Annotated in this window: 43 protein-coding genes, 1 tRNA gene and 1 pseudogene (2 of these 45 running past the window's edge); 35 read left to right on the plus strand and 10 right to left on the minus strand. The window is 63.2% G+C overall.

Going from position 1 to position 57,671, the window contains the following annotated elements; genetic code table 11:
* From LCW13_RS05140 to phaC, 3 genes and pseudogenes are all read left to right on the plus strand, one after another.
* Positions 1–200, plus strand: partial view of a DUF6489 family protein gene (locus tag LCW13_RS05140; protein ID WP_225347754.1) — the final stretch only. Its footprint begins 337 nt before the window's first position; only the last 200 of its 537 coding nucleotides appear in the window; the start codon falls outside the window, past its left edge; its stop codon occupies positions 198–200.
* A gap of 220 nt (positions 201–420) precedes the next feature.
* Positions 421–873, plus strand: a complete 453-nt coding sequence (locus LCW13_RS05145; protein ID WP_225347755.1) for a phasin family protein — start codon at positions 421–423, stop codon at positions 871–873.
* A 551-nt stretch (positions 874–1,424) separates the two neighbouring features.
* Positions 1,425–3,188: pseudogene (gene phaC / locus LCW13_RS05150) on the plus strand (class I poly(R)-hydroxyalkanoic acid synthase); the annotation flags it as partial.
* 1,121 nt (positions 3,189–4,309) lie between these two features.
* Here the strand turns inward: phaC and LCW13_RS05155 are convergent.
* Positions 4,310–5,200, minus strand: a complete 891-nt coding sequence (locus LCW13_RS05155; RefSeq protein WP_054554935.1) for a LysR family transcriptional regulator — start codon at positions 5,198–5,200, stop codon at positions 4,310–4,312.
* A gap of 359 nt (positions 5,201–5,559) precedes the next feature.
* Here LCW13_RS05155 and leuC point away from each other — a divergent pair, with 359 nt between their 5' ends.
* From leuC to LCW13_RS05230, 15 genes are all read left to right on the plus strand, one after another.
* Positions 5,560–7,011: a 3-isopropylmalate dehydratase large subunit gene (gene leuC, locus LCW13_RS05160; protein WP_043335560.1), complete on the plus strand. Its 1,452-nt coding sequence runs from the start codon at positions 5,560–5,562 to the stop codon at positions 7,009–7,011.
* An 11-nt stretch (positions 7,012–7,022) separates the two neighbouring features.
* A complete protein-coding gene (gene leuD, locus LCW13_RS05165; protein WP_107335256.1) occupies positions 7,023–7,676 on the plus strand; it encodes a 3-isopropylmalate dehydratase small subunit in 654 nt (217 codons plus the stop codon).
* Between the two features lie 145 nt (positions 7,677–7,821).
* Positions 7,822–8,904: a 3-isopropylmalate dehydrogenase gene (gene leuB / locus LCW13_RS05170; RefSeq protein ID WP_043335563.1), complete on the plus strand. Its 1,083-nt coding sequence runs from the start codon at positions 7,822–7,824 to the stop codon at positions 8,902–8,904.
* Between the two features lie 218 nt (positions 8,905–9,122).
* A complete protein-coding gene (gene asd / locus LCW13_RS05175) occupies positions 9,123–10,244 on the plus strand; it encodes an aspartate-semialdehyde dehydrogenase (protein WP_225347756.1) in 1,122 nt (373 codons plus the stop codon).
* A gap of 456 nt (positions 10,245–10,700) precedes the next feature.
* Positions 10,701–13,574 carry a type IV pilus assembly protein FimV gene (locus LCW13_RS05180; RefSeq protein ID WP_225347757.1) on the plus strand — a complete coding sequence of 958 codons (2,874 nt, stop codon included), beginning with the start codon at positions 10,701–10,703 and terminating at the stop codon, positions 13,572–13,574.
* Positions 13,574–14,680 (plus strand): tRNA pseudouridine(38-40) synthase TruA, encoded by a 1,107-nt coding sequence (gene truA, locus LCW13_RS05185; protein WP_318527678.1) that lies wholly within the window; start codon positions 13,574–13,576, stop codon positions 14,678–14,680. The genes LCW13_RS05180 and truA overlap by 1 nt, the downstream gene beginning before the upstream one ends.
* 22 nt (positions 14,681–14,702) lie before the next feature.
* Complete coding sequence (locus LCW13_RS05190) at positions 14,703–15,335, plus strand: phosphoribosylanthranilate isomerase (RefSeq protein ID WP_153636798.1); 633 nt, start codon at positions 14,703–14,705, stop codon at positions 15,333–15,335.
* A 302-nt stretch (positions 15,336–15,637) separates the two neighbouring features.
* Positions 15,638–16,657, plus strand: coding sequence for an acetyl-CoA carboxylase, carboxyltransferase subunit beta (gene accD / locus LCW13_RS05195; protein ID WP_043336910.1), 1,020 nt, complete (start codon positions 15,638–15,640; stop codon positions 16,655–16,657).
* Positions 16,650–18,176 (plus strand): bifunctional folylpolyglutamate synthase/dihydrofolate synthase, encoded by a 1,527-nt coding sequence (locus LCW13_RS05200; protein ID WP_225347758.1) that lies wholly within the window; start codon positions 16,650–16,652, stop codon positions 18,174–18,176. Before accD ends, LCW13_RS05200 begins: the two co-directional genes overlap by 8 nt.
* Positions 18,177–18,225: 49 nt before the next feature.
* On the plus strand, positions 18,226–18,954 hold the full coding sequence (locus LCW13_RS05205) for an SPOR domain-containing protein (RefSeq protein ID WP_225347759.1): 729 nt from the start codon (positions 18,226–18,228) through the stop codon (positions 18,952–18,954).
* Entirely contained in the window at positions 18,951–19,679 is a 729-nt protein-coding gene (locus tag LCW13_RS05210; protein ID WP_225347760.1) for a CvpA family protein, read from the plus strand. Before LCW13_RS05205 ends, LCW13_RS05210 begins: the two co-directional genes overlap by 4 nt.
* Before the next feature lie 243 nt (positions 19,680–19,922).
* Entirely contained in the window at positions 19,923–21,437 is a 1,515-nt protein-coding gene (gene purF / locus LCW13_RS05215; RefSeq protein WP_043336916.1) for an amidophosphoribosyltransferase, read from the plus strand.
* A gap of 235 nt (positions 21,438–21,672) precedes the next feature.
* On the plus strand, positions 21,673–22,887 hold the full coding sequence (locus tag LCW13_RS05220) for an O-succinylhomoserine sulfhydrylase (RefSeq protein ID WP_225347761.1): 1,215 nt from the start codon (positions 21,673–21,675) through the stop codon (positions 22,885–22,887).
* 177 nt (positions 22,888–23,064) lie between these two features.
* Positions 23,065–23,607, plus strand: coding sequence for a cytochrome b (locus LCW13_RS05225; RefSeq protein WP_215824062.1), 543 nt, complete (start codon positions 23,065–23,067; stop codon positions 23,605–23,607).
* Positions 23,608–23,672: 65 nt separating this feature from the next.
* Positions 23,673–24,272: a YceI family protein gene (locus LCW13_RS05230; RefSeq protein WP_043336921.1), complete on the plus strand. Its 600-nt coding sequence runs from the start codon at positions 23,673–23,675 to the stop codon at positions 24,270–24,272.
* Between the two features lie 182 nt (positions 24,273–24,454).
* On the opposite strand, the gene LCW13_RS05235 is transcribed toward LCW13_RS05230, so the two are convergent.
* Together LCW13_RS05235 and LCW13_RS05240 are read right to left on the minus strand one after the other, a co-directional pair.
* Positions 24,455–25,072 carry a LysE family translocator gene (locus LCW13_RS05235; protein WP_225347762.1) on the minus strand — a complete coding sequence of 206 codons (618 nt, stop codon included), beginning with the start codon at positions 25,070–25,072 and terminating at the stop codon, positions 24,455–24,457.
* Between the two features lie 622 nt (positions 25,073–25,694).
* Positions 25,695–26,561, minus strand: a complete 867-nt coding sequence (locus LCW13_RS05240) for a 2OG-Fe dioxygenase family protein (RefSeq protein WP_084589647.1) — start codon at positions 26,559–26,561, stop codon at positions 25,695–25,697.
* 695 nt (positions 26,562–27,256) lie between these two features.
* Here LCW13_RS05240 and LCW13_RS05245 point away from each other — a divergent pair.
* Positions 27,257–29,047 carry a putative bifunctional diguanylate cyclase/phosphodiesterase gene (locus tag LCW13_RS05245; RefSeq protein WP_225347763.1) on the plus strand — a complete coding sequence of 597 codons (1,791 nt, stop codon included), beginning with the start codon at positions 27,257–27,259 and terminating at the stop codon, positions 29,045–29,047.
* A gap of 398 nt (positions 29,048–29,445) precedes the next feature.
* On the opposite strand, the gene LCW13_RS05250 is transcribed toward LCW13_RS05245, so the two are convergent.
* Positions 29,446–30,369, minus strand: coding sequence for a LysR family transcriptional regulator (locus tag LCW13_RS05250; protein ID WP_054554924.1), 924 nt, complete (start codon positions 30,367–30,369; stop codon positions 29,446–29,448).
* Between the two features lie 223 nt (positions 30,370–30,592).
* Here LCW13_RS05250 and trpB point away from each other — a divergent pair, with 223 nt between their 5' ends.
* Positions 30,593–31,834 carry a tryptophan synthase subunit beta gene (gene trpB / locus LCW13_RS05255; RefSeq protein WP_054554923.1) on the plus strand — a complete coding sequence of 414 codons (1,242 nt, stop codon included), beginning with the start codon at positions 30,593–30,595 and terminating at the stop codon, positions 31,832–31,834.
* Positions 31,835–31,960: 126 nt separating this feature from the next.
* Positions 31,961–32,800 (plus strand): tryptophan synthase subunit alpha, encoded by an 840-nt coding sequence (gene trpA / locus LCW13_RS05260; RefSeq protein ID WP_153635334.1) that lies wholly within the window; start codon positions 31,961–31,963, stop codon positions 32,798–32,800.
* A gap of 169 nt (positions 32,801–32,969) precedes the next feature.
* Here trpA and LCW13_RS05265 read toward each other — a convergent pair whose 3' ends face one another.
* A complete protein-coding gene (locus tag LCW13_RS05265) occupies positions 32,970–33,917 on the minus strand; it encodes an alpha/beta fold hydrolase (protein WP_153635335.1) in 948 nt (315 codons plus the stop codon).
* 388 nt (positions 33,918–34,305) lie between these two features.
* On the opposite strand from LCW13_RS05265, the gene LCW13_RS05270 reads away from it, so the two are divergent.
* Positions 34,306–36,657, plus strand: a complete 2,352-nt coding sequence (locus LCW13_RS05270; RefSeq protein ID WP_153635336.1) for a sensor domain-containing protein — start codon at positions 34,306–34,308, stop codon at positions 36,655–36,657.
* Between the two features lie 190 nt (positions 36,658–36,847).
* Positions 36,848–36,924: transfer RNA gene (locus LCW13_RS05275), tRNA-Arg, on the plus strand.
* Between the two features lie 306 nt (positions 36,925–37,230).
* On the opposite strand, the gene LCW13_RS05280 is transcribed toward LCW13_RS05275, so the two are convergent.
* Positions 37,231–38,400, minus strand: a complete 1,170-nt coding sequence (locus LCW13_RS05280) for a glycosyltransferase (protein ID WP_225347764.1) — start codon at positions 38,398–38,400, stop codon at positions 37,231–37,233.
* A 312-nt stretch (positions 38,401–38,712) separates the two neighbouring features.
* On the opposite strand from LCW13_RS05280, the gene LCW13_RS05285 reads away from it, so the two are divergent.
* Both LCW13_RS05285 and LCW13_RS05290 read left to right on the plus strand, forming a co-directional pair.
* Positions 38,713–39,654: a methyltransferase domain-containing protein gene (locus LCW13_RS05285; RefSeq protein ID WP_225347765.1), complete on the plus strand. Its 942-nt coding sequence runs from the start codon at positions 38,713–38,715 to the stop codon at positions 39,652–39,654.
* A gap of 81 nt (positions 39,655–39,735) precedes the next feature.
* Positions 39,736–40,791, plus strand: coding sequence for a methyltransferase (locus LCW13_RS05290; protein ID WP_153635339.1), 1,056 nt, complete (start codon positions 39,736–39,738; stop codon positions 40,789–40,791).
* A 45-nt stretch (positions 40,792–40,836) separates the two neighbouring features.
* Here the strand turns inward: LCW13_RS05290 and LCW13_RS05295 are convergent, their stop codons facing one another.
* Positions 40,837–41,376, minus strand: coding sequence for a GreA/GreB family elongation factor (locus LCW13_RS05295; protein WP_153635340.1), 540 nt, complete (start codon positions 41,374–41,376; stop codon positions 40,837–40,839).
* 196 nt (positions 41,377–41,572) lie between these two features.
* Between LCW13_RS05295 and LCW13_RS05300 the strand changes: the two genes are divergently transcribed.
* The 6 genes from LCW13_RS05300 to cysN all read left to right on the plus strand — a co-directional run bounded on the left by LCW13_RS05300 (position 41,573) and on the right by cysN (position 47,722).
* Positions 41,573–42,256: a tetratricopeptide repeat protein gene (locus tag LCW13_RS05300; RefSeq protein ID WP_153635341.1), complete on the plus strand. Its 684-nt coding sequence runs from the start codon at positions 41,573–41,575 to the stop codon at positions 42,254–42,256.
* Between the two features lie 357 nt (positions 42,257–42,613).
* Entirely contained in the window at positions 42,614–43,252 is a 639-nt protein-coding gene (locus tag LCW13_RS05305) for an NUDIX domain-containing protein (protein WP_043337028.1), read from the plus strand.
* 325 nt (positions 43,253–43,577) lie between these two features.
* Positions 43,578–44,024 carry a DUF1249 domain-containing protein gene (locus LCW13_RS05310; RefSeq protein WP_043337025.1) on the plus strand — a complete coding sequence of 149 codons (447 nt, stop codon included), beginning with the start codon at positions 43,578–43,580 and terminating at the stop codon, positions 44,022–44,024.
* Between the two features lie 120 nt (positions 44,025–44,144).
* On the plus strand, positions 44,145–44,891 hold the full coding sequence (locus LCW13_RS05315; protein ID WP_225347766.1) for a metallophosphoesterase: 747 nt from the start codon (positions 44,145–44,147) through the stop codon (positions 44,889–44,891).
* 309 nt (positions 44,892–45,200) lie between these two features.
* Entirely contained in the window at positions 45,201–46,112 is a 912-nt protein-coding gene (gene cysD / locus LCW13_RS05320; RefSeq protein WP_054557074.1) for a sulfate adenylyltransferase subunit CysD, read from the plus strand.
* 158 nt (positions 46,113–46,270) lie between these two features.
* Positions 46,271–47,722 carry a sulfate adenylyltransferase subunit CysN gene (gene cysN / locus LCW13_RS05325; protein ID WP_153635343.1) on the plus strand — a complete coding sequence of 484 codons (1,452 nt, stop codon included), beginning with the start codon at positions 46,271–46,273 and terminating at the stop codon, positions 47,720–47,722.
* A 165-nt stretch (positions 47,723–47,887) separates the two neighbouring features.
* On the opposite strand, the gene LCW13_RS05330 is transcribed toward cysN, so the two are convergent.
* Positions 47,888–49,105 carry a globin domain-containing protein gene (locus tag LCW13_RS05330; RefSeq protein ID WP_225347767.1) on the minus strand — a complete coding sequence of 406 codons (1,218 nt, stop codon included), beginning with the start codon at positions 49,103–49,105 and terminating at the stop codon, positions 47,888–47,890.
* A 193-nt stretch (positions 49,106–49,298) separates the two neighbouring features.
* On the opposite strand from LCW13_RS05330, the gene norR reads away from it, so the two are divergent.
* Positions 49,299–51,071, plus strand: coding sequence for a nitric oxide reductase transcriptional regulator NorR (gene norR, locus LCW13_RS05335; protein ID WP_225347768.1), 1,773 nt, complete (start codon positions 49,299–49,301; stop codon positions 51,069–51,071).
* 164 nt (positions 51,072–51,235) lie between these two features.
* On the opposite strand, the gene cmoB is transcribed toward norR, so the two are convergent.
* Both cmoB and cmoA read right to left on the minus strand, forming a co-directional pair.
* On the minus strand, positions 51,236–52,264 hold the full coding sequence (gene cmoB / locus LCW13_RS05340; protein ID WP_225347769.1) for a tRNA 5-methoxyuridine(34)/uridine 5-oxyacetic acid(34) synthase CmoB: 1,029 nt from the start codon (positions 52,262–52,264) through the stop codon (positions 51,236–51,238).
* A gap of 31 nt (positions 52,265–52,295) precedes the next feature.
* A complete protein-coding gene (gene cmoA / locus LCW13_RS05345; RefSeq protein WP_215824115.1) occupies positions 52,296–53,042 on the minus strand; it encodes a carboxy-S-adenosyl-L-methionine synthase CmoA in 747 nt (248 codons plus the stop codon).
* A 204-nt stretch (positions 53,043–53,246) separates the two neighbouring features.
* Here cmoA and pgi point away from each other — a divergent pair, with 204 nt between their 5' ends.
* The 3 genes from pgi to parE all read left to right on the plus strand — a co-directional run.
* Positions 53,247–54,950 carry a glucose-6-phosphate isomerase gene (gene pgi / locus LCW13_RS05350; protein WP_225347770.1) on the plus strand — a complete coding sequence of 568 codons (1,704 nt, stop codon included), beginning with the start codon at positions 53,247–53,249 and terminating at the stop codon, positions 54,948–54,950.
* Positions 54,951–55,225: 275 nt separating this feature from the next.
* Positions 55,226–55,978 carry a YqiA/YcfP family alpha/beta fold hydrolase gene (locus LCW13_RS05355; protein WP_225347771.1) on the plus strand — a complete coding sequence of 251 codons (753 nt, stop codon included), beginning with the start codon at positions 55,226–55,228 and terminating at the stop codon, positions 55,976–55,978.
* A gap of 214 nt (positions 55,979–56,192) precedes the next feature.
* Positions 56,193–57,671, plus strand: partial view of a DNA topoisomerase IV subunit B gene (gene parE, locus LCW13_RS05360; RefSeq protein WP_225347772.1) — the 5' portion only. It continues 402 nt past the right edge of the window; the window shows 1,479 of its 1,881 coding nt (coding positions 1–1,479); its start codon is at positions 56,193–56,195; its stop codon lies beyond the right edge, outside the window.

Genomic DNA, 57,671 nt, shown 5'->3' on the forward strand with positions numbered 1-57,671 from the left:
TGCTGGATACCCTGCAGCAGTTCGGTCAGGGCGGCGCGGAAGGCAAGGAGGCTGACAAGCCGGAGTCTGCCACGCGCAGGAGTTCGGGGCCCAGTAGTGATCACGGCGCGGATCAGAAGGCAGAGCAAAGCGCCAGCCGGGCGGATGATGCGAAACCGGCCTCCGCGGCCAGTGCGCGCTCACGCGCCAAGCGCAGTTGATGACCGGCAGGCGCGAAGAACGCTCCTGGCTGACGGGGGCGTGAGGCATGCCCGGCCAATCCCATGACAGAAAATGTCGTTTGACAGTTTTCTGTCATGGGATTGCAACCACCTGAGGAGCAGACTAGTCTTTGTGCAGTGCAGCATATTGCTGTGCTCCACAGGTGGCGCAGAGACTTCTGCGCGCTGTCCCGGTACGGAATCCATGGGAGGAACCGTCATGCAGCAGGATCAGATGTTCAACGCCTTTGCCGAGCAAGCCCGCAGCTTCTACCAGCCGATGCGCAAGCTCAACACTCTGATGCTCGACCATATGGGCAAGATTGCCGATTATCAGATGGACGCTGCCAAGCGCTATACCGAGGCTGGTCTCGAGCGTGCGCGTGCTGCCACTGAAATCAAGGGTATGGAAGAGTTCAGCGAGTTCAGCAACCGCCAGCTGGAAGTGGCGACCGAGCTGTCTCAGCAGATGATGGATGATTCCCTGAAGCTGGCCGAGATGGGCAACGAAATGCGCGCCCAGCTCGAACAGGCCTACTCTGACGCTGGCAAGGAAGCCACCGACAAGGCGTCCGCTGCCACAGAGAAATCCGCTTCAGCAGCAGAGGACAAGGCATCCTCCGCTGCCAGCAACAAGCCGGCTGCCGCGACAAGCCGCGCCAAGCAGAACTAAGGTATACCCCGAAAAGGCTGGCGCTTGCGCCAGCCTTTTTTTTGCCGTTTTCAGGCATTGCCCCTGCCGTGCTGGAAGGCGCATGCTGGAGATGAGCACGCTGGCGCACAGGCTGTTTTGCTCTCGTATTCGCCGCGCGCGAATCCGACGGAAAGCAGACCTGCAGGTGGCAGACCATTCCAACTGACAGCGCATTTTAGCTGACAGCGCACTTTGCTTGCCTTGGCATGCTCGCCTGCAGCACCCTGAAATCAGCCGTGAAACGGTCTTCAAAACAGTCTGAAAAGCAGTGCCCGTCGCCAGTGAAGGCGCCCGTCTCACGAGAGACGGCATGGCACTGCTCAGTGGTCAGGAAGGATTCGATTCGATGAAATCGTGCCGCCGGCAGATGTTCGGCAGCCAAGCTTCGATAGCCAATGACGTGATGGTCAATGACAAGGAGGAAGGGCGATATGGACTCAGCCCAGCAGCAGGCGTTCTCGCAGACATTCTCTCAGGCCTTTACCAGTCTGTTCCCCGACGGTGCTGAAGGCACGGAGTGGGCCAGCGTGATGCAGCAGGCCAGCGCCCAGTATCAAGCCTTGATGAGTGACATGCTGGAGCGCCTATGGCCCAGCGCCGCCGCTTCCACCATCTATGACGAGATGGGTCGTTGCTTCCAGGCGGGTGCCGAGGCCCTGGCACGCGACCCGCAACTGTTGATGTCGACCCAGACGCGCCTCTTCCAGGACCAGATGGCCCTGTTGCAGGGCACGTTGCGCGAGCTGAATGGCGAGAGCGTCGAGCCGGTGATCACGCCCGCGCGCTCTGATCGCCGCTTCCGCGATGAGGCCTGGCAGCGCGAGCCCTATTACCACTTCCTCGTGCAGCAATACCTGCTGTTCTCGCGCGCCGTGGACGACATGCTGGCCGGCATTCAAGGCCTGCCGGAGAGCCAGAAGCGCAATCTCGAGTTCTACGCGCGCCAGTACGTCAGCGCCTTCTCGCCCTCCAACTTCGCCTCCACCAACCCGGAAGTGCAGCGCGTGACCCGCGAGACCGGCGGCCAGAACCTGCTCGACGGCCTGAAGCGTCTGCGCGATGACCTGGCCAACTCCGCCGAAGGCATCAATGTCGCGATGACCGACACTGAAGCCTTCCGTCTCGGCGACAACATCGCCGTCACGCCGGGTGACGTGGTCTTCGAGAACGAGCTGATCCAGCTGATCCAGTATCGTCCGGCCACCGAGAAGGCCTTCAGCACGCCGTTGCTGGTCGTGCCGCCGTGGATCAACAAGTACTACATTCTCGATCTGCGTCAGGACAATTCGATGATGCGCTGGCTGGTGGAGCAGGGGCACACCGTGTTCCTGATCTCCTGGCGCAATCCGGGGCCCGAGCAGAGTGATCTCACCTGGGCCGATTACATGCAGATGGGGCCGCTGGCCGCGATGGATGCCATCGAGCAGGCCACCGGCGAGAAGCAGGTCAACATCCTGTCCTACTGCATCGGCGGTACGCTGACGGCCAGCACCATGGCCTATCTGGCGGCCGAGAAGCAGTCCGACCGCGTGCGCTCGGTCAGCTACATGGCAACGCTGCAGGATTTCTCCGATCCCGGTGAGATCGGGGTCTTCCTCAACGAGCCGGTGCTGCAGGGCCTCGAGAAGCAGATGGCGCAGGACGGCTATCTGGATGGCCGCGTGATGGCGTTCTCCTTCAATCTGCTGCGCGAGAATGACCTGTTCTGGTCGTTCTACGTCTCCAACTATCTCAAGGGCGAAGCGCCGACCGCGTTCGACCTGCTGTACTGGAACACCGACGGCACCAACCTGCCGGCCGGTACCCATGCCTGGTATCTGCGTCATATGTATCTGGAGAACCGCCTGGTGCAGCCCGGTGGCATCGAGCTGGACGGCGTGCCGATCGATCTCTCCCAGATCGAGACACCGAGCTACTGGGTCTCCGCGCGCGAGGACCACATCGCCAAGTGGCAGACCACCTACAACGGCACCCAGCTGCCCAAGGCCTCCATCAAGCGCTTCGTGCTCGGTGGCTCTGGTCATATCGCGGGTATTGTCAATCCGCCGCACAAGAACAAGTACGGCTACGCCACCAACGACAGCCTGCCGGCAACGCCGGATGAGTGGCTCGAGGGCACCGAGCAGCACGAAGGTTCCTGGTGGAATGATTGGCAGGCGTGGATGACAGGCAATGGCTTCGTGGAGCCGGAACCGGAGGTCTCTGCGCGCACACCGGGTGAGGGCAAGCTCGACGTGATCGAAGCGGCGCCGGGGCGTTATGCGCGCCAGACCATTCCGGAAGTGCTGGGGCAGAGCGTGCCGGAAGAGATCACCAGCGTGGCGGATGCGCAGCTCAAGGCCGTGCGTGATGTGCAGCAGACGGTCGAGAAGAGCGTGAATGAAGCGCTCAAGCAGGTGACGCTGCCGCTGGAAGAGGTCATGACCGCGATGACCGAAGCCGTCACCGGCAAGGCCGCCAATGATGCCGGCGACACGGCGGGCAACAGCTCATCCAGTGCCTCCAGGGCGCAAGGTGCGAGCACCAGACCTGCCGCTTCCAAGGCCGCATCAGCCGCTGGGGCGCCAGCCGCTGAGTCGGCAGCGCCGGCAAGCAAGCCCGCCGCGCGCAAGCGTGCTGCACCCAAAAGCACAGCCTCCAGGAGCACAGCTGCCAAGAGCGCAACGACCACCAGCAGCACGGCCAGCGACAGCACTACCAAACAGAGCACTGCGAGCACGGCTGCCAGCAGCACCGGTAGCTCAGCGACCAAGACCACCACGGCGAGAAAGACCTCCACGCCACGCAAGACGGCAGCCAGCAAGACGACCACTGCCAACAAGTCAACGGCGGCCAAGACGACTGCAAGCAAGACGACTGCAAGCAAGGCGACTGCGAGCACGTCAGCCTCTGACAGCAAGCCGTCTGCATCAGGCACCTCGAGCAGCAGCACTTCTTCCACGGCTTCGGGCTCCAGCGCTACGAAGCCCGCGACGACGCGCAAGAGCACTGCCAGCAAGAGCACGGCGAGCAAGAGCACCGCCAGCTCGACGGGAAGCGCGAGCACTGCCAAGACGGGTAGCAACACCGGGGCTTCCAGTCAGGAGGCTACCCGCTCAGGCACTTCAAGCTCTGGTGCTTCCACTACCACCGCCAAGAGTGACACCGGCAGCGAAGCGCCCAAGCCGCGCCGTGGCCGCCCCTCCAATGCCAGCAAGGCCGCCGCCGCCAAGGCCGCTGAAGAGGAGGCGAAGAAGGACGACGCCAAGCCTGCGGCCAGCAAGGCAGATGGCGCGTCTGGCAATGCCAAGGATAGCGACAAGAGTTGATCTGCGGCGCCACAAGCTGTGAGTCAGAACCGCAACGCCAGCCCTTCGGGGCTGGCGTTGCGCGTTCAGGCTGTGCTTGCAGGTCGGGCTTTCAAGCTCAAGCTGCGCTAGAGGTTTCTCGACGCCGCATCCCTTGCGCCTTCCAGCAGTTCGATCATCGCGCTGGCGGCGTTCGAGAGGGTGCGGTTGTTGTGATAGAGGTAACCGAGCTGGCGTTCGATGGGGCGGTGGTCGATGGGCAGGATCTCGATCTCGTCATCGATCATGCTTTCCGGTAGTACGCTCCAGCCCAGGCCGATGGCGACCATCATCTTGAGGGTTTCGAGGTAGTTGGTGGACATCGAGACTTCCACCGAGAGACCGTCACGCGCGAAGGTGTCGATGACGATGCCGCGCGTGAAGGTCAGGTGGCCCGGCAGCACGGCGTCGTGCTGTGAGAGGGCGGCCAGCGGCAACGCTTTGTGACCTGCCAGCGGGTGATCACGTCCGCACACGAAGCGCATCTCATCCAGCCACACCGGCACTACCGTCAGATTGGGATCGCGATGCGGTGCCAGGGTGACGACGGCCAGTTCCAGCTCCCCATCCAGTACGCCCTGATAGGCCTGTTCCGAATCCAGAAACCGCATGTCCATGCGCACCTCGGGGTGGGCCATGGTGAAGGCCTTGAGCAGCGGCGGCAGCCGGTGCAGGCCCACATGGTGGCTGGTGGCCATCGTCAGGCTGCCTTTTACCTCGCCGGACAGATTGCGCAGCGCGCGCCGGGTGTCATCGTGCATCACCAGGATGGCGCGGGCGCGGGGCAGCAGGATATTGCCGGCCTCCGTCAGCGAGACACGCCGTCCGATGCGATCGAACAGCCGTGCGCCATGCAGTTGCTCCAGCTGGGCGATACGTTTGGAAACGGCCGGCTGGGTGAGGTGCAGCTGCTCGGCGGCAAGCGAGAAGGAGGCGGTTTCGGCGACGGCGACGAAGGCCTGCAGAGAGGGTGTGTCCATGTGGGGCAGCTATCCTGTCATGAGGGCAATCATAGGGGCGTTCAGGGGAGCGTCAAGCGGGGCGATCGATACCGGCGCAGGCAGATGCACTCCTGATCAAGACCTGATGAGCAATGGTATTCCTTTTGGGAATCCAAAGCATGAAAAACATGAATTGCTTTTATTCATTCTCGCCGAGTACTCTTGATGGCACAGGACGCGGCGGCGATGCTGGAGCCAGCAAGCAAGTGGTCACTATCCACGGGCTCGCACGACCGCCCCGCCATCAACACTGGACGACACACCCTCATCAAGGGGCCGTTACGAGCCCCGAGGCAGCAAGCGCGCTCTTACCGTAAGGCGCCACGAGGAGACACGACATGGCTAGCCAGACCCTTTATGACAAGTTGTGGGATCAGCACCTGGTCAAGCAACGCGAAGACGGTACTGCACTCATCTACATCGACCGTCACCTGCTGCACGAAGTCACGTCGCCGCAGGCATTCGAGGGGCTGCGTCTGGCCGGTCGCAAGCCGTGGCGTCTGGATGCCAACCTGGCAACGCCGGACCACAACGTGCCGACGTCTCTCAAGGAGCGTGCTGCCGGTATCGCGGGCATCGAGGACGAGACCTCACGCATTCAGGTGCAGACCCTCGACGACAACTGCAACAGCTTCAACATCGAGCAGTTCACCATCAATGATGCGCGTCAGGGCATCGTGCACGTGGTCGGGCCGGAGCAGGGCGCGACTCTGCCGGGCATGACCGTGGTGTGTGGCGATTCCCACACCGCGACCCACGGTGCCTTCGCGGCACTGGCCCACGGGATCGGCACCTCCGAGGTCGAGCACGTGCTCGCCACCCAGTGCCTGATCCAGCGCAAGATGAAGAACATGCTGGTGCGCGTCGATGGTCGTCTCGGCACTGGCGTCACCGCCAAGGATGTCGTGCTCGCCATCATCGGCGAGATCGGCACCGCCGGCGGTACCGGCTACGCCATCGAATTCGGCGGCTCTGCCATCCAGGACATCTCCATGGAAGGCCGCATGACCATCTGCAACATGGCGATCGAAGCCGGTGCGCGGGTCGGTCTGGTCGGTGTCGATGACATCACCATCGACTATCTCTACGAGCGCCCCTATGCGCCGAACGCCCAGCAGTGGGAAGCGGCCGTCGCCGACTGGCGCAATCTGGTCTCCGATGCGGACGCCGAATTCGACAAGGTCGTGGTGCTCAAGGCCGAGGATATCGCGCCGCAGGTCACCTGGGGCACCAGCCCGGAGCAGGTCACCAGCGTCAATGGCGTGGTGCCGGACCCGGCTGCAGCCAGCGATGACACCGAAGCGCGTGGCATCACCCGTGCGCTCGAGTACATGGGCCTCAGCGCTCAGCAGAAGATCACCGACATCAAACTGGACCGCGTGTTCATCGGTTCCTGCACCAACTCGCGCATCGAGGATTTGCGTGAAGCGGCGCGCGTGGCCGAAGGCCGCACGGTCGCCAAGAGCCTCAAGCAGGCGATGGTGGTGCCGGGCTCTGGCTTGGTGAAGGCGCAGGCGGAAGCGGAAGGGCTGCACGAGATCTTCCTCGCGGCGGGCTTTGAATGGCGTGAGCCGGGTTGCTCCATGTGTCTGGCGATGAACGCCGACAAGCTGGGCGCCGGTGAGCACTGTGCTTCCACCTCCAACCGCAACTTCGAAGGCCGTCAGGGCTTCGGTGGGCGTACGCACCTCGTCAGCCCGGCCATGGCCGCCGCTGCCGCGATTGCGGGTCACTTCGTTGATGTTCGTGACTTTGCCCCCATCCCTACCAACAACACTCAAGTCGCCTGAGGAGGCCCGACATGGAAAAGTTCATTCGCCAGCAGGGCCTCGTGGCACCGCTTGATCGCGCCAACGTCGATACTGACCTGATCATCCCGAAGCAGTTTCTGAAGTCGATCAAGCGTACCGGCTTCGGGCCGAACCTCTTCGATGAGCTGCGTTATCTCGATGAGGGCTATATCGGTCAGGACATCAGCAAGCGTCCGCTGAATCCGGATTTCGTGCTCAACCAGCCGCGTTACGCGGGGGCCAGCGTATTGCTGGCGCGTCGCAACTTCGGTTGTGGTTCCTCGCGTGAACACGCGCCCTGGGCACTGACCGACTTCGGCTTCCGCGTGGTCATCGCGCCGAGCTTCGCCGATATCTTCTACAACAACTCGTTCAAGAACGGCCTGTTGTTGATTACCCTCGACGAGGACACGGTGGACCGTCTGTTCAAGGAAGCCGAGGCGGTGGAAGGGTATCGTCTGGATATCGACCTCGAGGCACAGGCAGTCATCACGCCGTCCGGTGAGTCGATTCCCTTCGAGGTCGACAGCTTCCGCAAGCATTGCCTGATGGAAGGCCTGGACGATATCGGTCTGACCCTCAAGGACCAGGACGCCATCGACAGCTTCGAGAAGCGTCATCGCACCGAGCGTCCGTGGCTGTTCCGCGACGGCAAGACGGCCTGATCTGGCCAGCGTCGCGTCAGTCAGCGCCTGACATCGCAACATATTCGTCATGGCTCGCCGTCCAGAATGGCGGCGAGCCCAGTCTCAGCACCGACGGTGAACCGTCGGTCTCGCCGGAAGACTTCCGGCCCAAGGAGAGTTCCAGATGAGCCGCAATATCCTGATTCTGCCCGGTGATGGCATTGGCCCGGAAATCACTGCCGAAGCCGTGAAGATCCTTGAAGCCGCCCGCAGCGAAGGCCTGGACATCACGCTGAGCGAAGGCAAGGTCGGTGGTGCAGGGTATGACGCGGCCGGCCACCCGCTGCCGGCGGAAACGCTGGAGGCGGCCAAGGCGGCGGATGCCATTCTGCTCGGCGCAGTCGGCGGCCCGCAGTGGGACAAGCTCGAGGACATCTCGCTGCGTCCGGAACGCGGCCTGCTGGGGCTGCGCAAGGAGCTCGAGCTGTTCGCCAATCTGCGTCCGGCGATTCTCTACCCGCAGCTGGCCGAGGCCTCCAGCCTCAAGCCGGAAGTGGTGTCCGGTCTGGACATCATGATCGTGCGTGAGCTGACCGGTGGCATCTACTTCGGTCAGCCGCGTGGCATCGAGACGCGTGATGGTCAGCAGGTCGGTTACAACACCTACGTCTACTCCGAGTCCGAGATCGAGCGCATCGGTCGCACCGCCTTCGAGATGGCGCAGAAGCGCAACAAGAAGCTGTGCAGCGTCGACAAGGCCAACGTGCTGGAAGTCACCATGCTGTGGCGTGACGTGATGGAGCGCATCTCCGCCGACTACCCGGATGTCGAGCTGTCGCACATGTACGTCGACAACGCCGCCATGCAGCTGGTACGTGCACCCAAGCAGTTCGACGTGGTGGTCACCGGCAACATGTTCGGTGACATCCTGTCGGATGAGGCCGCGATGTTGACCGGCTCCATCGGCATGCTGCCGTCCGCCTCGCTGAATGCGGGTGGTCAGGGCATGTACGAGCCGTGCCACGGCAGCGCGCCGGATATCGCGGGCCAGGGCATCGCCAACCCGCTGGCGACCATCCTGTCGGTGGCCATGATGCTGCGCTACTCGCTCAACGAAGCCGCCTGGGCCGAGCGCATCGAGAAGGCGGTCGGCGTGGTGCTGGATGAAGGGCTGCGCACTGCCGACATCGCCTACGCCGGCACGCGCAAGGTCTCCACCTCCGAGATGGGCGATGCCGTGCTGGCCGCCTTCAAGGCCCAGGCGTAAGGCAAGACCCGCGTGAACGCCGCCAGCCAGCGGCGTTCACGCGATGATCATGGGGGAGCTCGGCGTGCGTCGCCGGGTTCTCATGTCAGGACCTGCGGCTGGAGCGTTGGGCAAGGCTCGTCTCGTGTGAGTTGCCTGTGCTCGCTGCGGGTCATTCCTGTGTCGGGAGCGGTGGTGTCTTCCATGCTCCCGGCCGTGCATGAACAAGGAGAACAAGCATGTTGAAAGTCGGATTTGTCGGTTGGCGTGGCATGGTCGGTTCCGTGCTGATGCAACGCATGCGTGATGACAACGATTTCGCCGGTATCGAGCCGGTATTCTTCTCCACCTCCCAGGTCGGTCAGGCCGGTCCTGACCTGGGCACGCCGGTGCCGGCGCTCAAGGATGCCAATGACATCAATGAGCTGAAGGCGCTGGATGTCATCGTCACCTGTCAGGGCGGCGACTACACCAAGCAGGTGTTCGGCCCGCTGCGCGAAGCCGGCTGGAAGGGCGACTGGATCGATGCGGCCTCCACCCTGCGCATGGACAAGGACGCCGTGCTGGTGCTGGACCCGGTCAACCGTCACGTGATCGACCAGAAGATCGGCGCCGGTGCCAACACCTTCGTCGGCGGCAACTGCACCGTCAGCCTGATGCTGATGGGCCTGGGCGGCCTGTTCGAGGCCGGCATGGTCGAGTGGATGACCTCCATGAGCTACCAGGCAGCTTCCGGCAGCGGTGCGCGCCACATGCGTGAGCTGCTGACCCAGATGGGCCAGCTCAATGGCAGCGTGGCCTCAGAGCTTGCGGACCCGGCCAGCGCCATCCTCGACATCGACCGCAAGGTGACCGCCACCATGCGCGGCGATGACTTCGCGACTCAGCAGTTCGGTGCGCCGCTGGCCGGCTCACTGCTGCCGTGGATCGATTCCGCGATGGAATCCGGTCAGACCCGCGAGGAGTGGAAGGCCGGTGTCGAGGCCAACAAGATTCTCGACAGCCAGGGCAACCCGATCATGATCGACGGGCTGTGCGTGCGTATCGGTGCGATGCGTTCCCACTCCCAGGCCTTCACCGTCAAGCTCAAGCAGGACGTGCCGCTGGACGAGATCGAAGACCGCCTGGCCAAGCACAACGACTGGGTCAAGGTCGTCGCCAATACCAAGGAAGACAGCCTCAAGCACCTGACACCGGCCGCCGCGACCGGCACCCTGACCGTACCGGTCGGCCGTCTGCGCAAGCTGGCGATGGGGGGCGAATACCTGTCCGCCTTCAGTGTCGGTGACCAGCTGCTGTGGGGGGCCGCGGAGCCTCTCAAGCGCATGCTGACCATCCTGCGTGAACATCGCGCGGCCTGATCGCACTGTGTAGCAGCATGTCGTCGGGTTCGTTGCGAGCCTGACCTGAAAACGCCCTCGGCTCTCTGGAGTCGAGGGCGTTTCTCTTTTGCACGTTACGTCTTGGAAGGTCGGTGATTTCAGGTAAGAGATAGGTCACTGATGTCACGGCGAGTACCAGATATCTCAGTCTTTCCTGCGCATTTTTTGCGATTTTGACTGGCGCTTTTGATGCATGATGGCAGGGAGGTGTTTTTTACGGGTATCGTAAAGGGGATATCGTCGAGCTGGTCACTCGCGATATGACGCCTCTGCGGCCGTTATCGATCGTGGGCCGTCACTCTATCGTTGAAACTTTTTCCACTTTGCCAATGGCTTCCCGCACTCTTGGGACGGACTCTCTGGTATCTTGTGTAAGTATACGTAACATAATGCGCAGGCCGGGCAATGATTCGGCCGCATACGAAGGGACACTCAATGGGACGCAAGCTTCCTCTCGCACTGGCGGTGTCGTTCGCCGTCTACAGTGCTCAGGCCTTGGCAGTCGGCATGGAATCGCCGCGGTTGCGCTCGAATCTGAATCAGCCACTGGACGCGCGCATCGGCCTCACGGATACCTCGGGCCTCGATGCCAGCCTCATCAAGGCCGGCGTTGCCGATTCTGCCGCCTTTACGCGAGCGGGCGTCGATCGCAGCTATGTCAGCGATGACATCAAGGTTGCCGTCAAGCAGCAGGGTGGGCGCTACTACCTCCAGCTGTCCACCAATGGCGCGGTACGTGAGCCCTATGTGGACCTGCTGCTGGATGTCGAATGGCCCAATGGCAAGCTGCAGCGTCAGGTGACCCTGTTGTTCGATCCGGCGGGCTATTCGAGTCAGCCGTCATTGGTGACACCTGCCGGCGCGCGCTCGCGCCCGCTGGCCACCAACGATTCCTCGCCGACGCGTTCCGTGGTGTTCCGCGACAATGCTCAGCCCAGCCAGGCTGCCTCGCGCAGTGCGTCATCCAGCACGCCGCCGTCCAGCATCAAGGTGCGCAACGGTGATTCGCTGTGGACGATCGCGCGTCGCGTGCGTCCGGATGCCAGTGTCAGCATCCGTCAGGCGATGCTGGCGATCCAGGAAGCCAACCCCAGGGCCTTCCCGGGCGGCAACATCAACAAGCTGCGTGCGGGAGTGGTGCTGAGCGTGCCGGACCGCAGCACCATGTTGGGACGTTCGCGTACCGAGGCTGACAAGGAAGTGCGTCAGCAGTATCAGCAGTGGGTCGCGGGCGCGCAGGGCAAGACCGTGCCGGCTCCGGCCAGCAAGAAAACCGCTGCGGCCAGCACGTCGAATGAGCCCTCCGCCAGTGATGCGCCTGCGGCCACGGCCGCACCGAGCGGGCCCGCCAGCGCGGGTGCCGACGGCAAGCCGCGTCTGACGCTGCTGGATGAAGACGGCAGCAAGCCCAAGGCGGCGGCAGCCAGTGGTCAGATCTCCGCGGGTAGTCAGCAGGCGATCGATGAACTGTCCGATCGCCTCGAGTCGCTGGAAGACCAGCTGCTGACCAATCAGCAACGCCTCGATCAGCTGGAGCAGGAGCGTGATGACCTGCGCAGCGAAGTGGCCTCCCTGCGCAACGAAGTCGGTGAGCTGCGAGCGTCGCTGGCAGAGCGTACCGAGCAGCTCGAGACGGCCAAGGTGCTGCTCGCCAAACAGAATCGTCTACTCGTCAACAGCGGTATCTCGCCGTTGGCGTTGCCGGAAAGCCTGATCGCCGCCGGGGTGGACCTCGGACAGCCGCGCGACGGCGAGGGCAACCTGGTGTTGCCCAAGCAGCCGTGGCCCCAGGCGACCTGGCAGTGGGTGCAGGACAACCTGGCCATCGTCGGCGGGGCGGCCGGGGCATTGCTGCTTCTGTTGCTGCTGTTGTTGCGTCGCCGCTCCGGTTCCGGGGGCGATGAGAACATGAGCTTTGCCGATGCGGTCCGCGGCAATGAAGAGCCCGACCAGGACAAGCCACGCGTCTTCCCTGATACCTTTGCGGCCTCGACTGCCGCTGCTGCCGCGGGTCACAAGTCATCCGCGTCTGAAGATGCCAACGTGGCGGCGCGCCGGGGTTCCGGTAGCCTTGAGCCGCTCTCCCAGCCGGAAGCGGCTGCGATCAGCGAGGCGGACATCTTCATCGCCTACGGCCGCTTCGATCAGGCCCAGGCCCTGCTGGAGGCCGGTCTGGTGGAAGATCCCGCACGCCAGGACCTGCGCCTCAAGTTGATGGGTGTCCATGGCGAGCTTGGCAATGCTGAAGCCCTGCATCATGAAGGTGAGCAGGTGCTGGCGGCCGGCAATGAGGAAGAGCGTTTCGAGGCTCAGGCGCTGCTGGATCGCTACAGTGTCTCAAGCAGTGCGCTGCGTGCTGTCGCAGGCGGCGGCGCGAGTCAGGTGGGGCGCAAGGTCTCCTATCTGTCTGGGGTGGCAAGCCAGCAGGCGGCAGCGCCTCGCGCGCCGCTTGAAGGTCGCGACAAGGCCGATGATGCGGCTCGCGGCCCGGCAGATGCATCCGCCACGGGCTCTGACGCCTCCCTTGATGACTCGGAAGAGGCTAGCGCGCTGTCTGACAGCGAACCGCATGCCGGTGACGGCGTGAGCGAACCGTTGGTCGAGCATGCTCCCGATCAAGGCGTCGCGTTCGAGCCGGGCCTCAAGGGCGAGGACCTCGAGAAGGCGCCCGTGCGTGAGAGCCACTTCAACAGCGACAACGTGATCGATTACCAGGCGCCGGAATTGACGCTGGGGGATACTGGTCACGCTGATGGCGAGAAGGGCACTGATGCCGCGGCATCCAAGGCGGCGGATAGCGCGCTCAAGGGCGAGTCCGTCGAGTTCACCTCACTGCGTGAAGAGCTGGATGACCACTCCGCGATCGGGAGCGGCGCCGCAAGTGAGAAGAACGGTGCTGCAAGTGAGAGTAGTGGCGCAAGTGAAGGCAGCGCTGCGAGCCAGAAGCCGTATGAGGCGTCAAGCAAGCCGTCAGCCGCAGTCGATGGCATGGACGAGTTGCCGTCACTGGATAGCATGACGCTGGAAGAGGTGGACGTGCCGCGGCGTGATATCTCGGAATTCGAGGTCGAGGAAGTGGCGTTCGAGTCTGGGGATCAGGATAATGCCTATCCCTCTGTCGAGTCGGCAGGGTTTGGGGCTGGCGCCCAGGATACCGTGGCATTCCAACAGCTCGAGGAAGCCCGTCAGTTGTTGGTGGATGGCGATGATGATCAGGCGGCTGCGCTGCTTGAGCCGCTCGCTACCGCCAGTGATGACATGGTCCGTGAAGAGGCGCTGGCGTTGATGGAGCGCTTTGGTCTGACCTGATGCCCTTTTTTACACCGTTGGATGATAACGAGAAACGCCCGGGGCGCATTGCTCTGGGCGTTGAATATGATGGCACCCGCTATTGTGGCTGGCAGCGTCTGAGCCACGCCCCCTCCGTGCAGGAAGCGCTCGAGAAGGCCTTGTCCAAGGTCGCCTCCACGCCGATTACCGTGCATTGCAGTGGCCGCACCGATTCCGGTGTGCATGCCGTGCGTCAGGTCGTGCATTTCGATACCCCCGTGGGCCGCAGTCGCAAGGCCTGGCGCATGGGCGGTAACGTCAACCTTCCCCCCGATATCGGGATTCATTGGGCCGTGCCGGTGCCCGATGATTTCCATGCGCGTTTCAGCGCCATCGCCCGCCGCTATCGCTACATGATCATCAACCAGCCGTTTCGGCCGGTGATGGAGCGCAACAATGTCACCTGGTGTCGTGAGCCGCTCAATGTCGCCGACATGCAGGCCGCGGCGGCGCATCTGGTGGGCGAGCTGGATTTCTCGGCGTTCCGCGCCGCAGGCTGTCAGTCGCGCTCGCCGCGCCGCCACGTGCACTTCATTGAAGTCAGTCGCCATGGCCATATCGTCATGATCGATATCCAGGCCAATGCCTTCCTGCATCACATGGTGCGCAATATCGCGGGCACCTTGATGGCCATCGGGCGTGGCGAGAAGCCTGTCGAGTGGATCGTCGAGCTGATGCGCGGAGGAGATCGCACGCGCTCGAGCGCGACGGCAGCGGCGACAGGGCTTCACTTCGTCGATGTCATCTATCCGCCGCGCTATGCGCTGCCCAAGGAACCCCTGGGCCCTGGTCTGGTCGCACATCTTGGCGAGTGGACGGGCGAGCGCCCGTTGCCGGACTGCCCGATGGTGCGCTCACGCATGGCGCGTGCCGAGGCCGAGGGTGCCGAAGAGGCGCGCGCGGCAGGCAAGCTCAGTGAGCAGGAGGCCATTCGACTGGCCAACGTGGCCCGTGAAGCCGAGCGCCTCAGTCGCGAGCATGAACAAGCGATTCCTGCGGCAGGCGATCCTGCGGCAGGCGATCCTGCGGCAGGCGCCGAGGATGACACGCTGACGGCTGCCACCCAGAATGAATCCTCACGTTGAACGGAGTGATCCCATGACCGAGATGAGCGCTCGAGCGAGCCAGCGTACCCGGATCAAGATCTGTGGCTTGACGCGTGAGCAGGATATCCGCGACGCCGTGGCAGCAGGGGCCGATGCGCTGGGCTTCGTGCTGTGGCCGGGCAGCAAGCGTGCGGTGGATGTGGCGCGGCTGGCCGAGCTTGCCGCGTGCGTGCCGGCCTTCGTGACGCGGGTCGGCCTGTTCGTGGATGCCAGCGCCGAAGAGATTGCGGCGGCGGCACCGCACCTCGATCTGCTCCAGTTGCATGGCAATGAGACGCCAGAGCAGTGTCGGGCGGCTGGGCGGCCCTATATCAAGGCGTTGCGCATGCGTGACGGGATCGATCTCGCCGCGCAGGCGGCGCGCTATCACGATGCGCGTGGCTTGCTGCTGGATGCCTATCGTCCCGGCGTGCCCGGTGGCACCGGCGAGACCTTCGACTGGTCGCGCATCCCGGCCGATCTGCCGCTGCCGGTCATCCTGGCAGGTGGTCTCGAGTCAGGCAATGTCGCTGCGGCGGTGGCGCAGGTCGCCCCTTATGCGGTCGATGTCTCCGGTGGTGTGGAAGCCGCGCCCGGCGAGAAGAGTGCCGAGCGCATGCAGGCATTCTGTCAGGCAGTCCGCCAGCAGCGCTGATTTGCCGGCAAGGTTGTGGCCCTTGCGTTGCTTTCGTCCCAAGCGGCGAGGGCCGCAACGCTCAATTGGCATCTCGCACTACCCGCAAGGGGGGCGAAGCCGCTACAATGACCCCCAGAATTCGGAAAAGTGGCCGTACGACCAATGGGTTGCACGGTCTTTTCCATTGGCACTGCCCTGTGATGGTAGCTGCCCGCCATATTGCCGGGGCGTGAACGCCCTGGAATATGTGCCAACTCGCATGGCCGCCGACAGTCGTCGAGCGGTGCCCAGAACAGCAGCAAAACGGAAGCCTCCCCACCATGAGCTGGCTTGACAAGATTGTGCCGTCAATGAGCCGTATCCAACGCAAGGATCGGCGTACCTCCATTCCTGACGGCCTGTGGCGTAAATGCCCCAAGTGCGAAGCAGTCCTGTACCTTCCGGAGCTGACCAAGCACGACAACGTCTGCCCGAAGTGTGACCACCACCTGCGTCTCACTGCGCGTGCGCGTCTGTCCTGGTTCCTCGACAGCGAAGGCCGCGAGGAAATCGCGGCGGATCTCGAGCCGGTCGATCGCCTCAAGTTCCGCGACTCCAAGAAGTACAAGGATCGCCTGAGCGCTGCCCAGAAGCAGACATCCGAGAAGGATGCGCTGGTCGCCATGCGCGGTGCACTCTCCGGTCAGCCGGTCGTGGCCGTGGCCTTCGAGTTCAGCTTCATGGGTGGCTCCATGGGTGCCATCGTCGGCGAGAAGTTCGTGCGTGCAGCAGAGCTTGCGCTGGCCGAGAACATCCCGCTGGTCTGCTTCGCCGCCTCCGGTGGTGCTCGCATGCAGGAAGCCTTGTTCTCCCTGATGCAGATGGCCAAGACCTCCGCGGCGCTTGAAAAGCTCAAGCAGGCTGGCGTGCCGTACATCAGCGTGCTGACCGATCCGGTCTTCGGTGGCGTGTCTGCGTCGCTGGCGATGCTGGGCGACCTGAATGTCGCTGAGCCGAACGCCCTGATCGGCTTTGCCGGTCCGCGGGTCATCGAGCAGACCGTGCGCGAGAAGCTGCCGGAAGGCTTCCAGCGCTCCGAGTTCCTGCTCGAGCATGGCGCCGTCGACATGATCATCCACCGCCGCGAGATGCGTGAGCGCCTGTCCAGCATCCTGCTCAAGTTGCAGGGCATGCCGGTCAACGCCGCCAACCTGCCGGTCGCGGATGCGGTCGTCGAAGAAGAATCCGTCGAGGCGGATGCGACTGTCGAAGCACCGGCCGAGCCGCGCTCCGCCGTGGACAGCGTGCTCGACGAGACCTTCACCAGCGAGAAGCCGCAAGGCGAACGTCGCGATGGCTGAGCAGGGCTCCGCCCCGGCAAGCTGCAGCACCGATGAGGTGCTGCAGTCTTCCTCACTCCCTCCGCTGGATGCCGCTTCGTGGCAGCTTTCCCCCCTGCATGATGCCGTGCCGCGTGGCCACTCGCTGGATGAGTGGCTGACGCGTCTCGAGCATCAGCACCCCGTCAGTATCGATATGGGCCTTGCCCGAGTGCTGTGCGTGGCCAGGCGTCTCGGTCTGGTCGGGGCGGGCGCGCGTCGGCTCGGTGACCGCATCATTACCGTGGCGGGGACCAATGGCAAGGGCTCGACAGTTGCCATGCTCGAGGCGCTGGGGCGTGCCCACGGGCTGAGCACCGCCACCTATACCTCTCCGCACCTGCTGCATTACAACGAGCGTCTGAGCTTCAATGGTCAAGACGTCAGTGATGCGGCATTGGTCACGGCCTTTGAGCAGGTCGATTCCGCGCGCCATTCCGGGCTGTCGGCCAATGGTGAGCCGCTGGATGACGAGGGTGTGATCAGCCTGACCTACTTCGAGGCCGGCACGCTGGCTGGGCTATGGCTGATCGCTCAGCAGCAACCGCAGCTCGCGATTCTGGAAGTCGGCCTGGGCGGACGTCTGGATGCCGTCAACATCATCGATTGTGATGTCGCGATGATCATCACGGTCGCACAGGATCATGCCGCGTTTCTTGGCACCGACCTCGAGAACATCGGCTTCGAGAAGGCCGGGATTCTGCGCGCCGGCAAGCCGGCCGTGTTCGGCTCGGATGTGCTGCCGTCCAGTTGTGCGGCGCATGCTCGCACGCTGGGTGTCACGCCGCAGGTGCTATGGCAGGACTTTCGCTGGCAGGCCGCGGCTGAATTTGTAAATGGCAATGTGAATAGCAGTGTGAAGGGCAGTGTGGATGGCAGCACGGACCATTCGGCTACCTCTCAATGGCAATGGCAGCGCCTGTCAGCGCCGGCACTGACGTTCGATGCGCTGCCAGACCCGGGCTTGCCGCGGGACAATGCGGCCAGTGCGCTGAATGCGTTGGTCGAGGCCGGTATCGAGCTCAACGCCGAATGCGTGCAGCAGGCCATGGCGAGCGTCAAGCTCAAGGGGCGTATGCAATGGCTGAGTCGTCACGGGCGAGACTGGTGTCTGGATGTCGGCCATAACCCGCATGCCGCGAGTTATCTGGCCAGCCGTCTTGCTGCTCATGACCTGCGTTGCGCGCGGGATCCTGCCACCCGTCCGCGGCGGGCGTTGCTCGCCATGCTGGGCGACAAGGATGCCGCTGGCGTGATTCAGGCGCTGGCACCGGTGGTGGACGGCTTCGTCGTCGCCACCCTGGATGGCGAGCGTAGCCGTCAGGCCAGTGAGCTTGCCGCCGTGGTCCGCCACTGTGGTGGTGAGGTGCTGGCGGAGTGCGAGACGGTCACCGCTGCAGCCGAATGGTTGGCACGCGAGACGAGCGCTGGAGAAGTATTGGTCTGTGGTTCCTTCTTCACGGTCGGTGAAGCATTGATGTGGCTCGACGCCCAGGCCTGATGCAGGCCGGCGGCGGGTCCGGGATTTCGGGTGCAAGGGAGATGTCACAATGAAATATGGCAAACGCGAGCGAATCAGCGGTGCGGTCATCCTGCTGGCGTTGGGGGTGATCTTCATCCCGATGCTCTTCGATGAGCCGCCGGCCCGTGATGAGCGCCCGAGTCCGGTGATGACGCTTGGCAAGCCGGTGGATATCGATCGCTCCAACGTCGATGAGCCGCAGCCGCCCAGCGAGCTGAAGATCGGCACGGATGTGCCGATCACCTTCGTCGACAGCAACGGCAAGGTGCGTGACAGTGACCCGGGTGCTGGCAGTGACAGCGGTTCCGAGTCCCAAGGCCGTGTCGCCGAGGCCGAGCAGTTGTCGCCGACCCGCTCTGTGGCCAGCAGCGAGCCGCAGTCAAAGCCAAAGCCGGAACCGGAACCGGAACCGGAACCCGCTGCCAAGCCGGAGCCCAAGCCTGCTCCCAAGGCTGAACCCAAGCCCGCGCCCAAGCCTGAGCCGAAGCCTGCGGTTGCCTCGAATGCGCCGTCGTCTTCCGCCGGTGGCTGGGCCGTGCAGGTCGGCAGCTTCGGTGACCCGGCCAACGCCGAGCGTCTCCAGAAGGAGCTGCAGGGCAAGGGCTTCGCGGCATACCGTATCCCGCGTGGCAGCAAGTTGACCGTTGTCTTCGTCGGCCCGTACAAGTCTTCCGAGATCGGTGAGTCCGCACGCTCGCGCCTGCAGCAGCAGGTCAATATCAAGGGCCTGCTGGTACGACGCAAGGAGGGTGAGTGAACGAGCTGGTCTGGATCGATTGGCTATGTCTGGGCCTGATCGGTATCTCGGTACTGCTGGGGCTGATGCGGGGTCTGCTCAGCGAGGCCCTGGGTCTGGCGGGCTGGCTGGTGGCATTGGTCGCGGCACGCCAGTTCGGCGCCGAGGTGGGTGGCCTTCTCGAAGAGATGATTGTCTCGCCGGGCATCCGCACCGCAGTCGGCTTCGTGCTGGTGGTGATCGCGAGCGTGCTGATCTGGGGGCTGATGTTGCGCCTGCTGGAACGCTTGATTCATGCGGTCGGCATGGGCGGCTTCAATCGCCTGCTCGGCGGTGTATTCGGCGCCTTGCGCGCGGCGGTCATACTGGTGCTGATCACCGCCGTGGTGGGGCTGACGCCCCTGCGTGACAGCGCCGACTGGCAGGCCGCCCAGCTGCGGCCGATGCTTGAGCAGCTGCGCGACTGGTCGTTGGCTCGCTATCGTGAGTGGGATACGGGCGGTGACTGGGGCCAGAGCGTGTCGCTTCCGGATTCCACCAGCGGCACCCGGCTCAAGCAGCAGGCCAGCGGTCTGATCGACAGCGCCCAGCGAGAAGGGCGTGCGTTGAGCGACAGCCTCAGCCAGCAGGCGCTGCAGTCGTTCACGCGCCAGGATGCCACGCAGGACCAGCCCTCGCTGGAGGCGTTGCTCAGGGGCAGCACCGCTGGCGAGGCCGCAAGCCGCAATGCGGGTGGTGAGCAGTGACAGGCAGGATCTTCAGCGCCGGGCATCGTGGCCCGGCGTTGTCGTTTTCGGCATTCGGCACGCGTTGCTGAAGCCTCATGCGGGGCAGTCGAAGGGGTTGACCCATCGGTCAGGTGTTGCCTGCATGGGGGGCAGGCCTGACAATTGCGCCGTGTGAGCACTCATATTGCCATATGGACGGGCGCCGGCAGTCGCCAGCGTGCGCTTCCCTATCCAAGTGTGTATTAGTGAGGTAATGACGGGATGTGCGGGATTGTAGGTTTGATGGCCAACGCCTCGGTCAACCAGGCGCTGTATGACGCGCTGACCGTATTGCAGCACCGCGGGCAGGACGCCGCGGGCATGATGACCTGGCACGAAGGTCGTTTCCTGCTGCGCAAGAGCAATGGTCTGGTGCGTGATGTCTTCCGCACTCGTCACATGCAGCGTCTCAAGGGCAACATGGGGATCGGCCATGTTCGCTACCCGACCGCCGGTTCCTCCAGCGAGGCGGAATCACAGCCGTTCTATGTCAACTCGCCTTACGGCATCACGCTGGCGCACAACGGCAACCTGACCAACTCCGACCAGCTCAAGCAGGAGTTGTTCTCCTCTGATCTGCGTCACATCAACACCAGCTCCGATTCCGAGGTGCTGCTCAACGTCTTCGCTCACGAGCTGGGCAAGCAGGGCATGCGTCTGGGTGCCGGTGATGTGTTCGATGCCGTGCGTCGTGTGCATCGTCGCTGCAAGGGCGGCTACGCGGCCGTCTCGATCATCAACGGCACTGGCCTGGTCGCTTTCCGTGATCCGCACGGCATCCGTCCGGCGTGTTTCGGCAAGCGTGACTCCGCCGAAGGCGTCGAGTACATGATCGCCTCCGAATCCGTGGCGCTCGACGTCGCCGGCTTCGAGCTGATCCGTGACCTGGCCCCGGGTGAAGCGGTATTCATCGACATGGAGCGTGAGCTGCACACTCTGCAGTGCGCGGATGATCCGGTTCTCAAGCCGTGCATCTTCGAACACGTCTACCTGGCGCGTCCGGATTCCCTGCTCGACGGTGCCTACGTCTATGGCACCCGCATGCGCATGGGCGAGAAGCTGGCCGACAAGATCGTGCGTGAATGGCCGGAGCAGGACATCGATGTCGTGATTCCGATCCCCGATACCTCGCGTACCTCCGCCCTCGAGCTGGCCCAGCATCTGGGAGTGACTTACCGCGAAGGCTTCATGAAGAACCGCTATATCGGCCGTACCTTCATCATGCCGGGGCAGACACTGCGCAAGAAGTCCGTGCGTCAGAAACTCAACGCCATCGATATCGAGTTTGCCGGCAAGAACGTGCTGCTGGTGGACGATTCCATCGTGCGCGGTACCACCTGCAACGAGATCATCCAGATGGCGCGTGAAGCGGGCGCCAAGAACGTCTACTTCGCGTCGGCAGCACCGGCGGTTCGCTACCCCAACGTTTACGGCATCGACATGCCGGCGGCGGAAGAGCTGATCGCCCATGACCGTACCGAGAAGGAAATCGCGGACCTGATCGGCGCTGACCGTCTGTTCTATCAGGACCTCGACGACCTGAAGGACGCCTGTCGTGAAGTCAATCCGGCGCTGGATGAGTTCGATTGCTCCGTGTTCGACGGTGTCTACGTGACCGGCGATATCGATGAAGCCTATCTGAACGACCTGCGTGCCTCGCGCAATGATGGCGCCAAGAGCGCTGGCGAGACCCACGCGGTGGTGGATCTGCACAACGATTCGGAAGATCTCGACTGATCCGGCTGCCTGCCATCCTCGGCAGGCAATCACGCGATGAGCGAACCGCAACGGGCTCCGGAGAAATCCGGGGCCCGTTGCGCGTTCAAAACCGGTAACATTGGCGCATCGCTTTTCCTTCTTCTTGCTGTCGACGCGACCCGAGATGCTGAAGACGCGACATGTCACAGCGGCGCGTGACGCTGGATCGTGATTCACAGGGCAGTAGATTCCATCAGTAGAGGTACTGGACACCATGCACGACGACAATCTTTCCCGCGCCGGTCTTTCCCGCGATGAGCTGGGCCTCGAGACGCTCGCCATCCGTGCCGGTCACCTGCGCGGTGCCGAGCAGGAACACGGCGAGCCCATCTACACCACCTCAAGTTTCGTCTATGGCAGCGCCGCTGAGGCCGCAGCCAAGTTCGGGGGCGATGAAGCCGGCAACATCTACTCGCGCTTCACCAATCCGACGGTGCGCTTCTTCGAGGAGCGCCTGGCGGCGATGGAAGGCGGTGAGCGTTGCGTGGCAACCAGTTCCGGCATGGCCGCGATCATGTCCACCGTGCTGGCGTTGCTGGAATCCGGCGATGAAATCGTCGCGTCGCGTTCCATCTTCGGTTCGAGTGTCAGCCTGTTCACCAAGTACTTCGGCAAGCTGGGCATCACTACGCGCTTCGTCGAACTGAAGGATCTGGATGCCTGGCGCGAGGCGATCACGCCGGCCACCAAGCTGTTGTTCGCCGAGACACCGTCCAATCCGCTGTCCGAGCTCGGCGATATCAAGGCATTGGCGGCGCTGGCCCATGAGAACGACGCCTGGCTCGCCATCGACAACTGCTTCTGTACGCCGGCTCTGCAGCGCCCGCTGACGCTGGGCGCCGATATCGTCATCCACTCCGCCACCAAGTATCTCGATGGTCAGGGCCGGACGCTGGGTGGTGCCGTGGTCGGAAGCTCCTCGCTGATGGAGGAGGTCTATGGCGTGGTGCGTACCTGCGGGCCGTGCCTGAGCCCCTTCAACGCCTGGGTCTTCCTCAAGGGCCTGGAGACGCTGAACATTCGCATGGAAGCCCACTGTGCACGTGCGCTGACGCTGGCACATTGGCTGGAGGCGCATCCGGCCATCGAGCGGGTGCATTACTCCGGACTTGAGAGCCATCCGCAGCATGAACTGGCCAAGGCCCAGCAGAAGGCCTTCGGTGCGGTGCTGGGGGTGGTGGTCAAGGGCGGCCGCGAGGCGGCCTGGTCGGTGGTCGATGCGACGCAGATCCTGTCGATCACTGGCAACCTGGGCGACGTGAAGACCACCATCACGCACCCGGCCACCACGACTCACGGTCGCCTCAGCGATGACCAGAAAGCAGCCGCCGGCATCGAAGAGGGCCTGCTGCGTATTGCCGTCGGTCTGGAAGATCTCGACGACATCAAGCGTGATCTGGCGCGCGGACTTGATCGCCTCGCGAGCTGAGTCCCGTAACGCCTGCCTTTGCACACCAACGCCCGGTTCTGCCGGGCGTTGGTGTCTCTGGACAATTTCGCTGGTGTTGCCCGCAAGGGTTGGCGTCCGTTCGGGCACTGGTTAAGCTCTTGCTCAAAGAACCTGCCAGCTCGATGGTCAGGTGGAGACTGTCATCAGGAGCACCTCATGTGGCGTAATTCTCGACGGGGCTGGGGCTGGCCTGTCATCGTGATGCATTGGCTGTCGGCGCTGGCCATCGTCGGGCTCTTCGCGCTGGGCTGGTGGATGACGTCGCTTGGCTATTACGATGCCTGGTACCAGCTCGGTCCGTGGTGGCATCGCTCGGTCGGGGTGATATTGCTGGTGCTGACGCTGGTGCGGCTTGCCTGGCGCTGGAGCCAGACGACCCCGCAGGCGCACGGCACGCGTAATGAACAGCGCGCGGCGCTTATCGGCCATGTGTTGCTCTACGTGCTGATGCTGGTGGTGATGATCTCGGGTTACCTCATTTCCACCGCTGACGGGCGTGGCATCAAGGTATTCGATCTCTTCGAGGTGCCGGCAGTGATCTCGGGGCTGAAGGATCAGGCATCGCTGGCAGGTGAGGTGCATTGGTATGCTGCCTGTGTGCTGATCATCCTGTCGCTGGGGCATGCGGCGGCGGCATTCAAGCATCACCTGCTGGATGGGCAGGACACGTTGCGGCGCATGATTCGGCCGCTGCGCTGACGAAAAGGAAGGCGTTGGGTACGCTCGAACGCCAGATGTGACGAAACCTCTCAAGGAGCACCAACATGAACAAGACATCCTTCCTCGGCAAGTCACTGGTGGCAGGTCTCATGGCGGCGTCGCTGCCGCTGATGGCGGGTCAGGCACAGGCCTCCGATTACACGATCGATACCGATGGCCAGCACGCCTTCATCCAGTTCAAGATCAGCCATCTGGGCTATTCCTACGTGCTGGGGCAGTTCAAGGAGTTCAGTGGTGATTTCTCCTATGATCAGGGGAAGCCGGAAGATGCGAAAGTGTCGGTAGAAGTCGATGTCGATAGCCTGGACAGCGCCCACGCCGAACGCGACAAGCACATCAAATCGGCCGACTTCCTGGATGTCTCCCAATATCCGACGGCAACCTTCACCTCGACCGGTTTCGAGTCCACCGGCGATGGTTCCGGCAAGCTGAAGGGGGACTTGACGCTGCACGGCCAGACGCAGCCCGTGACCCTGGATGTGGATCATATCGGCGGCGGTGAAGACCCGTGGGGCGGCTACCGTCAGGGCTTTGAAGGCACCACCACGCTGAAGCTCGCCGACTACGGCATCGACACATCCAAGCTTGGCCCGAATGCGGCCACCGTCGATCTGTATCTGGTCATCGAAGGCATCCGCCAGTAATGACGACAAGCGCAGGGCACTGGTGCTGACGTCAGCGCCGACAACGTGCACTGACGCCGTGGGTTGAGCGCAAGCGCTCTGCAATCCCACCCCATGCCTCTCGACACAAACGCCCCTGCCAATCGGCAGGGGCGTTTGTGTTTGTGCAAGGCGCTCACGTCACGGGGAGTGTCGTTCAGGCGTCAGCCGCGCAATGCCAGATAGCCACCCGCCCCGATCATCAGACCGCCGGCGCTGCGATTGAGGCGTTTGACTGCCTTCGCCGAGCGCAGATAGCGGCGGACACGCCCGGCGAGATAGCCCACCGGCACCACGCCCAGCAGCAATGCGCTCAGGTTGAGTCCGGCGGCGATCACGATATCGCTGCCGGACAGCCGGGTGATATCCATGAAGGTGGGCAGGAAGGCGATATAGAACAGGATGACCTTGGGGTTGGAGGCCGAGATGAGAAAGCCCTGCAGAAACCCTTTCCACCAGTTGCCACGTAGCCTGGGCACCTCAGCTTCCTCCAGCATCGGTGAGCTCGTCCATAACTTGTAGCCGAGATAGAGCAGGTAAGCGGCGCCCAGGATACGGATGACCACGAAGACTTCGCCCCAATGCGTGGCCAGTGCCGACAGGCCGAACACCGCCGCCAGCATGTAGCAGACATCACTGAGACTCATGCCCACGGCCATCGGCACGCAGGCATTGCCACCCTGGCTCATGCCGCGCGCCAGCAGCGCCAGGATGCCAGGCCCGGGGGTGATGCCAAACAGGAAGATGGCAATGAAGAAGGTCAGCCCGCTTTCAAAGGTCATGAGAGGTCCCTGATGCATAGAGGGGAGGACAGCGCCGCCAAAGCGACGATGCAATCAAGCGCGTCTCGACGACAGGCGAGAGTGCCAAGCGCAAGACCCCAGAGTAATGCAAAGCGCGGCGGTGCGGGAGAGCAGAACAAGAGGAGGGGATGAAGGAGGAGAAAGCGAGAACAAGGAAAGAGTGAAGAGAGCAGAATGAAGAGGAGATAAGAAGAGAGAGAAGAAGGAAGGATCGTGTAACAGGACAGATGCATGATTCAAGGCAAGCGCGAAGCGGGCGCTCTGTGGCATATAAAAGCGCCAGCCGGTGGCCCGGCTGGCGCTGGGTGCTGCACATGCACGTTTTCGTCGGCGCGCATCTTGTGACAGTGCGTCACCTGATGGCAGGTACTCCTTCTTCTTTCCTGTGTCTGACGCCATGAGGCTCGGGCGCTCAGGTACTCAGGTATTCAGGCACATAGGTACTCTGGCGCTTGGGCGCTCAGGGATGCAGGCGCTCAGAACAGGGTTTCACGTATCGGGGGGCATCGGCATCGTGGCTTCTGCGCGGCGGGGCTTCAGATGAGACGACGCCGCAAGTTGCGATGCGTCTCGCTGCGATGGCTCGCGAGCAATCCGTTGCTCACTCGCAGTCGTTGAGGACGGCGTCCGGGAAATGACGACGCAGCATGCGGTTCTGGAACTCGTCGATGAACGAGCAGTTGATGATGATGATGAAGCGCTCGAAGTGCTCGCCGGCGTTCTCCTGGGTGATGGAGCTGACACTGTGGAACAGCTGGTCATCGTGGATATGCAGGACCTCGCCCGGTGCCAGCTCCGTGGTGGTCAGCAGCTCTTTGCCTGCCTTGTCCTGATAGAGGGTGTTGATGGCGCCGCTGACATTCTCGCGGTTGAGCACCAGGATGCTCAGGTACTTGCAGCCATCGGCGTGGATGCCCTGGCCCTGGAGAGGATCGATGGTGCCATCACCGCGCACGCCGGTGATCTGCATCAGGATAGGTTCACGCGGGCCGATACCCCACATGTCGGCCCAGGCCTTCACGAAGGCGCGCACATCCTCGCGCTCGGTGAAGCTCTCTTCCAGCGGTGCGTAATAGCGCAGACGGTCAGCCATGCTGGCGGCGTCATTGAACTTGCCGCCCTGGGCCATCGGACATTCGCCCAGCGTCTCGACTTCATGCTGGTCGTTCAGGTGCAACCAGGACATGCGCTTCCAGCGGGTGTTGACGTAGGGGTCACGCGGCAGGTCCTTCAGGAAGCCCTGCCAGGCCTCGAGGTCGATCTGGGAGGTGATGGATGCCTTGCTCCAATGCTGGCGTGCCAGCTCCTCGTGGACTGCCTCCGGCCAGTACTGCGAGGCAAGCGGCAGGCGCAAGGGGGTGGTGTCCGTCTTGGGGGTCGGGTAGTGCTCCACCAGGCCGCCCTGTTCCAGGGTGATCTTGCGGGAAGAGTCGGCCAGTTGACGTACGCCACGATTTGCGATGTTCATATGAAATTCCTCGACGTTTTGTGCGCTTGGGCGCAAATGGAAGGTGTTGCATTGGCAACGTCGAGGAGAATGGGAAGGTGCGCACGAGATAGTCAAACCCGTACCATGGCGGTAACACGCTAATCTCGCGCAAGTATCATCAATATGGGTACATGGCCAATATCGAGGTATGAGTAATCTAATCGACTGGTATTATGTAAGTCATTAGCGCTATTCTTCGCCCTTTGCAGACGAGCAGCGCAACGCATGTTCAGGCCGCCTGGCACTGCATGAAGCGTTGAGGATAGTGATCGAGAGGCGCTGCAAGACGCTGGGTTTACGCGCAGCAGACCCTTAGACTTTTCTCATGACGACAAGAACTCGTTCTGCGTGTGAGAGAACTCGTTCGAAGTGACATTCCGTCACGAGTTGATCTGCCCCGCCGAAGTCCGGCGAACAGGCGAAGGACGGCAGCGGAGGTATCCTTCAACATGGCTAAAGGGTTCCGCCAGGCCAGCAGGGCCGCCGGAATATTGTGCTCTCGTCCCGTCATCATTGCCGTGGTACTGACGTTGATGGTGGTGGTGATGTGGGGCCAGAGCATGCTGGGTCGATGGCCAACCGCGTTACTGATGGTGATTCTTGGCGCAACTGCGGGCATCATGCTATCTCGCAAGCGTCAGGTGTCACATCATCAGCATACGCAGGAGGCGGTCATGCAGACGAGTATGGTTGGCCTCTCGACCAGCAAGGGACTTCCCGTCAGTGATCAGCGCTTTCGAGAGCTGTTGGAAAGTCTGCCGCGCGTCGCCGTTCAGGGCTATGACAGCCAGCGCCGCGTCATCTACTGGAACGAGGCCAGCGAGCGGCTATACGGCTATAGCGAGCAGGAAGCTCGTGGACGATGCCTGGAAACTCTGGTGATCCCGGAGACGATGGCAGATGTCGTGGTGGACGCACACCATGCCTGGGTCTCTCAGGGTATCGAGATCCCCTCCAGTGAACTTGAGCTCAAGCACAAGTCAGGCGCCCCCGTGCCTGTCTTTTCTCACCATGTGATGTTGGGAGAGCGCACTGACAACCCGCTGATGTTCTGTATCGACATCGATCTGGCGGGTGAGCGCAAGGTCCAGCGTGATCTGGATTACATGACGCGTTTCGACCCCCTGACGGAGCTGCCCAATCGCCAGACCTTCGAGAGCGAACTCGGCGAGGCGCTCAGTGAATGTCAGCGTCATGACGACACCCTGATGGTGCTGTTTCTCGATATCGATCATTTCACCGAGATCAATGACACCCTCGGTTACGAGATGGGTGACCGCGTCATCCGTAGCGTGGCCAAGCGTCTGCAGGGCTTCCAGCGCAATCAGGATCTGCTCTCGCGCTTTGGTGGCGATGAATTCGTGCTGGCGATGCCACGACTGGATTACGAGAGTGATGCCCTGTCGGTGGTCGAGCGCATTCGTCAGGACTTCCAGCGACCCTTCGAGATCGAAGGGCGCCAGTTGCTGCTGCGCCTGAGTATCGGCATCAGCCTGTATCCCGAGAATGGGAGCGAGGCGGCCGAGCTGGTGCGCAATGCCGATGTCGCCAAGCATCGTGCCAAGCTGGCCGGGCGCGATGGCTATCAGTTCTTCAATCAGGAAGTCCGCAACGAGATGCTGCATCAGCACCATCTGGCCGGACGCCTGCAGGCGCTGCTGAATCAGGACGGCGGAGGGGAATTGTCGCTGCATTATCAGCCGCAGGTGGCGGCGCGCAGTGAGCGCATCGAATCCTTCGAGGCGCTGCTGCGCTGGCATTCTCCCGAGGGCTATATTCCGCCCTCCGATTTCGTGAAGGTCGCCGAGCGCACCAATCTGATCGAGCGTCTGGGAGACTGGGTCATCCGCCAGGCGTGTCGTCAGCAGGCCGAATGGCGCGCCATGGGGCTGAAGGGCTACCGGATCGACATCAACATCTCCGGACGCCAGGCCATCAGCTCGGACGTCTTCACCCGCCTTGAGGCCTACGTCGAGGAATACGGGCTGACACCGCGGGACATCGGTATCGAGCTGACCGAGAACGTGTTGATCGATGCCGATATCAAGGTGCGCGACAGCCTGCGGGCGCTCTACGACCGTGGCTACAAGATCGCCATCGATGACTTCGGCACCGGCTATTCCTCGATGAGCTATCTCAAGTTGTTGCCCGTGACGGCGCTCAAGATAGATCGCTCCTTCGTGATCGAGTGCGCCCAGGAGCCCAAGGACCGCGCCATCATGGAGGCCACGGTCTTCCTCGGTCATCGCCTCGGGCTGGAGGTAGTCGCGGAAGGAGTCGAGAACGAGCAGCAGCTGGAGTTGCTGCGCGAGATGCGTTGTGACCTGATCCAGGGCTATTACTTCTACAAGCCGATGGCGGCCACGGACATTCAGCGCCTGTTACTCGGCGGCAACAATCCGCCGAATCGCGCCTCGGGGGCCCTCGCCTCGGACAAGGGCGCTGCAGCCCCTGGCTGTCACTGATACCGGTCGGCCATGCGAGCGATTGATGGTGCTTCTCCAGCAAAGGTCTGTTGCTGTTTGGGCCCTTTTTTGTTCGCGGACTAAAAGATATGATGCTGACAGTTGAAACGCGTCAGGCCGTCACCCTTCATTTCGAGTCCTCCATCTCGGATAAGGACTGGCCACCTGACGTGAAGTCTTCGAGTCGAGCCAGTCATGGCTCCTCGATCATTTCTGCCGAGGGTGGCTGCGTCGTTCAATGCGCAGGGTTGTTCGCCCATCCTCGCTTCCAGCCTGCGTTGCAGGTTGCGATGGTTCCTTGAGCGGATTCACGATCTTTCCGGCGCTATCCTCTGGATACATGTCCGGGCAAGCCAGTCCTTGTGACTGGCTTTTTTTATGCCTGCCACAAAGTGTGGCTAGTGGGGCGGTGCCGTCGCCAGCTCCCGGGCAAGCCATTCGCCCAGCGCCTCGGCATGCGGGTGGCGAGCACGAGCGCGGCCGACCTGCGGCAATGTCAGCGTCAGGCATGCCTCGGTCTCGACGAACCCCCAGGGGGCCACGAGACGCTTGCTGCGCAGGTCTTCCTCCACCAGATAGTCCGGCGCGATGCCGACGCCCAGTCCGACCAGTGTCGCCTCGAGCAGGTAGTTGAGGTGCTCGAAACCTTGCGCGTAATCAAGCCCCTCACTGGATAGTCCCTGGCGTGAGCACCAATCTGGCCAGGCTTGCGGGCGTGATCGGGTATGCAGCAGGGGCAGGCCCAGCAGAACCTCGGGGGAAGGGGGACTGGATGCCTCGCTCAGCCACTCGCTGTCGGGCCGCAGGACGGGCCCGATGCGCTCGGTGCCCAGCACGCGCGTCTCCTGATGCTCGGCGTCATCAAAGGGCGGCGTCTGGAAGCGCAGGACACCGTCCACGCCATTGCGCAGCCCTTCGTTGTCATCACTGGCGGTCAGGTGCAGCTCGAGTTCCGGCAGGGCGTCCTTGAGTGCCCCCAGTCGCGGAATGAACCAGCGTGCCAGAAACGACCCCGGGCAGCTCAGCACGAAGGGCGCCCGCGCATCACTGCGTGCCAGTGCCCCGCATACGCGTGCCAGACCGCCAAGGTGATGACGGGTCGCGGTCGCCAGCTCACGGCCGGCCTGTGTCAGCGTCAGGCCCCGCCCGGCGCGATCGAACAGGCGTGTGCCGAGTGCGTCTTCCAGCTGGCGGATCTGACGGCTGACGGCCCCGTGGGTCACATGCAGTTCCTCTGCGGCGCGCGAGGCGCTCTCATGGCGAGCTGCCACATCGAAGGTGCGCAGGGCATTGAGGGGAGGCAGTAGCTCGGTGCGCTCCATGGTGTGTCTCCTGAGCAAGTGCTGGACGTGTCATTGGCATGGAAAGAGTGGCTGCGCGGCAATGACCGTCTCGACCATCTGTGAGATTTTCTCACACATCTTGGCGAATTTATCGTTTTTCTTCCAGTGCCTGCAGCGCTAGGATGATCACCATATCGCTGGCCCCGCAGATGCCTTGCGCAGTATGTGAGACCAGCCACTGACACGATTCGAGGAGTTCAGCATGAGCCAGACGACTGCTACCCCCAGCCTGCGCCAAGGGCCTGATGCCAAGGGTTTCTTCGGTGATTTCGGCGGCCGCTTCGTTGCCGAGACGCTGATGCCGTTGATTCTGCACCTGCAGCGCGAGTATGAAGCCGCCAAGCAGGACCCGGCATTCGCCGAGGAGCTGGCTGGTCTGTCCGCGGACTATGTCGGCCGCCAGAGCCCGCTGTATTTCGCCGAGCGTCTGACCGAGCAGCTGGGCGGCGCCAAGATCTATCTCAAGCGTGAAGACCTGATGCATACCGGGGCTCACAAGATCAACAACGCGCTGGGCCAGGTACTGCTCGCTCGCCGCATGGGCAAGCAGCGCATCATCGCCGAGACCGGTGCCGGCATGCACGGTGTGGCGACTGCCACCGTGGCGGCGCGTTTCGGGCTGGACTGCGTGATCTACATGGGCTCCACCGATATCCATCGTCAGCAGCCCAATGTGCAGCGCATGCAGCTGCTGGGCGCCAAGGTCGTGCCTGTCACCGCCGGTGATGGCACGCTGAAGGACGCCATGAACGAGGCGCTGCGTGACTGGGTCACCAACGTCGATGACACCTTCTACATCATCGGTACCGTGGCCGGGCCGCACCCGTACCCGCAGCTGGTGCGTGACTTCCAGTCCATCATCGGTCAGGAAACCCGCGTGCAGCTGCAGGAGAAGGAAGGGCGTCTGCCGGATTCGCTGGTCGCCTGCATCGGCGGCGGTTCCAACGCGATGGGCCTGTTCCACCCGTTCCTCGATGAGGAAAGCGTCGAGATCATCGGTGTCGAAGCCGCTGGTGAAGGTCTTGAGACTCCGCGTCATGCCGCCAGCCTCAAGGGCGGCCTGCCGGGCGTACTGCATGGCAACCGCACCTTCCTGCTGCAGGATGAAGAAGGTCAGATCGGCGATGCGCACTCCATCTCCGCCGGGCTCGACTATCCGGGTATCGGTCCGGAACACGCATGGTTGCATGACATCAAGCGTGCCGAATATGTCGCCGCGACCGACCAGGAAGCGCTGGACGCCTTCAAGATGCTGTGCCGTCTAGAAGGCATCATTCCGGCGCTGGAGTCCTCCCACGCGCTGGCGGAAGTCATCAAGCGTGCGCCGGGCCTGCCGAAGGACCACCTGATGGTGGTCAACCTGAGCGGCCGTGGTGACAAGGACATGGCCACCGTGACTCATCACCTGGCCGACGAACTGGGCCTGAACCCTGACGGCGAGTAAGCCCGGGTCTGTCACGTGTTGCCCGGCGTCAGAGTCGTCAGTCGCTGATCGAGTCTGAGCGCCCCATGCCTTCTTCGCCTGCAGGTGTCATCGATGCCTGCAGGCCAGCAAATCCGGAGTCTATTGATGAGCATTTCCGCTATCGACACTACTGCCAGCAGCCGTCTTGACCGTCGCTTCGCTGCCGTGCGCGCCGAGAATCGTGCCGCGCTGGTGACCTACATCACTGCGGGCGACCCCGGCTACGATGCCAGCCTCGCGACCTTCCTCGGCATGGCGGACGCAGGCGCCGATGTCATCGAGCTGGGCATGCCGTTCACGGACCCGATGGCCGATGGTCTGGCCATTCAGCATGCCACCCAACGTGCCCTGAAGGCCGGCCAGACCATGGACCGCACCCTGGCGATGGTCAGCGAGTTCCGCAAGCGCGATCAGGACACTCCCATCGTGCTGATGGGCTACTACAACCCGATCTATCGTCGTGGCGTGAGCCGTTTTCTCGAGCAGGCAAGCGAGGCAGGCGTCGACGGCCTGATCGTCGTCGATCTGCCGCCGGAGCACGATGACGAGCTGTGCGTCCCGGCCAGCGAAGCGGGCATCAGCTTCATTCGCCTCGCTACGCCGACCACCGACAGCGAGCGTCTGCCGGGTGTGCTGGCCAACACCTCGGGCTTCCTCTACTACGTCTCCAGCAATGGCGTGACCGGCGGCGCGGCACCTACTGCCGAGAAGGTCGAGGCCGAGGTCGGTCGCATTCGTGAACATACCGATATTCCGGTCGCGGTCGGCTTCGGTATCCGTACCGCTGAACAGGCGGCGCGGATCGGGCGTTTCTCCGACGGTGTGGTGGTCGGTTCTGCCTTGATCGACCTGCAGGCCAATGCCGAGACGCCGGAGCAGGGTACTCAAGCCGTGCACGCCCTGACCCGTGAACTGGCTGATGCCCTGAAGACCGCGCGTCAGTGATTGCTGGTTAGCGGTCAGCATGCCCCTCGCAGGGGCGGTAGTTAGATAGATAGACAGCAACGCCTCGAACCCTGTTCGGGGCGTTGCTGTTTGTGAGGCACGCGCTATCGGCACGACGCGGCGTGTCACGTCCATCGCCTCGTTCTCGCACTTACCCTTGTTCTTACGCTCACGAAGCGGGCGCTGGCAGGATCTGGTCCAACCAGTGTGCTATCCGCCCACGTATCTGGTCACTGTCGTGCCATTGCAGCAGCAGATGGGGCGCCTCGGGCAGGTAATGAATCTCGAGCGTATCGCGTGAGGCGCTCGGCCAGTCGCTGACCAGCCGCTCGATGGCCACACGGGGCACGGTCTCATCGCGATCACCGTGCAACAGCAGGGTGGGCGGCAGTCGTGTGTCAGCAGAAAGTGCTGCGATGTCATCGCTGGCGTGATCCGTGAAGCGAATCAGGCCGTAATAGGCATCAAGGCGCACGGAATGCACGACGCGGGAATCCTTGGCCAACCGCCCGGCAGCTGCGGGCTGAAGTTCTCCTTCGGGGTACCTGCGTGGCACCTCCACGCTGGTCGCTGGGATAAGGTGCGCCGCCGTCCAGAGTCCTGCGTTGTACAGATAGCGCCAGCGGATGCCGCCGCGGACGCCCGGGGCGGCGAGCAGGCTGCCATCGATCGACAGCGCCGGATGTTGGGCGAGGGCATTGAGTATCACCGAGCCGCCCATGCTTTCTCCCGCCACGATCAAGGGGAGGTTCGGGTGGCGCTGGCGCAGTACCGTGATGGCGTCCACCAGATCCTCGACCAGCAACGGGGACTCCGGCCATCGCCCTTGCTGGCTGGACTCCCCGAAACCGCGTTGGTCATAGGCGTAGGTCACGATGCCTTGTCCGGCCAGCCACGGGCCCAGATCGGCATATGCCAGCCGGAAGTCGCCGTAGCTGTGCAGGCCAAGCAGCATGGCGCGTTGAGGGGTTGCCTGCGCAGGTTGCCAGGACTCCCATGCCAGCGACGTGGCGTCGCGGGTCACGAGATGGCGTGAGGCGGAGGATTCATCAAGGCAAGGGGCCTGGTGGATGTCATTGGCCGCAAGGTAGTGCGGCCCGCATCCCGATAGCAGCATGCAGAGTGTGACTGACACAAAGGGCAGCAGAGCGTTCAAGGAGTGGCTCTCCGTGGCGAATGGCGTGATGTGTGTACTACGCCCGACGCTGCCGAGTGGATCATGCTGTCAGGGCATCTGAAATGTGAGCGTTGTCAGTGTTGTGGGAGTGAACGCGCTCGATTCAAAGGCCTGTGCGGCGCTCGAGAGCCGAATGATGATCGACGCCAGTGCCGATCGAATGACGCTGGACTCATATTCAACGCATCGCAGTGGGTTAATATCACTGAGACATAGGCCGCATACTGGTGCCGAGGATCCGGCACGCTGGTGCTGGTAATTCGCCGAGTCCTGAGGCTCGGCATGTCATCCAGCCAGGATCGCAGAGGAGTCTGCTGAGGATACGCCAGTGAGTGACACCACATCGTTTGGCACCATGCCGAGCACTTCCCGGCCCGCCAATGGCCAGGAAGCCGAAGGCTTGTTGAATCAGCTGCTGGATCACACCAGCAACGGCGTCTGTTGCTATGACCTCGAAGGGCGCATTCGCTGGGTCAACCCCGCCTTTGAGCAGCTTCTCGGCTATCGAGAGCAGCAGGTGGTCGGCAAGGTGCCCAGTGAATTTTTGATGGGGCCGGCATCCGATCTGCTGGTCATCACCCGATTGCGTGAACAGCGCCGCCGCGGCGAACCCAGCGATGAGGAGCTGGTGCATTACGACAGCAATGGCCAACCACTGCGATTGCGGCTGCGCTGCATTCCACTCAAGGATTCCAGGGGGCGGGTGGAAGGGTATCTGGGGCTGCAGACGGACATTACCCAGATGCACCGGGCCTTGATGTTGAGCCATTCCCAGCTTGAGCTGCTGGAAGCCGTGGCGGCAGGCCAGTCTCTGGACAAGACGCTGCGCGACCTGTGCCTGACCATCGAAGGCGCCGCGGTTCAGGTGCGCTCCTCGTTGCTGCTGCTGGATGATGTGGGCCGCACCATCGTGGCAGGTCAGGGGCCCAGCCTGCCGGCAAGCTTTATGCTGTTCACCCGTGGTTTGAAGATCGGGGAAGGCGTGGGCACCTGTGGGACGGCGATGTGGCGGCGCAAGCCGGTCATGACGCCTTCCATCGCGCAGGAACCTGCCTGGGAGGGCTTCCGTGAGCATCCGCATGCGTTGGGGCTGGATGCCTGCCTGTCGATGCCGATTCTCGATGGCGAGGATAATCCGCTGGGCAGCTTTGCCTTCTATGCCGAGACAGGCGAGGTCTTCGATGCAACTCACCATGGCTTGCTCGAAGTGGCGGTCAAGGTGGCCAGGCTGGCGATCGAACGCTATCGACGTGACCAGCAGCTGACGCATCAGGCCTTGCACGACTCGTTGACCGGCTTGCCCAACCGGCGCCTCGTGCGTCGTCATCTCTGTGAGCTGGCGGAGCAGGCCCAGCCCGGCGAGATGGGCGCGCTGATGTTCCTGGATCTTGATCACTTCAAGCGTCTCAACGATATCCTCGGTCACGATGCCGGTGACCTGGCGCTCAAGCAGGTCGCCTCGCGTCTGGCAGAGATGCTGGGCCCGCAGGACTTCCTCGCGCGCCATGGGGGAGACGAGTTCATCGTGCTGCTGGCACCGAGAGCCGGTGGGCCGCGCGAAGCGGCTAGCCGAGCGCGCCAGGTGGCGGAGCAGATGCTGGAGCGACTGCAGGAGCCGCTGGAGCTTGAAGGGCGAACGCATCAGTTGACCGGCTCGTTGGGCATCACGCTCTATCCGCGTCATGAGGAAGGCTATGGCGCCTGCTCTCAGCAAGTGTTGCCGGCTGGCAAGGCCGAGCATGACGAAATTGATAGAGAAGAGAGTGATGCCTGGAGTCACCTCCTGCATCAAGCGGATATCGCGCTCTATGAGAGCAAGGGGGCCGGGCGTGCACGGCTGTGTTTCTTCGCGCCCGAGATGCGCCAACGCATCATCGATGCCGCTCGGATGGAACACGCGCTGCGTGAGGCCGTGTCTCGCCAGCAGCTGAGTGTCCACCTCCAGCCGCAATTTTCCCTGCCCGAAAGTGGTGAGCCGCAATTGTGTGGCGCCGAGGCATTGCTGCGTTGGCATGACCCGCAGCTTGGGATGGTCTCGCCAGCGACCTTCATCCCCATCGCGGAGGAGTCCGGCCTGATTCTCGAGCTGGGACATTGGGTGCTGGAGCAGGTCTGTCGCGAGCTTGCCGCCATGACCGCTCGAGGCTATGCGCTACCGATGGCGGTCAATGTCAGTCAGGTGCAGTTCCGTAGCAGCGAGTTCGTGCCGCAGGTCACCAGGCTGTTGGCGCAACATGACTTCGCGCCTGAGCTCTTGCGTATGGAAATCACCGAGAGCCTGGCGACGGATGATGAAGCGGCAATGCTCGAGAAGATTGACCAGCTGGCAGCCTTGGGCCTGAGCTTCTCGATTGATGATTTCGGCATCGGCTACTCGAATCTGTCGCGTTTGCGTCGTATGCCGCTCAAGGAGCTGAAGATAGATCGCAGCTTCATCAATGACCTGTCTCATGAGGAATCGCCAGACACGCATACCACGGGCAACGAGATCGTGCGTGCCATGCTGATGATGGCGAGCGCCCTGTCACTCGATGTCGTGGCGGAAGGCGTGGAAGAGACGGAGCAACTCGAAGTCTTGCGGCGCATGGGTTGCTCGCGAGTTCAGGGTTACCTGCTGGGGCGCCCGCGCCCGATGGCAGAGGTGATTGGCGACGCGGAGGCCCGATTGTCGAAAGGATAGGGAAGGCATGTTCATGAGGCTGTCTCAGCCAGCCTGGGGCATGACACCGAAATCAGGCGTGGAGCATGCCTTCAGGTTATTGCTCCAGCGCCTCCAGCATGTGGATGACGACGAAGGGGCGTGAAGCAGGCGGTGCAGCAATTGTCGGGTTTATCTCGCCACTTCAATGGCTTATACTTCCGCTCGCTACGCCCCCTTAGCTCAGCTGGATAGAGCGGCCCCCTCCTAAGGGGCAGGTCGCAGGTTCGACTCCTGCAGGGGGCGCCAGCAATCCCACCTTCTGGACGCCGTCGTCTGTCCTGCCTTCTGCGTCATCGCCTTATCGTCTTCTCTGCACCGTTCGTTGCGTGCTCGGCCCTTGCTCTGTGAGCAGCGCCCGTCCTGGCTTCAGGCCCGGAGTAAGAATTGCCGCACTTGATCTTCCTATCCGATTACTCGTTCAACAATGTCCTGGCTCTTGGTCTGGACATCGCATCGTCTTGCCAGCCAATCGTCCTGCCAGTTCAGCGTCGCGGGAAGGCGCAAGAACAAGCCCTGCAAGAGAGTCTCTCGATAAACGCAGGGCTTTGGGTGTCAGCGGGAGTCTGATGTCACGGCATCAGTGGGCAGGGACAGAAACTCCTGCATGATGCGGGTATCGCGGAAGCGTTCGATCAGCTCCGGATCCGAGTCGAGTGCCGGCGGGTTGGCGAGACCTTCACGAATCTTGGCTGCCAGCGCCTCGATGGAGTCTTCGGAGATCAGGCGCGCCTGATCATGGATCAAGACATTGCGAATGCCGCCGGGGACATCCGGTGCCACGCACGGCGTGCCACAGCACATGCTCTCCACCAGCACGATGCCGAAGGCCTCACTGCGTGAACTGAGCACGAACAGACGGGCGTGCTTCATCCACGGGTAGGGGTTCAGGCGGCTACCGATCAGGTGGACCCTGTCGCCGACGCCCAGCTCGCGGATCAGTGCTTCGGTGGCTTCCCGCTTGGGGCCATCGCCGACGATGACGAGGTCTTCCTCGATGCCTGAGGCGAGGTATGCCTTGATCAGCACATCCTGACGCTTGACGTCCGAGAGACGACACACCTGCACCACGTAAGGGCGGGAGGGCAGTTCCACCTCTTCCTCTGCCATGGCGGCGATGGCATCCAGATCACAGACATTGCCGATGGTCGCGAGTCTCGCCGCCTTGATCCCGTGATGGTCCAGCAGGTTTTCCAGTTGCTGGCGCACATTGTCGGTGTTGCACACGACCTGTTTGCCGCTATACAGGCGGCTCAACAGGAAACGTTGCCGCCAGCCCTCTTTCAGGTCGCCGGGCCATGACACCGCCACCTGCCACAGGCGAGGGTCCCGCCACGACCAGAAGGTCTCGAAGGCGCCCTGGCCGCGCGTGATGACCCGATCGATCGGGCCGTGTTCCTTCTCCAGGCGCGCGATGAAACGGCGCAGATAGTGGCCGCCGTAATAGCCTCGCCAGACGTATCCTGAGCCCTTGATCCACGGAGCCAGCAGCAGGCGGGTGAACAGGTCGTAGAACAGGCCGATGCCCGTCTTGCGAAATGCCTTGTCGAAGTCGACCTGATGAAGGTGCACGCCGGCATCCGGGACGAGTTCCAGTTCGCCTTTCAGTACCAGTACATGGACCTCATGCCCTTCGCGGTGCAAGACATTGGCGAGATTGACGGTATTGCGTTGGATGCCGCCGATGTTGAGCTTGCGGACGATTAGCAGGACGCGTTGTTTCATGGCTGAGGTCTATGTCGGAAGTGGAGTCGATGTGCACAAGTCAGTCACGTTGAAGCCTTGGCTGCTCAAGTCGATCAAGTGTCGGTCTTTCTCTGCCCCATGACCTCTTTCCTCGCCATGTGCCGTTCCTTGGCCCCTCGATGCAGGCGCCATTCTACGCCGATCCATTTGGCGGAGGAAATGCGTGGCGGCGGGCCGTCAGCGGCATCAGTGGGCGGTTCATCCGCACCGAGAAGTGCCTTTGGCGAGTGAGTGAGGCATTATCTGCACCATCGCTTCGTCAGTTCTTTCTCCTTCGCCAAGATATTCTCCATGCCTGAGCCGAAAACCTCGTCCCGCGCTGGCGCCTCTCGCGTTCGCCGTGCCACCGCTGATCGTCATTTCGACGGTCTGGCCGACAAGTTCGAACGTGGTTTCTACACCACGGAGCGCGGCCGTGTTCGTCTTGCGCTGACCCAGCGTCTGATGGATGAGAGTTTCTCGCACCTGCCGCCTTCCCCGGTACTGGAAATCGGTGCGGGGCTCGGGCAGACCGCTCACTGGTGGCTCACGCGTGGGCACCACCTCACGCTGGTCGAACCCTCTGGCGAGATGCGTGAGCGCGCGAAACGCTTCCTGAGCACTGCCGCGCCGCAAGGCCAGGGGCTGTCCGCTGGTTCGACGGCTGATCCATCCCGGGCGGCTCAGGCGGCGTCAGATCCGCAAGTGCCTGGTCACGCCGACGCGCTGTCGAATGATGAGCCGTTCGCTGGGCGACTGATCTGGGAGGGGCGTGATCTGCAGGGCTTCGCTGCTGAGACGGACAAACAGTGGCCGGTGGTGGTGTGCCATGCCGTGCTGGAGTGGCTGGTCGATCCCCGGGAGGGGTTTGCATTGCTCGCGAAGTTGCTGGCGCCCGGCGGCGTCATGTCGCTGAGTGTCTTCAATCGCGATGCGCTGGCGTTTTCCAATGTCAGCAAGGGCAATTTCGACAAGGTACTGGAAGGGCGCCTGGCAGGCTGGGGTACCGGCAAGCGCTTGACGCCCATCTCACCGCTACGCGATGGCGAGATACGTCAGTGGGCCGCGGAGGCGGGGCTTGAGGTGCGTGAGCTGACCGGGCTGCGCGTCTTCCACGACTATCTGCGTTCACGCGACCCGCTGAGCGAGGCTGACATGCAGAAATTGCTGGCGCTCGAGTGTCAGCACTGGCGCACGACCCCCTTCGTCTATCTGGGCCGCTATCTGCACTATGAGCTGGTGCGCCCGGCCTGAGGCGGTACCCGCACAACCGCATTGTTTCGATATCCGGCGCCCTCGCCGTTGTCCGTATCTTCTTACCCTGTTGGAGTCTTCATGTCTGCTCAAACCCCCGCCTGTCAGCTACTAGAGCGTCAGGACAGTGATTTTCGTGATTGGCTGTGGGTCGCTGCGCCGCGTGATGACTGGTGGCTGTCATCGGACCGCCAGCGGCGTGTCTGGGGGCATGACACCGGTATCGTGAATGCCGCGCGGGAAGCAGGGCACCGGGTCAGCCATGCGGTGTTCTTCGCCGATGCGCGAGCTGATGACACCATCGCGCAAGCCGCGGGCGCCATCGTGTTCTGGCCCAAGGCGCACGCGCTGGGCGAGTGGTGGCTGGTGGCGCTATGCCAGGTGTTGCCGGCCGGTACGCCGATCAAGGTGGTGGGCGAGGTCAACGGTGGCATCAAGCGCGCTGAGCGCATCCTCAAGGCGCTGGGGATGACGGCGCGCAAGGACGATACCGCGCGCCGTTGCCAGCTGTGGTCATCCGCCACGCGTGAGTTGACGGCCGAACAGGCCGCCAGCAGTGAATCGCCACTGGCAGTGGCTGGACAATGGACAGAAGGCTGGGGCGAATTCGAGGCGCTGGAGATGCGACTGACCAGCCATCCGGGACTGTATGGCAATGCCAAGCTGGACCCGGGTACCGCGCTGCTGCTGGAGAACCTGCCGACCCGTGGCTACAAGCGTGCGCTGGATATCGGGGCGGGTGATGGCATCATCAGCTGCTGGCTGGCGCGTCACGGTGCGCGCGTGATGGCAGGCGACGTCAGTGCCTTCGCGGTGGAGGCGACCCGTCGCAGTCTGGCGCTCAACGGGCTTGAGGCGGACGTACGCCTGAGTGATGTCTTCGCGGCGTTCGAGGGGGAGCGGTTCGAGGCCATCGTGGCCAATCCGCCGTTCCATCATGAGCGCGATATCGATTACGGACCGGCGGCGCGCCTGATCAGCCAGGCACCGGATCACCTGATGCCCGGCGGCACCCTGACGCTGGTCGCCAATGCCTTCCTGCCGTATCCCGGTCTGCTGCAGGCGGCCTTCGGCGAGTTTGAAGTGCTCGCGGAAACGCGCCAGTTCAAGGTCTATCGTGCACGCAAGGCGCGCTGATTCCCTGCGACCTGAGCCTCTGCGGCCTGATGCCCAGCTCGCCGCTTATGCCTCCGGCGACTGATAGCGGATGGCCGTGATGATGTAGGTCGTCTCGCCACCCGGTGCGGCTACGCTCACCTCGTCATCCAGCCCCTTGCCCAGCAATGCCTGGGCAAGGGGCGCATCGACGCTGATCCAGCGGCGCGGATTGTCGGTCTCATCAGGGCCGACGATGCGAATCTCCATCTCCTCTCCCTGCTCGTCCTCCAGCGTCACGAAGGCCGCGAAATAGACGCGCTCCAGATCCGCGGGCAAGCGATCGACGACTGTCAGCTCATCCAGGCGTTTCTCCAGATAGGCGATCCTGGCGATGGTCTGATTGAGCGCCTTCTTGTTGTAGGTGTAATCCGCATTCTCGCTGCGATCCCCCATGGCGGCGGCCTCGCCCGTCTTGCGCGAAAGCTCTGGGCGCCTCACACGCCTCAGGTGGTCGGCCAAGCCCTTCATCTTCGCGAGGCCCTGCGGGGTAATCACGTTGCTCTTCTTTTCCTGGCGCGGGTCCGTCTTGGGGTCGCGCCAGCGTGTCATGTTGCGACCTTGCATGGTCTGCTCCGCTGATTCTGTGGGTAAGGCTCAAGGCGTCGTGTGTGATGTTCGCTAGCGTTGAGACCTGCGACCAAGGGTGATTGGCGGCCGATTCAAACGTTCGTTACAGTCAGTGTGTGCTCGCCGGAGCACTTGCGCGTCACCCATGCCGAATCTGCCAACAATAACGAAAATCAGGGAGCTGTCCATGCCCATGCTGCCATCTTCACACCCGTCTTGCCGTGTCATATCCCGTTGCTGTCGCGTATTGCTCTCCGGGGGCATGGCGCTGGGCATCACGCTGGCCGGCATGACCGGAGTCCATGCTGCCCCGGGCGATGATGACGTCTTCCCGCTCTCCAAGCGCTGGGCGCAGATCAATTATCAGGTCTCCGGTGATGCTCAGGAAAAGGGCATGGAGGCCCTGGGCAAGGAGGTACGCGCGCTGGCGGATCAGTATCCGGACAATGCCCATGTGCTGACCTGGGAAGGCATCATTCTGGCTTCATGGGCCAAGGCGCGCGGTGGCCTTGGAGCACTGGATCTGGCCAAGGAAGCCAAGGCCACGCTCGAGAAGGCGATCACGCTCGACCCCGAGGGCGACAACGCCTCTGCCTATGTGACGCTTGGCGCGCTCTATGACAAGGCGCCCGGCTGGCCGGTGGGCTTCGGGGATGATGAGAAGGCGGGAGAAGTGCTGCGCAAGGGGCTTGAGGTCAACCCGACGGGCATGGATACCAATTATTATTACGCCGATTATCTGGCCTCCGAAGGCCGTGATGAGGAAGCGCTCAAGCATGCGCGTCTCGCACAGGACGGGCCGCCGCGTCCCAACCGTGAGCTGGCCGATCAGGAATTGCAGAAAGAGATCGCCGCGCTGATCAAGCGCCTGCAGTGAGTCTCTGGCATCCGTATCACTTGCATGGCTGTTGGAGGCGGAGACTGGCTGGAGCGACCATCAGTGAGCCCCGCAAGTGAACGGCAGCGCTGGCGTCAGGCGCTGTTCTAACAGCCTCGAATGAATTCCCGATTCCCTGAATGACTGAGTCCTTGAGCCCCACGGCCCGAGCGGAGATCCCGCTCGGGCCGTGTCGTTTATCGCTCTGCGGGTGATAAGTCGCCCAGGTGTCTTCAGGCGGCGCCTTGAATGGCGCTGATGGCTGACTCGGTACGGCGCGGCGAGCAAGTTTGCAGGTGACGGGCTGGCCAGTCTCGCGGCAGGACAGGATAATGTCTGCTCAGCCAAGGAGGATGCATGAGCGAGCAACAAGAGCACGTCGCAGGGCAACAGGCCTTCGCACATGATGATGTCGAACTGGTCGAGGCCAGGGTGTTGCAGGACGGCTTCTTTCGCCTCGAGCAGCGCGAATTCCGCCACCAGCGTTTCAACGGTGGCTGGAGCGATGTGATCCATCGCGAGGTGCATGTCCGTCACGATGCGGTAGGCGTATTGCCCTACGACCCGGTCAACGACCGTGTGGTCTTCGTCGAACAGATTCGTGCCGGCATGCTGGAAGACGCACGCACGCCCTGGAGCTTGGAGCCGATTGCAGGGCTGGTGGACAAGGACGAACAGGCCCATGAGGTCGCGCGCCGTGAGGCGATCGAGGAGGCCGGGTGTGAGCTGACCGACCTGATCGAACTGTACCGCTACTATCCGAGCCCCGGCGCCTGTACCGAGGAGGTCACGCTGTTCATCGGTCTGTGTGACAGCAGTGGGCTGGGTGGCGTGCATGGTCTGGCCGAGGAGAATGAAGACATCCGTGTGCATGTGCTCGATTTCCAGGCGGCCCTCACGCTGCTGGAACAAGGGCGGTTGGGCAACGCGATGGCCATCATGGCCATGCAATGGCTGCTGCGTGAGCGTGCCTCGTTGCGCGTCATGCATGCCTGAGGCAGTGAAGGCGAAGCTTGGCAATCCCCCGTGTCTCACGCAGGCTTCCTCAACCTGCGCGTCAGAGCTGCTATTCTAGAGGCTTGCTGAAAACCGGCAGCCAGCAACGATCACTGTCTGCGTCCGTATCAGTCTCGGTTTTCGTCTCAGCTTCAGTCCCGAGAGCTGGACTCGAGAGTCGATAGCCGAGAGCTTATCGCCGACAGCCTGAGCGCTGGCGCAGCGCTTGATTTATCACACGTCGCCCGCATCTTGCCACGCACGATAGCGGGCGTGCTTTGACAGACAACATGCCAATGTTCTGAGATTCGCAAGGAGATCGCCCATGCAGGTCAAGAAAGCCTATGTGGCTGACCTAAAAGCACTCCATGCCGAGTGCGGGTCCAATTATCTGCGCCTCACGCGCATCCTCGGCAAGGCCGAGGCCGGTGACAGCTTCGCCTTCCCGCTGGCGGGCAATCAGGGCCACTTCGGCACGCTGCTGCTCGAGGTGGTCGAATGCGCGCCCTATACCACCATGGTCACGGTCGCCCAGACCGGCGTGCTGGACCACATCATCGATTCGCCGCGCATGAGCGTGCATCTGTACCACGACGTGCGCATGGCGGAGGTCACCGACTTTCAGCGCCAGCGTCACTTCTCAGGGCGCAATCGTTACCCGAATCCGCGCATGCACCAGCCGGACGAAAAGCTTCAGCTCAATCGCTTTCTCGGCGAATGGCTGACCCATGCCCGCGCCTTCGGGCAGGCGGATGTGCCGGAGTTGCCGTGACGTTTGGGGCTGGCATGGCGCACAGGCGCTGACACCCGATGGATTTCCCGTCTTGATTGACAGAACCGCGATGGCCCGGCCGTCGCGGTTCTGTTCATTTCCCTGCTGCTCGAGAGACCGATGCGACTGATTCAGATAAGTGATTGCCATCTGCGCGCCGACCCTGGTGCGCGTTCACGGCTGGGCTTCCCCTGGCGTCAGCTGGAGGCGGTGATGGCGCATGCCTCGCGCCTGCGCCCCGATATCCTGCTGGTGACCGGTGATGTCAGCCAGGATGAGAGCCCTGCCTCCTATCGCATGGCGGCAGAGCTGTTCGATGGCCTTGGCTGCCCCTGGTTCTGGTTCGCGGGCAACCACGATCACCCTGAATTCATGCAGGAGCTGCGTCCCTTTCATCACGAGCTGGATCTGGGCGACTGGCGACTGCTGTGTCTGGATTCGCGCGTCACCGGGCAGGCCGGGGGGGAGCTTGGCGAGGAGCAATTGAGCGAGCTTGCGCAGTCACTGGCGCTGTCCGTCGAGCTGGACCCACGTCCGATCCTGCTGGCCATGCATCATCATCCGCTGCCGATCGGCTCGGACTGGATGGATGCGCTAGGCCTTGCCGACCGCGATGCGCTGTGGGAAACGTTGCGCCCGTACCCGCAGGTGCGGGCCGTACTGTGTGGGCATATCCATCAGGCCTTCACGCAACTCATGCCGTGTGGGCAGGGCAGTGTGGCCGTCTATGGCGTTCCCTCCACCTCCGATCAGTTCGCTCCGCTCAGCCATGATTTCGCCGTGGATGAGGCGGCGCGCCCCGGCCTGCGCGTGGTGGATCTCGATGGCGAGCATCTCGAGACCTGGGTGGAGCGGGTCACGCTCTAGCCAGTCTCGCAAGGAAGGGCGGGCAAGCTCGCCCCATGCGCTGCCACAGCGTCAGCATGAATGATCTGGGCGTCAGCATGAATGCCCTCGGTGTCATCAGCGGGGTGCAAGGCCCACAGGTATCAGGTATGCCTTTTTGGTCTTAAAAGATAGTTTCTGATTCTTTGACGTTATCAAGGCGGGGCGAGTACCGTGTAACCATTCGGCGTGCTCCCTCGGGGCATCCATCTGTCGCTGACAGAGCGCGCCACTGACTTCACGGGCCGCCTCTCGGGGCGTGTCCCAACGCTCACGAGGTTGCCGCACGCAATGCTTACCCCCGAACGTCAGACCCACCTCAAGCAGCTTGAGGCCGAATCCATTCACATCATCCGTGAAGTGGCAGCGGAATTTGCCAATCCGGTCATGCTGTACTCCATTGGCAAGGATTCCGCCGTCATGCTGCACCTGGCGCGCAAGGCCTTTGCGCCGGGCGTCCCGCCGTTCCCGCTGATGCACGTCAACACCACCTGGAAGTTCCAGGAAATGATCAAGTTCCGCGACGAGATGGCCGCGGAAGTCGGCATGGAGTTGATCGAGCACATCAACCAGGAAGGCGTCGAGGCGGGCATCAACCCGTTCGATCACGGCAGTGCCAAGTACACCGACATCATGAAGACCGCCGGTCTCAAGCAGGCACTCGACAAGCACGGCTTCGATGCCGCCTTCGGTGGTGCACGTCGTGATGAGGAAGCCTCGCGCGCCAAGGAGCGTGTCTACTCCTTCCGTGATCAGTACCATCGCTGGGACCCCAAGAATCAGCGTCCGGAGCTGTGGAACATCTACAACTCCAAGATCAACAAGGGTGAGTCCATCCGCGTCTTCCCGCTCTCCAACTGGACCGAGCTGGACATCTGGCAGTACATCTATCTCGAATCCATCAAGATCGTGCCGCTGTACTACTCCGCCGTGCGTCCGGTGGTGAAGCGTGACGGCCTCGACATCATGGTCGACGACGACCGTCTGCCGCTCAAGGAGGGCGAAGTGCCGGAAATGAAGTCCGTGCGCTTCCGTACCCTGGGCTGCTACCCGCTGACCGGCGCCGTGGAATCCACCGCCGCGACCCTGCCGGAAATCATCCAGGAAATGCTGCTGACGCGTACCAGCGAGCGCTCCGGGCGTGCGATCGATCACGACCAGGCAGGCTCGATGGAGAAGAAGAAGCGCGAAGGTTATTTCTAAGGTCGCCTCAGCACATTGCCTGCAGGCGCCGCCACGCGGCGCTTGATGACCCGAACGAACAATTCGCCTGATGAGTCGGCTCGCAGCCTCATGAGACACTGGTTCGCGACACTGGCTCGCCACCTCATCAGGCCCATGACAGCGGCAAGGAGAAGAGTGTGTCCCACGCGTCAGACAAGATTTCCGCGGATATCGAAGCCTACCTGCAAGAACACGAGCGCAAGGACCTGCTGCGCTTCATCACCTGCGGTAGCGTCGATGATGGCAAGTCGACCCTGATCGGTCGTCTGCTGTTCGATTCCAAGCTGATCTATGAAGATCAGCTGGCCTCCATCACCCAGGCCTCCAAGACCAGCGGCACCACCGGTGACGAGGTCGATCTGGCCCTGCTGGTCGATGGCCTGCAGTCCGAGCGTGAGCAGGGCATCACCATCGATGTCGCCTATCGCTTCTTCTCGACCGACAAGCGCAAGTTCATCATCGCCGACACGCCGGGGCACGAGCAGTACACCCGCAACATGGCCACTGGCGCCTCGTCCGCGAGCCTGGCGATCATCCTGATCGACGCGCGCTACGGCGTGCAGACCCAGACTCGTCGTCACAGCTTCATCGCCGACCTGCTGGGCATCCAGCACCTGGTGATCGCGGTCAACAAGATGGACCTGGTCGATTACTCCGAGACGCGCTTCAACGAGATCGTCGCCGAGTACCAGGAATTCGCCAACAAGCTGAACGCGCCGGACATCCGCTTCGTGCCGATGTCCGCGCTCAAGGGCGACAACGTCGTCAATCGCAGCCCGTCACTGGACTGGTACACCGTCGATGGCGAAGCGGGCCCGTCACTGCTGGAGGTGCTGGAAACCGTCGAACTGACCCACGACCAGAACCTCAGCGATCTGCGCTTCCCGGTGCAGTACGTCAATCGTCCCAACCTCGATTTCCGCGGTTACTGCGGCACCCTGGCGGCCGGTGTCGTGCGTCCGGGAGACAGCGTCAAGGTGCTGCCGTCCGGCAAGGCCTCGACCATCGAGCGCATCGTCACCTTCGATGGTGATCTCGAGATCGCCTACCCGGGTCAGGCCATTACCCTGACGCTCGACGATGAGATCGACATCTCGCGTGGCGACTGGCTGGTGGCGGCGGATGCCGAACTGCCGCTCTCCAATGCACTGGAAGCGGATGTCGTCTGGATGCACGAGAAGCCGCTGCAGCCGGGCCGTCAGTACGATATCAAGCTGGCGACCCGTGACCTGACCGGTCAGGTCAGCGCCATCGATTACCTCTACGACGTCAACACGCTGGAGCATCACGAGGGCGACAGCCTGGCGCTGAACGCCATCGGTCGCGTCCAGCTCGAGCTGACCCAGGCGGTGCCGGTAGACGACTACCGCTCAAGCCCGGGGACCGGCAGCTTCATCGTCATCGATCGTCTGAGCAACGTGACCGTCGGCGCGGGCATGATTCGCGGCGTGGGTCGCGCCGGCACCCAGGCCACCACCCAGCAGACCGACTGGGCCGCGTTTGAAGCCGACCTCAATGCGCTGGTGCGCAAGCACTTCCCGCACTGGGAAGCGCGAGATGTGCGCGAGCTGCTCGGCCGCACCAACTGATTCCGTCCTGTAGCGACAGCAGCATGGAAGTCAGCGGAATACCAACAACAACGCTGGACACGCAATAACAACACGGCCTGCTGGAATGAAGCCGGAGAACGCAAAAGCCCCCATGGCCGCAAGGCGATGGGGGCTTTTTGCATGGTGCGGCTCACACCTGGCGCATCAGGCGACAGCAGTGTCGATGGCGAGCGGGGTGGAGGGGCCGAAATGCTCGTGGTGACATTGGCTGAGCGGTACGCCGATACGGCTGAGGTGCTGGATCATGCTCTGCATGAAGCCATGCGGGCCGATCACGAAGGCCTGCAGCGACTCGGCGCTGGCACCGGTCGCGGCGATCTGCTGCGCCAGCCAGTCGCGCTCGATGATGCCCAATTGCGCATGGGGCGGCAGCGTCTCGGCCTGTTCGTAGCAGACCTGATAATGCAGCTGCGTTGGATACTGCGCGACCAGCGCCTTGAGGGTGGCGTCGAAGGCATGCACCTCGGGATTGCGCGCCGCATGCAGGTAGATCACCTGGCGGCCCGCCGCCAGCGCCGCCGTCAGCAGCGACAGCATCGGCGTCTGGCCGACACCCGCCGACAGCAACAGCACCGGGGCATCGGCGCTCTGCGGGGCAGCATGCTCGAAGGTCAGCTCGCCGGCCGGTGGCAGCAGTTCGATCTCGTCACCTGTCTTCAGCGCATGCAGGTACTGGCTGGACTGGCCGTGGGCCTCACGCTTGACCGAGATACGGCAGAAGCGCTCGTCCGGCGCGTGGGACAGGCTGTAATGACGATGGATCACGCCCTGGGGTGTCGTCAGGCGCATGCCGATGTACTGGCCCGGCAGGAAGGAGAACATCGGGCCTTCCACCGGTGCCAGGTACAGCGAGCGAATCTCGCGGCTCTCGTCCTGCGTGCGCACGATGCGGAAGCGGCGCAGCCCCTGCCAGCCGCCGCGGGTAGCGGCGAAGCTGTCGTAGCGGCCCTGCTCGGCGGCGATCAGCACAGCGGCCAGTTCCCCATAGAGGGCGCCCCAGGCATCGGCGATCTCCGGCGTGACGGCGTCCCCCAGCACCTCGCCGATGGCGGCCATCAGGCACTCGCCGACGATGGGGTAGTGTTCCGGCAGGATATTGAGCGAGACATGCTTGCTGACCACGGGCGCCAGCAGGCGGTCCACCGCCTCACGCGAGTGGCGTGCGCCGACATAGGCGAGTACGGCGCCGGCCAGCGCACGGGCCTGGCCGCCGCTGGCCTGGTGGGTCTGGTTGAACAGCGGCTTCACCTCGGGATAGCGCTCGAACATCAGCGGATAGAAGCGCGCCGTGATGGCATTGAGATGCTCGGCGACGACGGGAGCGGTGGCGGCGATCAGGTCTTCCTGGGCGTTGGTCAGCATGACGATACCTCTGATTGATGTCCCTCCCTCTATGGCAAGGGGCGTGCCAACTCTCGAGGCCAGTCGTCATGCGCTTTGCAGGTCTATGATGTCAAAATGACATGGTCATGTGGCGTGTTTTAATGACATCAAGCGTGTCATGATGACATCAACCTTCAGTCCTCTCACTCCCGATACCCGCAAGGATGACCGCATGCCCGATGCCCACTTGCCCCTGAATGATACGCCGGTCGCGGCCGTGAATGCCTGGCTCGCCGCCTGGTTGTCCCGCGAGGAGGGCGGCGAGCGGCGCGCGCTGCCATGGACGCGTCTGCTGGCCGCGATCATGCAGCAGCTGCCCGGTGAGGCGGCGACCCTGATGCGCTACCTGCCCGAGCGTGACGAGTTATTGCCACTGGCCACCTACGGCCTGCCTGCCGAGGTGCGCGGGCGACGCTTCGCGCTGGCGGAGCACCCGCGGCTCAAGGCGATCGTCGAGCACACGGGGGTACATCGTTTCGCGTTGGACAGCGACCTGCCGGACCCCTTCGATGGCCTGCTGGGGGACGTGCATGGGCCGGATCTGCTGGTGCATGACTGCGCCGGTATCGCGCTGCGCGATGGCGATACCCTGCTGGGGGTGATGACCTTCGATGCGCTGACGCCGGGGGTGCTGGCCCCGCTGGAATCGCTGTGCGCCTTTGCGAGTACGGACGAGCTGTCACTTCCGCTTCAGGAGTTGCAGGCCTGGTTGTCACTCCCCGCACACTGTCTGTCGCTGTCACTACGACAGGAGTGGGCCGCGGTCGGCAGGTCAGGGCTTTCGGCACCGATGGTGGTCTCACCGACAGGCATGGCGTCACAGAGTGCCATGGCCTGCCCGCAGCGTGGCCCGGCGATGGCCAGGCTCGAGGCGCAGCTGGAGGCGGTTGCCGATACCGAGATGACGGTGCTGGTGCAGGGCGAGACCGGTGTGGGCAAGGAGGGCGTGGTCCAGCGGCTGCACGACGCTTCCCGGCGGGCTGCGCGGCCGCTGGTACGCATCAACTGCGCCGCCTTGTCGCCGGACCTGGTCGAAAGCGCGCTGTTCGGGCATCGGCGTGGCGCCTTCTCGGGCGCGACCCATGATCACCGTGGCCACTTCGTGATGGCGGATGGCGGCACCCTGCTGCTGGATGAGATCGGCGAGCTGCCGCTGGCGCTGCAGCCCAAGCTGCTTCGGGTCTTGCAGGAGGGCGAGCTGCAGCCGCTGGGCAGCGATCGCGTGGTCAAGGTCGATGTGCGCGTCATCGCGGCCACCAATCGCGATCTCGAGGCGGAGGTCGCCGCCGGGCATTTCCGTGAAGACCTCTATCACCGCCTGAGCGTCTATCCGCTCAGGGTGCCGCCGCTGCGTGAACGCGGACGTGCGGACCTGCTGGCGTTGGCCGGCACCTTTCTTGAGCACAACCGCACGCGCCTCGGACTGGGCAATCTGCGCCTGACGCCGGCGGCGGAGCGCCTGCTGTGCGAGTACCCCTGGCCCGGCAACGTGCGTGAGCTGGAGCACTGCCTGAGCCGCGCCGCCCTGCATGCCCGGCTCGCGCATGGTGCCCACCCGACTCGCCTGCGCGCCGATGGGCGCCAGCTGGTGCTGATCACGCCGGAGCTGCTGGGGCTGGAGGTCAATACCGAGATGTCACTTGAACGGGCCACCGGCGCGGCGCAGGAGATTCAGGGCGCGCAGGTGGGGCTGGTGGATCAGGCGGGAAGAGCGAGTCAGGCGGCGGAAGCGAGTCAGACAGAAGGAGCAAGCTCTGCACCGCGCACCGCCTGGCAGGACGGCGATGAGACGCTGGGACTGCGCGATGCCACCGAGGCGTTTCAGCGCGAGCACATCTCGCGGGTCTGGCAGGCGAGTGATCGCAACTGGGCGGAGGCGGCGCGCAGGCTCAAGGTCGATCGCGGCAACCTGTACCGGCAGGCGCAGCGTCTGGGAATTGTCTGAGGCGCGAGGCAGTGCCTGAGACGAGGGGCAGTGTCTGAGGAGAGAAAAGAAGACGGCGATGCTCATGGAGCATCGCCGTTCTTGTATCTGTGCCGCCGCTGGCCCTGGCGCGACGAGAAGTCCGTGTCTCTAACGCGCGTTCAGGCGCCCGCTCAGACGCCAGTTCAGGCGCGAGTGGCGATCAGCACCGCACGCCGCGGCGCCGGGTGGCCTTCGCGGGTCAGGCTCGGGTCAGCGGGATCGAGGAAGTCGCTCAGCGAGTGGTAGGTCATCCAGTCGGTGGCACGCTGCTCGTCCAGAGTGGTCACGGCTTCATCGACGATGCGCACGTCCTTGAAGCCGGCGCGCTCGCACCAGTGGGCCAGCGCCTGCGAGGAGGGCAGGAAGTAGACGTTGGGCATCGCGGCGTAGCGCTCGCCGGGCATCAGCACCGTCGTCACGTCACCTTCCACCACCAGGGTTTCCAGCACCAGTTCGCCGCCGGGACGCAGGGTGTCGCGCAGCTGGAAGAGGTGGTCCATCGGCGAGGGGCGATGATAGAGCACGCCCATCGAGAATACGGTATCGAAGGCGCCCATCTTCGCTGGCACATCCTCGATGCCCACCGGCAGGAAGTGCAGGTTGCGGCCCAGGGGGTGGTCCGCGCCGATGAAGTGGCGCACGGCATGGAACTGGCAGTAGAAGCGCGGTGAAGGGTCGATCACCAGCGTGAAGGCCGCACCTGCACCGACCATGCGCCAGCCGTGGTAACCATTGCCGCCGCCGACATCCAGCACACGGCGATGGGTGAGGTCCGACAGGTGCGGCGCGAGACGCTGCCACTTCCAGTCGGAGCGCCATTCGGTGTCGATATGGATCTCGTCGAGCTGATAGGGGCCCTTGCGCCACGGCATCATCGCACGCAGCAGATTCTCGCTCTGGCGCAGCTGGCCGCTAGTCAGGCCAGTGGGAAAGCGTGCACCGACCCGGTCGGCATCCAGCTGCACATCGCGCGCGTCGGGCAGGGCGGGCAGCTTTTCCAGCGCGCCATGCCAGGCCTTGAGGTCGGCGTGACGCTTGCGGTCCAGGCCATTGGCCAGTTGCTCGGGCAGGGCGCCCAGCCAGCGGGCGAAGCCGTCGCCGACGGCGCCTGGCTCACAGGCAAGCTCGGTGAAGGCGCGGTAAAGGTCGCGGTCATACGGGGAAATGCTCATGCGCTGGGTCGGGTCCGTGCAGGCGTAGCGGTCATTCGGCGGCTTTGAAGGCGACCATCGATGCGAAATTCAGGTATTGCAGCCAGGTATGGCTGCGCTGGAAGCCGGCGCGCGCCAGGCGCTCGTGATGCGTGTTCAGGCTGTCGGGCTTCATCACGTCCTCGAGGGCCTCTCGTTTCTGGGAGATTTCCAGATCGGAGTAGCCGTTGGCACGTTTGAAGTCATGATACCGTTCGATCAGCCAGGCATTCTCGATCGGATCATCGCTGATGATCTTCTCGGAGAGGATCAGCACGCCGCCGGGTTCCAGCGCCGCGAACAGCTTGTCGATCACGGCGTCGCGGTCTTCCGGCGGCAGGAACTGCAACGTCAGATTGACCACGATCATGCCGGCCGGCTGATAGTCGAGGGTGCGAATGTCGGCTTCGGTGACGTTGATGCGGTGGTCGGGGAAGGCCTCGGCGAGTTCGCGGCTGGCGCGCTCGACCATCGGTCTGGACAGATCGACGGCTTCGATCTCGATATCCTCGGCGGCCATCTCGCGGGCCAGCGCCATGCTGGCAGCACCCAGTGAGCAGCCCAGATCATAGACCCGCGCGCCGGGGCGCAGGTGGGCACGGGCCATCAGGCCCAGCATGGCGATGATCTGACCGTAACCCGGCACCGAGCGGCGCAGCATGTCCGGAAAGCAGCTGACGACCTGCTCGTCGAAGGAGAAGCTGGCGACACGGTCAAGGGGTGTCGTAAATATCGCGTCACGGTAAGATGCATCACTCATGGATCAAGGCTTCATCGGGCAGTGGGCCATGGCGACATGCCTGTGGCCGAGGACCGGCCGGGCAGAGCGCCCCGTCGGGCCCGCCATTCTACGCATTCGGCGCCCGTGACGCACCCGTCACGGCCGGCGGGTGATGCCTCCATCAATCGATTTCAGGCCGGGCCATGCAGGGCCGGTCATTACACTTCAAGGAGAGAGGTGGCCATGTCCACTCAATCAGCGGCACGTTCTGCGCGTCGTAATACCCAGGCCTGGCAGGCTCTCGCGCGCCATCATCAAGAGCAGATGGCCGATGTGCATCTGAAGGACCTGTTCGCCGAGGATGCGGCGCAAGGGCGTGACCGAGTGGCGACCTTCACGCGCTCAGCCGCGGGACTGCGTCTGGATCTCTCCAAGCAGCGCCTCACGGGCGAGACCCTGGAGCTGCTGCTGGATCTGGCGCGCGAAACCGGCGTCGAGCAGGGCATCAAGCGCCTACTTGCCGGTGAACATGTCAATCGCTCCGAAGACCGTCCGGCGCTGCACGCCGCGCTGCGTCTGCCGCGCTCCGCCAGCCTCGAGGTGGACGGCGAGGATATCGTGCCGGCCATCCACGAGAGCCTCGAGCACCTGGCCGAGATGGTCGACACCTTCCACAGCGGCCAGTGGCGCGGCGCCACCGGCAAGCCGATCACCGACGTGGTCAACCTCGGTGTCGGTGGCTCGGACCTGGGCCCGCTGATGGTCTCCAGCGCCCTGAGCGATTGCCGTCCCAAGGACATCCACGAGATCGGCGTGCACTTCGCCTCGACCATGGATGGCTCCCAGCTGGCGGATTATCTGGAATCCTTCAGCCCGGAAACCACGCTGTTCATCCTGTCCTCCAAGTCATTCTCGACCATCGACACGCTGTCCAATGCCCGCACCGCGCGCGACTGGCTGAAGTCACGCCTCGATCCGGAAGGGCGCTTGGAAGCGCTGATCAACCGTCAGCACTTCATCGGCGCTTCCGCCAAGCCGGAAAAGATGACCGAGTGGGGCATCGCGCCGGAACACCAGCTGCTGTTCTGGGATTGGGTCGGCGGTCGCTATTCGCTGTGGGGCACCATCGGTCTGCCCATCGCGCTCAATGTCGGCATGGACAACTTCCGTCGTCTGCTGGCCGGGGCGCATGAGCTGGATGAGCACTTCCGCACCGCGCCGCTGGAAGACAACCTGCCGGTGCTGCTGGCGCTGGCCGGGATCTGGAACAACAACTTCCTTGATATCCGCGCCCACTCCATCCTGCCCTACGACGGTCGCCTGGAGTACTTCGCAAGCTACCTCGAGCAGCTGGAGATGGAATCCAATGGCAAGTCGGTGACCAATGATGGCGAGATGATCGACTACTCGACCTGTCCGGTGCTGTGGGGCCAGCTGGGGCCGAACGCCCAGCACGCCTTCTATCAGCTGCTGCACCAGGGCACCCAGGCGGTCGAGTGTGACTTCATCGCGCCGATGTGCCGTTATGATCACGTCGAGGACGCCGAGACACGCGCCCACCTCAAGGCGCAGCACCGTCTGACGCTGGCCAATTGCTTTGCCCAGTCACGTGTGCTGATGCTGGGTGATGACGCCATTCCCGGTGATGAGGCGCAGCCGAACCACAAGCGCTACCGTGGCAATCAGCCGTCGACCACGCTGTTGCTGGAAACGCTGACACCGGAAACGCTGGGTGCGTTGATTGCGCTCTACGAGCAGAAGGTCTTCGTTCAGGCCACCATCTGGGATATCAATCCATTCGATCAGTGGGGCGTGGAGCTGGGCAAGCAGATCGCCACCGCCACCGAAGCGACCATGACCACTGGCGAAGGCTTCGAGACGCTGGATGCCTCCAGCCGTGCGCTGATCGAAGCGGTGTGGGCAGCCCAGGATCAGGACCCGCGCTGAGCCCACGGCGGATGTGAGTGAGAGTGGGTGTGAGTGTGAGTGTGTAAGGGCATGCTGATATGCCATGCAAGACGAGCGGCGGCGTCAGTCGTCGCTCTCTGTTGATTTATACAGTATTCTCGCTATCCTATAAGCGAATCAATCGTTTACACTAGACAGCACGACGCGGACCGTCGAAAACCCTGCTTCCAGCGTATGAACGCTCGAGAGATGCCCAGCCATCTTGAGGCGTGGGAGGGGAGGTTTCGCGGTCTGGCGTGTTGTCGGGAGTGCTGATGGCCAATTCCCCCTTTCCGTCAGATACGGCAGCGATGCACGCCACCGCGCCCGTCAAGGGTCTGCTGTATCTGCACGGCTTCAATTCGGCCAGTTGTTCGCCCAAGGCACGCTTGATGCAGCGCGCGGCAGAGCAGTTCGGCCTGCCGTGCGTGATGCCGGACATCCCCCCGGAGCCCGGCGCGGGTCAGGCGGCGGTCAACGCGGCCTATCTCACGTTGTGTGAGCGCCTGGCGCTGGACCCCGCAGACCCTGCCTGTGATGACGCCATCATGGTGATCGGCAGCTCCATGGGCGGCTTTCTGGCTACCTGGCTGGTCGCGCGTGAGGCCGCACGCCTCGAGGGGCCGGCAGGCCCTTCACAGAGCGTCTGGCGTCAGGGGCCGCGCAGTGTGCTGATCAATCCGGCCGTGCGTCCCGCGCGACTGGTCAGCGAATGGCTCGGCTCGGTGCATGCCAACCCCTATACCGGCGTGACGTTCACCGTCACCGAGGAGTTCGGGCCTGGGCTGCTCGCATTGGAAGCGGAACCGGTCACGGCGCAGCGCACCCTGGTGCTGTTGGCGACGGCCGATGAGACATTGGATGTCAATGATACCGCAGGGCTCTATCAGGGAAGTCGCTTGATCATCACGCCGGGTGGCGATCACGGCTTTGCGCAGCTGGCGGAATATCTGCCGGCGATCATGGCGCATGGCGGGCACCGGCTGGCCCCCGCCACCGCAGCGGCGATGCATGTCGCGCCGGACTAGCAGGTCATGCGCGTGGTGCTTTCTGCTACGACACACCACGACCTGGCTGGGCACGGCACCTCTTGGCACGACATGGATTGGCACGACTTGGCAGGGCGTTCGATGCTGAACGCCAGGCGCCGGTCTCTCTTTTTTCAGGAATCCGTTGTCCGTCTCGCGCACGTGAAATGGCGAGTCGGATGGCGGACGTCAACACCAAGGACACAAGGCTGCGATGAGTCAGTACAGCGCCAGTTCCATTGAGGTCCTCTCCGGCCTCGAACCGGTCCGCAAGCGGCCCGGCATGTATACCGACACTTCTCGGCCCAACCATCTGGCGCAGGAAGTCATCGACAACTCCGTCGATGAGGCGCTGGCGGGGCATGCGAGGGAAATCCGCGTGCGCCTGCTCGAGAATGGCGGTATCGAGGTCGGCGATGACGGTCGTGGCATGCCCACCGACATCCACCCCGAGCATGGCGTGACCGGCATCGAGCTGATCCTCACCAAGCTGCACGCGGGGGGCAAGTTCTCCCAGGACAGCTATCGCTTCTCCGGCGGCCTGCACGGCGTGGGCGTCTCGGTGGTCAATGCGCTGTCGACGCGTCTGGAAGTGGAAGTGTGCCGCGATGGCCTGCGTCAGCGCATCGCCTTCGAGAATGGCGAGAAGGCCGAGGAGCTGACCCAGATCGGCACCGTCGGCAAGCGCAATACCGGCACCCTGGTGCGCTTCTGGCCGGACGAGAGCTACTTCGACAGCCCGCGCCTGGCGATGCCGCGCCTGCGCCACCTGCTGCGTGCCAAGGCCGTGCTGTGTCCGGGCCTCAAGGTCGTGCTCATCGAGACCGATGGCAACGAGACGACCTGGCACTACGAGGATGGCCTGCGCGATTACCTGCTCGGCGCCACCGATGGCTTCGAACGCCTGCCGGAATCGCCGTTCGTCGGCCATTTCGAGGACGACGAGCACGGGGTCGACTGGGCGATCCAATGGCTGCCGGAAGGCGGTGAGCTGGTGCAGGAACCCTACGTCAACCTGATCCCCACGCCGCTGGGCGGCACCCACGTCAATGGCCTGCGCTCCGGTCTGCTCGAGGCGCTCAAGGAATTCTGCGACTACCGCAGCCTGCTGCCGCGTGGCGTCAAGCTGAGCGCGGATGACCTGTGGGAGCGCGCCGCCTTCGTGCTGTCGGTGAAGATGCTCGATCCGCAGTTCGCCGGCCAGACCAAGGAGCGCCTGTCCTCACGCAGCGTTGCCGCCTTCGTCTCCGGCGTGGTCAAGGACGCCTTCTCGCTGTGGCTCAACCACCATGTCGATCAGGCCGAAGCACTGGCGGAACTGGTGATCTCGGCGGCCCAGCGCCGTCTGAAGAGCGCCAAGAAGGTCGCGCGCAAGAAGGTAACCTCCGGGCCTGCGCTGCCGGGCAAGCTCTCGGACTGCTCAAGCTCCGATCCTGCCGACAGCGAGCTGTTTCTGGTCGAGGGTGACTCCGCCGGCGGCAGCGCCAAGCAGGGCCGCAACCGCGAGACCCAGGCGATCCTGCCGCTGCGTGGCAAGATCCTCAATACCTGGGAAGTCGAGTCGCATGACATCTACTCCTCCCAGGAAGTCCACGACATCGCGGTCGCCATCGGCCTGGACCCGGGCTCGGATGACCTCACCAAGCTGCGCTATCACAAGGTCTGCATCCTGGCGGATGCCGACTCCGATGGT

Source organism: Cobetia amphilecti (genome assembly GCF_020217465.1).
Lineage (GTDB): Bacteria > Pseudomonadota > Gammaproteobacteria > Pseudomonadales > Halomonadaceae > Cobetia > Cobetia amphilecti.

Bases quoted from the DNA above. Each gene is read 5' to 3' on its own strand.
- LCW13_RS05305 (WP_043337028.1), top strand. From the start codon at position 42,614: ATGAGCGAGCAACAAGAGCACGTCGCAGGGCAACAGGCCTTCGCACAT.
- leuC (WP_043335560.1), top strand. From the start codon at position 5,560: ATGGCTAGCCAGACCCTTTATGACAAGTTGTGGGATCAGCACCTGGTC.
- LCW13_RS05155 (WP_054554935.1), bottom strand. From the start codon at position 5,200: ATGGACACACCCTCTCTGCAGGCCTTCGTCGCCGTCGCCGAAACCGCC.
- LCW13_RS05190 (WP_153636798.1), top strand. From the start codon at position 14,703: ATGAGCGCTCGAGCGAGCCAGCGTACCCGGATCAAGATCTGTGGCTTG.
- LCW13_RS05265 (WP_153635335.1), bottom strand. From the start codon at position 33,917: ATGCTGCTATCGGGATGCGGGCCGCACTACCTTGCGGCCAATGACATC.
- asd (WP_225347756.1), top strand. From the start codon at position 9,123: ATGTTGAAAGTCGGATTTGTCGGTTGGCGTGGCATGGTCGGTTCCGTG.
- LCW13_RS05220 (WP_225347761.1), top strand. From the start codon at position 21,673: ATGCACGACGACAATCTTTCCCGCGCCGGTCTTTCCCGCGATGAGCTG.
- LCW13_RS05310 (WP_043337025.1), top strand. From the start codon at position 43,578: ATGCAGGTCAAGAAAGCCTATGTGGCTGACCTAAAAGCACTCCATGCC.
- leuB (WP_043335563.1), top strand. From the start codon at position 7,822: ATGAGCCGCAATATCCTGATTCTGCCCGGTGATGGCATTGGCCCGGAA.
- LCW13_RS05230 (WP_043336921.1), top strand. From the start codon at position 23,673: ATGAACAAGACATCCTTCCTCGGCAAGTCACTGGTGGCAGGTCTCATG.
- LCW13_RS05235 (WP_225347762.1), bottom strand. From the start codon at position 25,072: ATGACCTTTGAAAGCGGGCTGACCTTCTTCATTGCCATCTTCCTGTTT.
- LCW13_RS05240 (WP_084589647.1), bottom strand. From the start codon at position 26,561: ATGAACATCGCAAATCGTGGCGTACGTCAACTGGCCGACTCTTCCCGC.
- LCW13_RS05315 (WP_225347766.1), top strand. From the start codon at position 44,145: ATGCGACTGATTCAGATAAGTGATTGCCATCTGCGCGCCGACCCTGGT.
- LCW13_RS05205 (WP_225347759.1), top strand. From the start codon at position 18,226: ATGAAATATGGCAAACGCGAGCGAATCAGCGGTGCGGTCATCCTGCTG.
- leuD (WP_107335256.1), top strand. From the start codon at position 7,023: ATGGAAAAGTTCATTCGCCAGCAGGGCCTCGTGGCACCGCTTGATCGC.
- LCW13_RS05200 (WP_225347758.1), top strand. From the start codon at position 16,650: ATGGCTGAGCAGGGCTCCGCCCCGGCAAGCTGCAGCACCGATGAGGTG.
- trpB (WP_054554923.1), top strand. From the start codon at position 30,593: ATGAGCCAGACGACTGCTACCCCCAGCCTGCGCCAAGGGCCTGATGCC.
- LCW13_RS05180 (WP_225347757.1), top strand. From the start codon at position 10,701: ATGGGACGCAAGCTTCCTCTCGCACTGGCGGTGTCGTTCGCCGTCTAC.
- LCW13_RS05285 (WP_225347765.1), top strand. From the start codon at position 38,713: ATGCCTGAGCCGAAAACCTCGTCCCGCGCTGGCGCCTCTCGCGTTCGC.
- LCW13_RS05300 (WP_153635341.1), top strand. From the start codon at position 41,573: ATGCTGCCATCTTCACACCCGTCTTGCCGTGTCATATCCCGTTGCTGT.
- norR (WP_225347768.1), top strand. From the start codon at position 49,299: ATGCCCGATGCCCACTTGCCCCTGAATGATACGCCGGTCGCGGCCGTG.
- pgi (WP_225347770.1), top strand. From the start codon at position 53,247: ATGTCCACTCAATCAGCGGCACGTTCTGCGCGTCGTAATACCCAGGCC.
- LCW13_RS05145 (WP_225347755.1), top strand. From the start codon at position 421: ATGCAGCAGGATCAGATGTTCAACGCCTTTGCCGAGCAAGCCCGCAGC.
- cmoA (WP_215824115.1), bottom strand. From the start codon at position 53,042: ATGAGTGATGCATCTTACCGTGACGCGATATTTACGACACCCCTTGAC.
- LCW13_RS05245 (WP_225347763.1), top strand. From the start codon at position 27,257: ATGCAGACGAGTATGGTTGGCCTCTCGACCAGCAAGGGACTTCCCGTC.
- LCW13_RS05290 (WP_153635339.1), top strand. From the start codon at position 39,736: ATGTCTGCTCAAACCCCCGCCTGTCAGCTACTAGAGCGTCAGGACAGT.
- LCW13_RS05295 (WP_153635340.1), bottom strand. From the start codon at position 41,376: ATGCAAGGTCGCAACATGACACGCTGGCGCGACCCCAAGACGGACCCG.
- LCW13_RS05280 (WP_225347764.1), bottom strand. From the start codon at position 38,400: ATGAAACAACGCGTCCTGCTAATCGTCCGCAAGCTCAACATCGGCGGC.
- cmoB (WP_225347769.1), bottom strand. From the start codon at position 52,264: ATGAGCATTTCCCCGTATGACCGCGACCTTTACCGCGCCTTCACCGAG.
- LCW13_RS05250 (WP_054554924.1), bottom strand. From the start codon at position 30,369: ATGGAGCGCACCGAGCTACTGCCTCCCCTCAATGCCCTGCGCACCTTC.
- LCW13_RS05330 (WP_225347767.1), bottom strand. From the start codon at position 49,105: ATGCTGACCAACGCCCAGGAAGACCTGATCGCCGCCACCGCTCCCGTC.
- trpA (WP_153635334.1), top strand. From the start codon at position 31,961: ATGAGCATTTCCGCTATCGACACTACTGCCAGCAGCCGTCTTGACCGT.
- truA (WP_318527678.1), top strand. From the start codon at position 13,574: ATGCCCTTTTTTACACCGTTGGATGATAACGAGAAACGCCCGGGGCGC.
- cysD (WP_054557074.1), top strand. From the start codon at position 45,201: ATGCTTACCCCCGAACGTCAGACCCACCTCAAGCAGCTTGAGGCCGAA.
- purF (WP_043336916.1), top strand. From the start codon at position 19,923: ATGTGCGGGATTGTAGGTTTGATGGCCAACGCCTCGGTCAACCAGGCG.
- LCW13_RS05225 (WP_215824062.1), top strand. From the start codon at position 23,065: ATGTGGCGTAATTCTCGACGGGGCTGGGGCTGGCCTGTCATCGTGATG.
- LCW13_RS05355 (WP_225347771.1), top strand. From the start codon at position 55,226: ATGGCCAATTCCCCCTTTCCGTCAGATACGGCAGCGATGCACGCCACC.
- accD (WP_043336910.1), top strand. From the start codon at position 15,638: ATGAGCTGGCTTGACAAGATTGTGCCGTCAATGAGCCGTATCCAACGC.